This window comes from Kitasatospora sp. NPDC096204 (genome assembly GCF_044763205.1).
In the GTDB taxonomy this organism is placed as follows: Bacteria; Actinomycetota; Actinomycetes; order Streptomycetales; family Streptomycetaceae; genus Kitasatospora.
In genome coordinates this window covers 111112-157626 of record NZ_JBIWFT010000021.1, presented here as the reverse complement: position 1 = coordinate 157626, position 46515 = coordinate 111112, and the positions used below count along the sequence as shown (strand labels likewise).

General features: G+C 72.9%; 39 protein-coding genes (1 of these 39 only partly in view). 27 read left to right on the top strand and 12 right to left on the bottom strand.

The window, feature by feature from the left end:
- The first annotated feature begins 476 nt into the window (after positions 1-476).
- From leuS to ACIQ87_RS23615, 5 genes are all read left to right on the top strand, one after another.
- Entirely contained in the window at positions 477-3368 is a 2892-nt protein-coding gene (leuS, locus tag ACIQ87_RS23635; protein ID WP_402409810.1) for a leucine--tRNA ligase, read from the top strand.
- Between the two features lie 313 nt (positions 3369-3681).
- The gene (locus tag ACIQ87_RS23630) at positions 3682-4515 is read left to right on the top strand and encodes a hypothetical protein (RefSeq protein WP_402409808.1); all 834 of its coding nucleotides are present in this window, start codon (positions 3682-3684) and stop codon (positions 4513-4515) included.
- Positions 4516-4668: 153 nt separating this feature from the next.
- On the top strand, positions 4669-5514 hold the full coding sequence (locus ACIQ87_RS23625) for a DegV family protein (RefSeq protein ID WP_402409807.1): 846 nt from the start codon (positions 4669-4671) through the stop codon (positions 5512-5514).
- Between the two features lie 197 nt (positions 5515-5711).
- Positions 5712-6734 carry a helix-hairpin-helix domain-containing protein gene (locus tag ACIQ87_RS23620; protein ID WP_402409805.1) on the top strand — a complete coding sequence of 341 codons (1023 nt, stop codon included), beginning with the start codon at positions 5712-5714 and terminating at the stop codon, positions 6732-6734.
- A gap of 69 nt (positions 6735-6803) precedes the next feature.
- Positions 6804-9530, top strand: a complete 2727-nt coding sequence (locus ACIQ87_RS23615; RefSeq protein WP_402409804.1) for a ComEC/Rec2 family competence protein — start codon at positions 6804-6806, stop codon at positions 9528-9530.
- Between the two features lie 465 nt (positions 9531-9995).
- Here ACIQ87_RS23615 and ACIQ87_RS23610 read toward each other — a convergent pair whose 3' ends face one another.
- Positions 9996-10289 (bottom strand): hypothetical protein, encoded by a 294-nt coding sequence (locus ACIQ87_RS23610; RefSeq protein ID WP_402409803.1) that lies wholly within the window; start codon positions 10287-10289, stop codon positions 9996-9998.
- 94 nt (positions 10290-10383) lie between these two features.
- On the opposite strand from ACIQ87_RS23610, the gene holA reads away from it, so the two are divergent.
- Positions 10384-11382: a DNA polymerase III subunit delta gene (holA, locus tag ACIQ87_RS23605; protein WP_402409802.1), complete on the top strand. Its 999-nt coding sequence runs from the start codon at positions 10384-10386 to the stop codon at positions 11380-11382.
- Between the two features lie 113 nt (positions 11383-11495).
- On the opposite strand, the gene ACIQ87_RS23600 is transcribed toward holA, so the two are convergent.
- Together ACIQ87_RS23600 and rpsT are read right to left on the bottom strand one after the other, a co-directional pair.
- Positions 11496-12173, bottom strand: coding sequence for a hypothetical protein (locus ACIQ87_RS23600; RefSeq protein ID WP_402409800.1), 678 nt, complete (start codon positions 12171-12173; stop codon positions 11496-11498).
- 447 nt (positions 12174-12620) lie between these two features.
- Positions 12621-12890, bottom strand: a complete 270-nt coding sequence (gene rpsT, locus ACIQ87_RS23595; RefSeq protein ID WP_350878230.1) for a 30S ribosomal protein S20 — start codon at positions 12888-12890, stop codon at positions 12621-12623.
- 341 nt (positions 12891-13231) lie between these two features.
- On the opposite strand from rpsT, the gene lepA reads away from it, so the two are divergent.
- On the top strand, positions 13232-15100 hold the full coding sequence (lepA, locus tag ACIQ87_RS23590; RefSeq protein ID WP_402409798.1) for a translation elongation factor 4: 1869 nt from the start codon (positions 13232-13234) through the stop codon (positions 15098-15100).
- Positions 15101-15196: 96 nt separating this feature from the next.
- Here lepA and ACIQ87_RS23585 read toward each other — a convergent pair whose 3' ends face one another.
- The 4 genes from ACIQ87_RS23585 to ACIQ87_RS23570 all read right to left on the bottom strand — a co-directional run bounded on the left by ACIQ87_RS23585 (position 15197) and on the right by ACIQ87_RS23570 (position 21401).
- Positions 15197-16276: an NAD(P)/FAD-dependent oxidoreductase gene (locus tag ACIQ87_RS23585; RefSeq protein ID WP_402409796.1), complete on the bottom strand. Its 1080-nt coding sequence runs from the start codon at positions 16274-16276 to the stop codon at positions 15197-15199.
- 88 nt (positions 16277-16364) lie between these two features.
- Complete coding sequence (sigJ, locus tag ACIQ87_RS23580) at positions 16365-17354, bottom strand: RNA polymerase sigma factor SigJ (RefSeq protein ID WP_402409794.1); 990 nt, start codon at positions 17352-17354, stop codon at positions 16365-16367.
- A 217-nt stretch (positions 17355-17571) separates the two neighbouring features.
- Positions 17572-19470, bottom strand: a complete 1899-nt coding sequence (locus ACIQ87_RS23575) for an ABC transporter ATP-binding protein (protein WP_402409825.1) — start codon at positions 19468-19470, stop codon at positions 17572-17574.
- 197 nt (positions 19471-19667) lie between these two features.
- On the bottom strand, positions 19668-21401 hold the full coding sequence (locus ACIQ87_RS23570; RefSeq protein ID WP_402409823.1) for an ABC transporter ATP-binding protein: 1734 nt from the start codon (positions 21399-21401) through the stop codon (positions 19668-19670).
- 313 nt (positions 21402-21714) lie between these two features.
- Here ACIQ87_RS23570 and ACIQ87_RS23565 point away from each other — a divergent pair, with 313 nt between their 5' ends.
- Genes ACIQ87_RS23565 through ACIQ87_RS23555 form a run of 3 tightly spaced genes read left to right on the top strand, consistent with a single transcriptional unit; the run spans position 21715 to position 25248 of the window.
- Positions 21715-23637: an AMP-dependent synthetase/ligase gene (locus tag ACIQ87_RS23565; protein WP_402409792.1), complete on the top strand. Its 1923-nt coding sequence runs from the start codon at positions 21715-21717 to the stop codon at positions 23635-23637.
- A gap of 59 nt (positions 23638-23696) precedes the next feature.
- Positions 23697-24926, top strand: a complete 1230-nt coding sequence (gene hemW / locus ACIQ87_RS23560; protein WP_402409790.1) for a radical SAM family heme chaperone HemW — start codon at positions 23697-23699, stop codon at positions 24924-24926.
- 40 nt (positions 24927-24966) lie between these two features.
- Positions 24967-25248 carry a hypothetical protein gene (locus ACIQ87_RS23555; RefSeq protein WP_402409788.1) on the top strand — a complete coding sequence of 94 codons (282 nt, stop codon included), beginning with the start codon at positions 24967-24969 and terminating at the stop codon, positions 25246-25248.
- On the opposite strand, the gene ACIQ87_RS23550 is transcribed toward ACIQ87_RS23555, so the two are convergent.
- The 3 genes from ACIQ87_RS23550 to htpX all read right to left on the bottom strand — a co-directional run bounded on the left by ACIQ87_RS23550 (position 25170) and on the right by htpX (position 27634).
- Entirely contained in the window at positions 25170-26003 is an 834-nt protein-coding gene (locus ACIQ87_RS23550) for a DUF3097 domain-containing protein (RefSeq protein WP_402409786.1), read from the bottom strand. The genes ACIQ87_RS23555 and ACIQ87_RS23550 overlap by 79 nt on opposite strands.
- Positions 26004-26027: 24 nt before the next feature.
- Complete coding sequence (locus ACIQ87_RS23545) at positions 26028-26612, bottom strand: hypothetical protein (protein WP_402409784.1); 585 nt, start codon at positions 26610-26612, stop codon at positions 26028-26030.
- A 101-nt stretch (positions 26613-26713) separates the two neighbouring features.
- Positions 26714-27634 carry a zinc metalloprotease HtpX gene (gene htpX, locus ACIQ87_RS23540; protein WP_402409782.1) on the bottom strand — a complete coding sequence of 307 codons (921 nt, stop codon included), beginning with the start codon at positions 27632-27634 and terminating at the stop codon, positions 26714-26716.
- A 284-nt stretch (positions 27635-27918) separates the two neighbouring features.
- On the opposite strand from htpX, the gene hrcA reads away from it, so the two are divergent.
- The 15 genes from hrcA (at position 27919) to era (ending at position 42316) form a co-directional block, all read left to right on the top strand.
- On the top strand, positions 27919-28953 hold the full coding sequence (gene hrcA / locus ACIQ87_RS23535; RefSeq protein WP_402409780.1) for a heat-inducible transcriptional repressor HrcA: 1035 nt from the start codon (positions 27919-27921) through the stop codon (positions 28951-28953).
- Positions 28954-29028: 75 nt separating this feature from the next.
- Positions 29029-30168 (top strand): molecular chaperone DnaJ, encoded by a 1140-nt coding sequence (gene dnaJ, locus ACIQ87_RS23530; RefSeq protein WP_402409778.1) that lies wholly within the window; start codon positions 29029-29031, stop codon positions 30166-30168.
- Positions 30169-30258: 90 nt separating this feature from the next.
- Positions 30259-31008, top strand: coding sequence for a 16S rRNA (uracil(1498)-N(3))-methyltransferase (locus ACIQ87_RS23525; RefSeq protein WP_402409776.1), 750 nt, complete (start codon positions 30259-30261; stop codon positions 31006-31008).
- Between the two features lie 95 nt (positions 31009-31103).
- Complete coding sequence (locus tag ACIQ87_RS23520; protein WP_402409774.1) at positions 31104-34364, top strand: PDZ domain-containing protein; 3261 nt, start codon at positions 31104-31106, stop codon at positions 34362-34364.
- 133 nt (positions 34365-34497) lie between these two features.
- Positions 34498-35202 (top strand): RDD family protein, encoded by a 705-nt coding sequence (locus ACIQ87_RS23515; protein WP_402409772.1) that lies wholly within the window; start codon positions 34498-34500, stop codon positions 35200-35202.
- Between the two features lie 54 nt (positions 35203-35256).
- Positions 35257-35610, top strand: coding sequence for a histidine triad nucleotide-binding protein (locus ACIQ87_RS23510; protein ID WP_224279444.1), 354 nt, complete (start codon positions 35257-35259; stop codon positions 35608-35610).
- A gap of 6 nt (positions 35611-35616) precedes the next feature.
- The gene (locus ACIQ87_RS23505; RefSeq protein WP_402409770.1) at positions 35617-36540 is read left to right on the top strand and encodes a ribonuclease Z; all 924 of its coding nucleotides are present in this window, start codon (positions 35617-35619) and stop codon (positions 36538-36540) included.
- A 184-nt stretch (positions 36541-36724) separates the two neighbouring features.
- Positions 36725-37867 (top strand): PhoH family protein, encoded by a 1143-nt coding sequence (locus ACIQ87_RS23500; protein WP_402409768.1) that lies wholly within the window; start codon positions 36725-36727, stop codon positions 37865-37867.
- Positions 37868-37881: 14 nt separating this feature from the next.
- Positions 37882-38376, top strand: a complete 495-nt coding sequence (gene ybeY, locus ACIQ87_RS23495; RefSeq protein ID WP_207816018.1) for an rRNA maturation RNase YbeY — start codon at positions 37882-37884, stop codon at positions 38374-38376.
- A 19-nt stretch (positions 38377-38395) separates the two neighbouring features.
- The gene (locus tag ACIQ87_RS23490; RefSeq protein ID WP_402409766.1) at positions 38396-39721 is read left to right on the top strand and encodes a hemolysin family protein; all 1326 of its coding nucleotides are present in this window, start codon (positions 38396-38398) and stop codon (positions 39719-39721) included.
- Positions 39722-39754: 33 nt separating this feature from the next.
- Complete coding sequence (locus ACIQ87_RS23485) at positions 39755-39991, top strand: hypothetical protein (protein WP_402409764.1); 237 nt, start codon at positions 39755-39757, stop codon at positions 39989-39991.
- Positions 39992-40017: 26 nt separating this feature from the next.
- On the top strand, positions 40018-40569 hold the full coding sequence (locus ACIQ87_RS23480; protein WP_402409762.1) for a DUF4383 domain-containing protein: 552 nt from the start codon (positions 40018-40020) through the stop codon (positions 40567-40569).
- Positions 40570-40597: 28 nt separating this feature from the next.
- Entirely contained in the window at positions 40598-40951 is a 354-nt protein-coding gene (locus ACIQ87_RS23475) for a cytidine deaminase (protein WP_402409760.1), read from the top strand.
- Positions 40952-41127: 176 nt separating this feature from the next.
- Positions 41128-41316 (top strand): hypothetical protein, encoded by a 189-nt coding sequence (locus ACIQ87_RS23470; protein WP_402409758.1) that lies wholly within the window; start codon positions 41128-41130, stop codon positions 41314-41316.
- Between the two features lie 70 nt (positions 41317-41386).
- Positions 41387-42316 (top strand): GTPase Era, encoded by a 930-nt coding sequence (era, locus tag ACIQ87_RS23465; protein WP_270147040.1) that lies wholly within the window; start codon positions 41387-41389, stop codon positions 42314-42316.
- A gap of 106 nt (positions 42317-42422) precedes the next feature.
- Here the strand turns inward: era and ACIQ87_RS23460 are convergent, their stop codons facing one another.
- Together ACIQ87_RS23460 and ACIQ87_RS23455 are read right to left on the bottom strand one after the other, a co-directional pair.
- On the bottom strand, positions 42423-42689 hold the full coding sequence (locus ACIQ87_RS23460) for a protealysin inhibitor emfourin (protein ID WP_049651101.1): 267 nt from the start codon (positions 42687-42689) through the stop codon (positions 42423-42425).
- Positions 42690-42821: 132 nt separating this feature from the next.
- Entirely contained in the window at positions 42822-43847 is a 1026-nt protein-coding gene (locus ACIQ87_RS23455) for a M4 family metallopeptidase (protein ID WP_402409756.1), read from the bottom strand.
- A gap of 339 nt (positions 43848-44186) precedes the next feature.
- On the opposite strand from ACIQ87_RS23455, the gene leuA reads away from it, so the two are divergent.
- Positions 44187-45983: a 2-isopropylmalate synthase gene (leuA, locus tag ACIQ87_RS23450; RefSeq protein WP_402409754.1), complete on the top strand. Its 1797-nt coding sequence runs from the start codon at positions 44187-44189 to the stop codon at positions 45981-45983.
- Between the two features lie 239 nt (positions 45984-46222).
- A protein-coding gene (locus ACIQ87_RS23445; protein ID WP_392869837.1) for a TerB family tellurite resistance protein crosses the window boundary here: on the top strand, positions 46223-46515 show its 5' portion. 373 nt of this gene lie beyond the right edge of the window; only the first 293 of its 666 coding nucleotides appear in the window; it begins with the start codon at positions 46223-46225; its stop codon lies beyond the right edge, outside the window.

Sequence of the window (46515 nt, the reverse complement as noted above, 5' to 3'; positions counted from 1 at the left end):
TATCGGCACGCCAGGCTCAACGACCGGCACCCCACCGAGGTACCGGTCGCATCACCACATCATCCGAACTCGTTATGTGCGAAGGACGGGGCTAGGGCGGGGCCGTGCTGCCGGGGCCCGCACGGGGCCGGGGGCCGCACGGTCCGGGGCCCGGCACGGCCCCGCACGGCCCTCCGTAGGGACCCTTGCGGCCTCCGTGCGGGCCCGTGGGCCTGCGTGCCGGCCGCCCCGGCGGTGTACCCCGCAGCCCGTCGAGCCGCTTGCGGTACCCTGAGCCCATGCGAACCGTGCGCCTGCTCCTTAGCCGGCCGCGCTGACCAGGACCGGCTGCGCCCTCGGGCGGTGCCGGAGTCGGCGTGGCGTCCCCTCCTGCGAGGGGATTTTTTGTTTTCCGCCCCCGACCCCGTCCCGGGCCGGGTTTCCGGGCCAACCCCCTGTGCGGTTCGCCAACTGACATCGATGGAGCTTGAAGGACCATGAGCGAGACGACCCCTGCGTCCGGCGCGGCCGAGACCGCGACCGAGCCGTTCCGGTACAGCGCCGCGCTGGCGGCGGAGATCGAGTCCCGCTGGCAGGACATCTGGGAGAAGGAGGGCACCTTCCACGCCCCCAACCCCACCGGTGCGCTGGCCGACCCGGCGGCTGGCGACGTCGCCGCGAAGCCGCACAGCTTCATCATGGACATGTTCCCGTACCCCTCGGGCGCGGGCCTGCACGTCGGCCACCCGCTGGGCTACATCGCCACCGACGTCTTCGCCCGCTACCAGCGGATGACCGGCCACAACGTGCTGCACACGCTGGGCTACGACGCCTTCGGCCTGCCCGCCGAGCAGTACGCGGTGCAGACCGGCACCCACCCGCGGGTCTCCACCGAGGCCAACATCGCCAACATGCGCCAGCAGCTGCGCCGGCTGGGCCTGGGCCACGACCCGCGCCGCTCGATCTCCACGATCGACCCGGAGTACTACCGCTGGACCCAGTGGATCTTCCTGCAGATCTTCAACTCCTGGTACGACGAGGACGCCCGCAAGGCCCGCCCGATCACCGAGCTGGTCGCCGCGTTCGAGTCCGGCGCGCGTGAGGTCCCGGGCGGTCGCGCCTGGGCCGAGCTGTCAGGCGCCGAGCGCGACGAGGTGCTGGGCGAGTACCGGCTGGCCTACGCCAAGGAGGTGCCGGTCAACTGGTGCCCCGGCCTGGGCACCGTGCTGGCCAACGAGGAGGTCACCGCGGACGGCCGCTCCGAGCGCGGCAACTTCCCGGTGTTCAAGTCCAACCTGCGCCAGTGGATGATGCGCATCACCGCGTACTCGGACCGGCTGATCGAGGACCTGGACCTGCTGGACTGGCCCGAGGCCATCAAGCTGCAGCAGCGCAACTGGATCGGGCGCTCCGAGGGCGCCCGGGTCGACTTCGCCGTCGACGGCGGGAAGATCACCGTCTTCACCACCCGGCCCGACACCCTGTTCGGCGCCACCTACATGGTGCTGGCCCCCGAGCACGACCTGGTCGACTCCGTCGTCCCCGCCGCCTGGCCCGAGGACGTGCCCGCCGAGTGGACCGGCGGCGCCGCGACCCCCGCCGAGGCCGTCGCCGCCTACCGCGCCACGGCCGCCGCCAAGTCGGACGTCGAGCGACAGGTCGAGGCCAAGGTCAAGACCGGTGTCTTCACCGGCGCCTACGCCGTCAACCCGGTCAGCGGCGAGTCCGTGCCGGTCTTCATCGCCGACTACGTGCTGATGGGCTACGGCACCGGCGCCATCATGGCCGTCCCCGCCCACGACCACCGCGACTTCGCGTTCGCCCGCGCCTTCGCGCTGCCGATGCGCTGCGTCGTCGAGCCGACGGACGGGCGCGGCTCCGACCCGGCCGAGTGGGACGACGCGTTCGACACCTACGACTCCGTCATCGTCAACTCGGCCCGCTCCGAAGGCGATCCGTCGCTGTCCCTGGACGGGCTGAGCGTCGTCGAGGCCAAGGCCCACGTCACCGCCTGGCTGGCCGAGCGCGGCATCGGCGAGGGCACCGTCAACTACCGCCTGCGCGACTGGCTGTTCAGCCGCCAGCGGTACTGGGGCGAGCCCTTCCCGATCGTCTACGACGAGGACGGCGTCATGCACGCGCTGCCCGAGTCGATGCTGCCGGTCGAGGTCCCCGAGGTCGACGACTACTCGCCGCGCACCTACGACGCGTACGACGCCTCCTCCTCGCCGGAGACCCCGCTGTCCCGCAACGAGGCCTGGGTCAACGTCGAACTGGACCTGGGCGACGGCGTCAGGAAGTACCGCCGCGAGACCAACACCATGCCCAACTGGGCCGGTTCCTGCTGGTACGAGCTGCGCTACGTCGACCCGTCGAACTCCGACGCGGTCGTCGACCCGGCCAACGAGCGGTACTGGCTGGGCCCGACGGAGACCAAGCCGGCCGGTGGCGCCGACCTGTACGTCGGCGGCGCCGAGCACGCCGTGCTGCACCTGCTGTACGCGCGCTTCTGGCACAAGGTGCTGCACGACCTGGGTCACGTCTCGTCCGTCGAGCCGTTCCACAAGCTGTTCAACCAGGGCATGATCACCGCCGACGTCTACCGCGACGAGCGCGGCTTCCCGGTGCCCGCCGCCGAGGTCGAGGAGCGCGACGGCCAGTACTTCTGGCAGGGCGAGCCGGTCAAGCGCGAGGCCGGGAAGATGGGCAAGTCCCTGAAGAACGCCGTCGCGCCGGACGACATCGCCGACGAGTACGGTGCCGACACCCTGCGCCTGTACGAGATGTCGATGGGCCCGCTGGACGTCTCCCGTCCTTGGGACACCCGCGCCGTCGTCGGCTCCTACCGCTTCCTGCAGCGCCTGTGGCGCAACGTCGTCTCGGAGACCACCGGCGAGCTGGTCGTCACCGAGGAGGAGGCGGACGAGGCGACGCTGCGCGCCCTGCACAAGGCGATCGACGGCATCCGCGGCGACATGTCCGGGCTGCGCTTCAACACGGCCGTCGCCAAGGCCATCGAGCTGAACAACTACCTGGTCAAGCGCGGTTCCACGCCGCGGACGGTGGCCGAGCAGCTGGTGCTGATGGTCGCGCCGCTGGCCCCGCACATCGCGGAGGAGCTGTGGCGCCGCCTGGGCCACGGCGACTCGCTGGCGCACACCGACTACCCGGTCGCCGACCCGGCGTACGTGGTCGACGAGACGGTGACCTGCGTGGTCCAGATCAAGGGCAAGGTCAAGGCGCGGCTGGAGGTCTCGCCGGGCATCTCGGACGCCGAGCTGGAGGCGCTGGCGCTGGCGGAGCCGGTGGTCGTCGCGGCGATCGGCGGGGCCGAGGTGCGGAAGGTGATCGCGCGGGCGCCGAAGCTGGTGAACATCGTCACCGGCTGAGTGCGGTCGTCGCCGCGGGGCTCTCGCGGGGTTCCTGAGGGAGCCCCGCGGGAGTTCTCGCGGGCTCTGGTCGGGCGGGTGTCCTTCGGGGCGCCCGCCCGTCCGGCGTTCCACGGGGGCGCGAGGGGTGCTCGCGGGGGTGTTCGCCTTGGTCGGGGCCCTCGGGGAGATCCCGGATCTGACCCTGATCTCCGTCCGCGGGGGCAGCTCGGGCTGCCCTCGGGAGGCTTCCGGGGGCTACCGTGGAACCCTCGGCGATGCGGCCCGCGTTGGGCCCGGTGGGGGCCGGAACGACGGCGGAAGGTGGCGCGCGATGGACGTGTTCGGCGTGATGATCGGCTTGGTCCTGCTCATCGGGGTCGCGGTGATGGCGCTGGCCGTGGTCGGCACCGTCAAGGCCGCCAAGGCCGTCGGCGCGAAGATCGAGAAGCACGAGGCCAACGCCCGTCGGGCCGTGCAGACCGCCACCCTCAAGGCGAAGAAGTACACCACGGTCGGCCCGGCCGCGCAGATCGCCTCCGTCCGGCTCGGCCTGCGGACCTCGCTCGACGGCACCCGGCAGGTGCTGGAGAGCGGCCTCGCACAGGACGGCCAGCTCGGCGAGTCGCTGGCCCTGCTGAAGCGGCTCGACGAGCACGCGGCCGAGCTCGACGGCGAGCTGCGGATGCTGGAGCGCGAGCCCGACACCGCGCGGATCGCCGTCAAGCTGCCCCAGCTGCGCGAGCGGGCCGAGCGGATCACGCACTCGGCGGAGACCATGCGCTGGGCCGCGCAGGACCGGATGCACCGGTTCGCGGAGGACGAGCTGAGCCGGCTGAGCCAGGAGTGCGAGAGCGAGGCGGGGGCGCTGCGGCACTGGGTCGCGGGGGGCGGTTCCGCCGGGAGTGCCTCGGGTGGCTCGGGTGCTGGGCGTATGTCGGGTCCCGCCGGTACGTCGGGGGCCGCGCGTTCTTCGGGGGCGGCCGGTTTCGCGGGTTCCGCGGGTTCTGCGGGATCCGCCGGGGGTGCGGCTCGGGCCGGTCTGACCGACGGGAAGGGGCGCCCGAGCGCGGAGGAGCTGCTCGGGCTCGCCGATCCGCTGGCCAAGCTGGCGCAGCGGCTGCGCAAGCCCTCGGCCGGGCCTTCGACGGGGCCCTCGGTGGGCTGAGCCGGCGGCGCGTCGCGAGGCCTTCGGCCGAGGCCTTCTCCGAGGCCTTCTCCGAGGCCTTCTCCCGAGGCTTTCGACCGGTGCCCGGGCCCGGCACCGCCGTCCCGGACCAGGCGCTGTCCTCCCGGACCGACGGAGAGTAACCTCCGGCTCATGCCCTCCGACCTCGCGATTGTCACCGATTCCACGGCCTATCTGCCGCAGGAGACCCTCGACCGGCACGGGATCACGGTGGTCCCGCTGAGCGTCGCGGTCGGTGACTCCGTCCTGAGCGAGGGCGTCGAGATCTCCCCGAAGGACGTCGCCGAGGCGCTGCGCGGCAAGCAGCGGGTGACCACCTCCCGGCCGAACCCGGAGACCTTCGCCGCCACCTACCGGGCCGCCGCGGAGGCCGGGGCGAAGGGGATCGTCTCGGTGCACATCTCCGGCGAACTGTCCGGCACCGTCGAGGCCGCCCGGCTGGCCGCCGCCGAGGCTCCCGTACCCGTGCGGGTGGTGGACAGCCGGCTGGTCGGGATGGCGCTCGGGTACGGGGTGCTGTCGGCGGCCGAGGCCATCGCGGCCGGGCAAGGCCTGACGGAGGCTGCGGAGGCGGCCGTGCGGCGGGCGGCCGGGACCAGCGGGTTCTTCTACGTCGACACCCTGGAACACCTGCGCCGGGGCGGTCGGATCGGGGCGGCTCGGGCGCTGCTCGGCTCGGCCCTGGCGGTCAAGCCGCTGCTGCACCTGGACGGCGGGCGGATCGAACCGCTGGAGAAGGTGCGGACGGCGTCGCGGGCGATCGCGCGGCTGGAGGAGATCGCGGTCGAGCGGTCGGGGGAGCGGGAGGTCGACATCACCGTGCACCATTTGGCGGCGGAGGACCGGGCCGAACCGCTCGCGGAGCGGCTGCGGGCCCGGGTGCCGGGGCTGCGGGAGCTGTACGTGGGCGAGGTGGGGGCGGTGATCGGCGCGCACGTCGGGCCGGGGCTGCTGGCGGTGGTGGTCGCGCCGCGCTGAGGCGGGCGGTGCTGGTGGTGGGTGGCCTGTCGGCCTGATGGCGGGTGGCCCGTTGGTGGGCCCGTCTGGCCGCTCGGTCAACTTAGGACAGTCCTGTCCGCTCTTGTGAGTGACGCTTTTTGTCCACAACCCCCGGGTTATCCACAGGGTTTCGTCAATTTCCGCGCGCTCGTCCGAGGACTCCTACCGTCCTCGGCATGACGACCATGAGCCTGGGCGCGGCGAAGCGCCACGCGATCAACGAGACGGTGCGGCTGCGGATGGCCGCGCTGCTGCCGATGGGTGACGAGCCGGAGGGCAGCTCGGCCGGCGGTTCGCCCGGGGCGGCCTCACTGCCGACGGGGGCGCGGCCTGCGGCTGCCACCGGGCCGCCGTCGATGTCGCCGTCGCCGTCGATGTCGCCATCGGCGGTGCCGTTGGCGTCAGCGGCACCGGCCGGAATGCCGGTTTCGCCGGACGGGGGCGGCCTGCCGGAGCAGGGCGAGGCCGTGGAGCCGGCGGAGGCCGGGGCACATCCGCGGCCCCGTTCGTTCCCCTCGTTCGCCTCGGCGCTGGCGCTCGACCGGCGTGCGGTGGCCGGGCTGGCCATCCTGCTGCTGTTCGCGGTCGGCTACGCCGTGCAGCACTTCTGGCTGGCCCGCCCGCAGACGGTCGCGGTGCCCGCGCTGGCAGCGGTCGCGGCACCGGCGGGGTCCGATTCGTCAGTCCCCGCCGACGCTTCTGCCGCCGATTCCAGGGCCGGGCCCGCGCCCGTAGCCTCGACCGTCCCCGGTACCGGGGCGGCGGCCGTCGTCGTGGACATCGGCGGGCGGGTCCACCTCCCCGGCCTCCACACCCTGCCCGGCGGCTCCCGGGTGGCCGACGCGCTGCGGGCGGCAGGCGGTCCGCTGCCGGACACGGACACCCGAAGCCTCAACCTGGCCCGTGTTCTGACGGACGGCGAGCAGATCCTGGTCGGAGAACAGCAGCCCGCTCCCGCCCCGGCCGCCGTGAGCGGCAGCGGACCTCCTGGGTCCGCCGTGCCCCGACCACCCGTCAGCCTCAACCGCGCCACGCTGGAACAGCTCGATTCCCTGCCCGGCGTCGGCCCCACTCTCGCCCAGCGCATCCTCGCCTACCGCACCTCGCACGGCTCCTTCCGCTCCCTCGACCAACTCCGGCAGGTCAGCGGCATCGGCGCCCGAACGTACGCGGAACTCCGCCCGCTGCTGACGCTCTGACGCTTCCACTGCTGTCGCCCCGCCCGTTCCCCCTGCCCGCTTGCCCAGCCATCGAAGGGAGGTACCGCCGTGTCCGTCGCCACCATGCCGGTCGGCCCGGCCGCCGCACCCCGGTCTCCGGGAGCCGACTTCCGGCTTCTGCTGCCCGCCGTCTCGGCCTGGGCGGTCACGGCGGCGCTCCTGCGGTTGGAACCGGGGTACGAGTCCCTCGTCATCACCGTGGCCGGCACTGCCGCGCTCGCGGCCGTCCTGCTGCTCACCAGGCCGGGAGCCCTGCGCCGGCACGGGGCCGCGGCGACGCTGGCCGCCGTCCTGCTCACGGGCGCGGCGGCCGCGATCGCCACCCCGCTGCACACCGCCGATCTTCACCGGGGGCCGCTACCGGCGCTCGCCCGTGCGTCCATGGCCGCCGGACCACGAACGCCGGGCGCGTCCGCTCCGGTGGTGGACGTGGAGCTGACCGTCGCCGGGGATCCGAAGATCCACACCTCCCGGGGCGGCATCGTCGGCGGGCAGAGGCTCCTCACCGTGGACGCGGTGGCCGACCGCGTCACCCCGCTCCCGGACGGGCGGAGCACCCGCACGCGTACACCGGTGACCGTCATGGCCCGAGGGGCGGAGAGCGAGCCCTGGCGGCGGCTGCTCCCGTCCCAGCGGCTGGCCGCGGAGGCCGAGGTGCGGCCGGCGGGGGAGGGCCACGACGGCGAGTCCGCCGCACTGCTGGTCGTCCACGGGCCGCCCCGGCAACTGGCCCCACCGAGCCTGCCGCAGCGGATCGCCGGCCGGCTGCGCGAAGGCCTGCGCGCGGCCACCGACGGGCTTCCCGCGGACGCGCGCGGACTCCTCCCGGGGCTGGTCGTCGGCGACACCTCGCGGCTGCCCGACGACCTCGACGACGCCTTCCGGGCCACCGACCTGGTCCATCTGGTGGCGGTCAGCGGGGCCAACCTGGCGATCGTCCTCGGTGCGCTGCTGGGCGCGCCCGGGCAGGCCGGTACCCCGGAGCGGCGCGGGCTGGCCGCGCTGCTGGGGCTGTCGCTGCGCACCGGTGCGCTGCTGGGCACCGCGCTGACGCTGGCCTTCGTCACCGTCTGCCGTCCTGAGCCCAGCGTGCTGCGGGCAGCCGGGACGGGGCTGATCGGCATGCTGGCCCTGGCCACCGGCCGTCCCCGCAAGGCGGTGCCCGCGCTCGCCGGAGCGGTCCTGGTGCTGGTCCTGCTGGACCCGTTCCTGGCGCGCTCGTTCGGTTTCCTGCTCTCGGTGCTCGCCACCGCCGGGCTGCTCGTCCTCGGACCGCACTGGGCCGAGGCCCTGCGGGCCCGGCGCTGGCCGCACCACCTGGCGGGCGCGCTCGCGGCAGCGGCGGCCGCCCAGGCGCTGTGCGCTCCGGTGACGGTGGTGCTGTCCGGGCACATCAGCCTGGTCGGCATTCCCTGCAACCTGCTGGCCGAGCTGGCGGTGGCCCCGGCGACACTGCTCGGCTTCGGGGTGCTCGCCCTGGAACCGCTCCTTCCGGCCCTGGCCCGTCTGCTGGCGGAACCGGCCGGGGTGCCGGCCGGCTGGCTCGCCCTGGTGGCGCGACGCGGCGCTGAAGTGCCGGGCGGCCAACTGGCGTGGCCGGGTGGGTGGTTCGGAACGGCGACGGTCGCGCTGGCCGTCCTGGCGACCTGCTGGGCGGCGCCGCTCCTGCTGCCCCGGCGGTCGGAACCGGGAAACCCCGCGCCCAAGCGGCGGCGCTGGGCCCGGGCCCTGGTGACGGGGGCGCTGACGGCGGTCCTGCTGGCCGTGCTGCTGCGCCCGCCACAACTCACCCGGATCGCCACCGGCTGGCCACCGCCGGGGTGGCGACTGGTGGTGTGCGACGTCGGGCAGGGGGACATGTTGGCCCTGTCGACCGGCGTGCCGGACAGCGCGGTGGTGATCGATGCCGGTCCGGACCCGAACGCCGCGGACAGATGCCTGCGCGACCTCGGCATCACGACGGTGCCCTTACTGCTGCTGACGCACTTCCACGCCGACCACGTCGAGGGCGTGCCAGGGGTGTTGCGGGGGCGCAGGGTCGGCGCGGTCGAGGGCACCACGCTGGACGACCCGCCGGCCGAGGCCGCCCGAGTGGCGGGTTGGGTCGCAGGTGCCGGTCTCCGATTGCTCAGAGCCGGTCGGGGCGAACGGCGCTCGGCCGGCCAAGAGTTGGCCTGGGAGGTGGTGTGGCCCGTCCCCGACGCGGCTGTCGAAGCGCCGGGCCCGAACAACGCAAGCGTCGCATTGATGGTGTCACTGACAGGAGGACTACGGATGGCACTGCTCGGAGATCTCGAACCGCAGGCCCAGTCGGCGCTGTTGGGCCGGGTGGGGAGGGTGGACGTCATGAAGGTGGCGCATCACGGATCGGCCTACCAGGACTGGGACTTGGCGGGTGCGCTGCGGCCCCGGCTGGCCCTGGTCTCCTGCGGTGAGGGCAACCCGTACGGCCACCCGTCCCCGAGGACGGTCGACCACCTGCGCGCACTCGGCGCCACTGTGCTGCGGACCGACCGAGAGGGGGACATCGCGGTGACGGGCGACTCCCCGGCCACCCTCGGCGCCGCGGTCCACCCCCAGCCCACCCACGCGGCCCGCCACCCGCGCCACCACGGCGGGCCCGGCGGGGGTGGCGGGCACTCCCGTGAAGCCCACAGTCCCGAAGCCCACAGCCCCGAAGCTCATGCCCGTGAAGCCCGCACCCCCGAAGCCCAAGCCCTCGCCCACGCCCACCCTGGGCAGACCCCTGCCGCCCCCCGAGCCCCGCCTCAGTGACCCCCGCGCTCTCCTCCTCCCACCAACCACGTGGGGCAGGGGAATGGGGTAGGGGGTTGGTGGGAGGAGTGGAGAGGAGCGGGAGCGGGGCCAGCAGAAACGTTCCGGCGCGCTCCGGGCAGGCCCGGAGCGCGCCGGAGAAAACGCCACAAGCCCAAGGTGAAGGGCAGCCCGCAGCCGGGTGCCGCAGGACCGCGCGACGCCATGCGCGAAGCCATGCGCGAAGCCATGCGCGAAGCCATGCGGGAATCGGTCGCGGCGTGCTCCGGGCCCGGCCCGGAGCACGCCGCGAAGAGCCTCATCCCTTGGAGCCCGGCCCGGGGGCAGAGCGCCGCGGCACTCCAGGGCAGCAGAGGTGAGGGCCCTGGATCCGCGGTTCAGACCGTGCGGGGGAGTGGTCGCCTGGGTGCCCCTGGTCTCCCGCGCCTCTGATCCGGAAGGCGCCGGGCACCGGCCCTGCTGCTCTCAGGCGTCCTCGCGCCAGCCCTCGTAGCCGGCCGCGAGGGTGTCGAGGGCGTGGAGCAGTGCGGGCGTCCAGCCGTTCTCCGGGGCTTCGGCCACGATCAGCCACTGGGCGTCCTCGGCGTCGTCCTCGCCCGCGAGCGCGTCGCGGACGACTTCGAGCTCGCCGAGGTCGGGCTGGGTGGCGCCGAGCTCCTCGGCGGCTTCCTCGGCGGTGTCGCGGTCGGGCAGGACGAGCAGTTGCCGGGCGTACGGGTCGTCGACGTCCGGGAGATCGGTGGTGCTGTTCTCGGTCACCCCGTCATTGTCCAGGTCGGGCCGCCCGCTGCGTCGGGCGGGAGCGCCAGCGGTCCGTCGGGAGTGTCCGCGGACCGTGGGATGCTGGTACGCGATGGCCAGGAAGAGTGCACCCGACGACCTGCTCGCCCCGCTGACCCTCGCGGTCGGCCAGGAGGAGCTGCTGCTGGACCGTGCGGTCGCCCAGGTGGTGGCGGCGGCGAAGGCGGCGGACCCGGACACCGACGTGCGGGACCTGCCCCCCGGCGGCCTGCAGCCGGGCAGCCTGGCGGAGCTGACCACACCGTCGCTGTTCGCCGAGCGCAAGGTGATCGTGGTCCGGGCCGCGCAGGACCTCTCCGCCGACTCCGTGAAGGAGGTCAAGGCGTACATCGAGGCCCCGGCCGAGGAAGTGATCATGGTGCTGGTGCACGCCGGCGGCGCCAAGGGCAAGGGGCTGCTGGACGCCGGGCGCAAGGCCGGCGGGCGCGAGGTGGCCTGCGCCAAGCTGGCCAAGGCGAGCGAGCGGCTGGCCTTCGTCAAGGGCGAGTTCCGCACCCTGGGCCGCTCGGCGACCCCGGAGGCCTGCCAGGCGCTGCTCGACGCGCTCGGCAGCGACCTGCGCGAGCTGGCGGCCGCCTGCCACCAGCTGACCTCGGACGTCGAGGGCACGATCGACGAGACGGTGGTGGCCCGCTACTACAGCGGCCGCGCCGAGGCGACCGGCTTCGAGGTGGCGGACCTGGCCGTCACCGGCCGGGCCGCGGAGGCGCTGGAGCGGCTGCGCTGGGCGCTGGCCGTCGGCCAGCCGCCGACCGGCATCACCTACGCGCTGGCCTCCGGGGTGCGCAGCATCGGCCGGCTGGCGAGCGCCGGGCGGAACATGCGTCCGGGTGACCTGGCGCGCGAGCTGGGCATGCCGCCGTGGAAGGTCGACCGGGTCCGCCAGCAGATGCGCGGCTGGACGGGTGACGGCGTGGCCACCGCGTTGACCGCGATCGCCCAGGCCGACGCCGCCGTCAAGGGCGGCTCGGACGACCCGGCCTACGCCCTGGAGCGCGCGGTGGTCGCCGTCGCCCGGGCCGCCCGGGCGGGCTCCCGGCCCGCCTACTGACCGGCCCGCCTGTCGGCACCGGGGGCGCCCGCCTGTCGGCCTGCCCGTCCGCCGGAGTCCGAGAGCGGCTCACGCCCGGAAGCGGCCGACGTACGGCGCGGCGAGGCCCGGGCCTACTTCTTCATGGCCCGCACGGCGTCCTGCCCGTCGGACTGGAGGGCGCCGCGCAGCTCCTCCCTGGACGGTGGCTTGCCCTTGCCCTCGGTGTAGCTGGCCGTGTAGTTGATGTAGTACGTCATCCCGCCGTCGAGGATGTCCAGCTCGGCGTAGACGCTGTGGTACTGGCCCGAGCCGTCGTCCTTGTACAGGAAGTACGCCTCCTCGCCGATCCCCGCGATGTCGGTGACCTGGTAGCCGCGCGCCCGGTAGAGCTCCTTGTTGGCCGCCAGCTCGGGCGCCGGGTTGACCGCCTTGTGCAGGTCGGCGCGCATGTAGAGGTTGGCGTACTCGCTGTCGCTGCCACCGGTGCGCTTGAGCGACATCGAGCAGTTCATGCTGTCCAGCGCCGGGTGCCGGTCGGTGTGGTGGGTCGGCGCGGAGCTGTCCGAGACGGAGTACGTCTGGAGGAGCTTGGTGGGCTTCCCGGTGGTGCAGAAGTCGTCGGAGAGGTGGTAGCCGCGCAGGCCGCGCGGCGAGGAGTCGCTGCTGACCAGGCCGGGGATCGCCATCACGGCGGCGGCCCAGCCGGCCGAGACGATCACCGCGCCGACGAACGCCCAGACGGCGTTGCGCCGCAGGTTCCCACTCCTCGCGGGGGCGGCTCCCGGGGGCATTCCGGAGACGGGGGCCATGCCGGGTGCGGTGGGCAGCCCAGGCGGCGGTCCGAAGCCGCCGGCTCCCGCCGGTCCCGGAGCCCCCGGAGCCCCCGGAGCCCCGAGAGCCCCCGGTGCGGGCTGCGCGCCCCCGCCCGGCTGCTGCGGCGGGAAGCCGTATCCGGGTCCGTTCTGTGCCGGTGGCGGCGGCGGTGGCGTCGTCATGGAAGTCCCCCTGAACCTGGCGCCGGAGTGCTCCCCGCACCCCGGTCGAACCTGACCGACCATAGCGGCCGGACCGCGAAACGCGACAGGCGCCGCAGTGGCCTCCGGAGAGGAGGCCGACTGCGGCGCCTGCCGCATTGCTTCGTTGCACCGCACCCGCGTGGCGAACGCAGGCCGCGTGCGGTGCGAGTCTTACGCGCCTCGGGGTCCGGGTAGAGGGCCGGTCGACCCGAAGCGGTGGGGGCACAGCCCCCAGGGGCGTCAGGCCTGGACGGCCGCGTTGACGCGCTTGGTGATGGCCGACTTCTTGTTGGCGGCCTGGTTGGCGTGGATGACGCCCTTGCTCACGGCCTTGTCCAGCGCCTTGGAGGCGGCGCGGGCCAGCACGGTGGCCTTCTCGGTCTCGCCGGCGGCAGCGGCCTCACGGGCCTTGCGCAGAGCGGTCTTCAGCGAGGACTTGACGGCCTTGTTGCGCAGGCGCGCCTTCTCGTTGGTCTTGTTGCGCTTGATCTGGGACTTGATGTTCGCCACGAAGGAGCCTCAGTCTGTCTGAAAGATTTGAACGGGGTCACACCCGGCGGCCTTCGGTCCAGCTGAGAGGGCATGCCGAGGCCAGGTGCAGCAGCCCACGCTACCAGGGGCCCGCTGCGCACCCCAAACCGGCCGCCCGCGGAAGGCCCCTCCCGGCGCCCGACCGGGGCCCGCACAGCGCCCGACCGGGCCCCTCCCGTGCCCGACCGGCAGCCCACCCCGTGCTCGTGGGAAGATGGGAGGAACTATTTCGATCGGACGAGACTGTCCGGTCCCCGGGAAAACCGGTCAGCGATGACCCGGACACCCCCGGCCCCGGACCAACGGAGAATCGGACCAAGGTGCCCGCGACCCCCAGCAATGTGCCAGAGCCCAGCCGTACCGACCCGGCGCTGATCCGCAACTTCTGCATCATCGCCCACATCGACCACGGCAAGTCGACGCTCGCAGACCGGATGCTGCAGATCACCGGCGTCGTCGACCCCCGGCAGATGCGCGCCCAGTACCTCGACCGCATGGACATCGAGCGTGAGCGCGGCATCACCATCAAGTCGCAGGCGGTCCGCCTCCCGTGGGCGCCGAAGACCGGGCCGAACGCCGGGACGACGCACATCCTCAACATGATCGACACCCCCGGCCACGTGGACTTCACGTACGAGGTGTCCCGTTCCCTCGCCGCGTGCGAGGGCACCATCCTGGTGGTCGACGCGGCCCAGGGCATCGAGGCGCAGACCCTCGCCAACCTGTACCTGGCGCTGGAGAACGACCTCACGATCATCCCGGTCCTCAACAAGATCGACCTGCCGGCCGCCCAGCCGGAGAAGTACGCCGCCGAGATCGCCCACATCATCGGCTGCGACCCCTCCGACGTGCTCCAGGTCAGCGCCAAGACCGGCCTGGGCGTCGAGGACCTGCTCGACCACATCGTCAACACCATCCCGGCCCCGGTCGGCGTCAAGGACGCCCCGGCCCGCGCGATGATCTTCGACTCGGTGTACGACTCGTACCGCGGCGTGGTCACCTACGTCCGTGTCGTCGACGGCCAGCTCACCAAGCGCGAGCGCATCTCGATGATGTCCACCGGCGCCACCCACGAGTTGCTGGAGATCGGCGTCATCTCGCCCGAGCCGAAGGTCGCTGACGGCCTCGGTGTCGGCGAGGTGGGCTACATCATCACCGGTGTGAAGGACGTCCGGCAGTCCAAGGTCGGTGACACGATCACCTCGATGCACAAGGGTGCCACCGAGCCGCTCGGCGGCTACAAGGACCCGCGCCCGATGGTGTTCTCCGGCCTCTACCCGCTGGACGGCTCGGACTACCCGCTGCTGCGCGACGCCCTGGACAAGCTGCGGCTCAACGACGCCGCCCTGGTGTACGAGCCGGAGACCTCGGTCGCGCTCGGCTTCGGCTACCGCTGTGGCTTCCTCGGCCTGCTGCACCTGGAGATCATCCGGGAGCGCCTGGAGCGCGAGTTCAACCTCGACCTGATCTCCACCGCCCCGAACGTGGTCTACCGGGTGATCATGGAGGACGGCAGCGAGCACACCGTCACCAACCCGAGCGAGTTCCCGGTCGGCAAGATCGCCGAGGTGTACGAGCCGGTCGTGCGCGGCACCATCCTCGCGCCCAACGAGTTCGTCGGCGCGATCATGGAGCTCTGCCAGTCCCGCCGCGGCAACCTCCAGGGCATGGACTACCTGTCCGAGGACCGGGTCGAGCTGCGCTACACCCTGCCGCTCGCGGAGATCGTCTTCGACTTCTTCGACCAGCTGAAGTCCAAGACCCGCGGCTACGCCTCGCTGGACTACGAGCCCATCGGCGAGCAGACTGCCCAGCTGGTCAAGGTCGACATCCTGCTGCACGGCGACGCGGTGGACGCCTTCTCCGCGATCGTCCACAAGGACAAGGCCTACAACTACGGCGTCATGATGGCGGGCAAGCTCCAGAAGCTCATCCCCCGCCAGCAGTTCGAGGTGCCGATCCAGGCGGCCATCGGCTCCCGGGTGATCGCCCGCGAGACGGTCCGCGCGATCCGCAAGGACGTCCTCGCCAAGTGCTACGGCGGTGACATCTCCCGTAAGCGGAAGCTGCTGGAGAAGCAGAAGGAAGGCAAGAAGCGGATGAAGATGGTCGGCCGCGTGGAGGTCCCGCAGGAGGCCTTCATCGCCGCGCTGTCCACCGACGCCGAGCCGCCGAAGGAGAAGAAGTAACGGCGGCGGGCGGCGACGCGCGCCGGAAGGGCCCGGGCACCCGCCCGGGCCCTTCCGGCGTTTCCGGGGCCCCTCCGCCCGCGCCCGTCCGGCGGGCTACTTCAGGCTGTTGAGCACCACGGTGACGATCGCCGCCTTCGCCAGCCGCCCGGCGGTGCCGGTGAACACGGTGGGCCGCATCGAGTCGTCCGGGCGGACCACCTGGAGCAGCCCGTCCCGCCGGCCGAGGCTCACGCACTGCACCACGTACCGGAACGAGAACGGGTCCGAGGTGCGCCCCGCCAGCAGCTTGCCGAGGTACTGGCCCTGCGGCAGGGCGGTGGCGCAGCCCATCCGCAGGGTGCCGACGCCGGGGACGGTGACGGCGGCGGCGTCGCCGATCACATGGACGTCCGGGTGGGAGACCGACCGCAGGTGGTCGTCCACCAGGGCCCGGCCGCGCTCGTCCACGGCCAGTCCGGCCTCGGCGGCCAGCGGGTGCGGCTCCAGCGAGGCCGCCCAGACGGTGAGGTCGGCGTCGACCGGGCCGGCGGTGGTGCGCAGCCCGTCCGGGGTGACCTCGGTGACGGTGGCGTTCTCGTGGACGGTCACGCCGAGCCGGGCGAGGACGCGCCGGACGTGGGCCCGGCCCTTGGCCGAGTAGATGCCGCCGACCAGGCCGGAGGCGACGATCCGCACCTGCAGGTCCGGATGGGCCTCGGCGAGTTCGGTGGCCAGTTCGATGCCGGTGGCGCCGCCGCCGACCACGGCGAGGGTGCCGGGCCGGTCGGTCGCGCCGATCCGGCGGCGCAGTTCGTCGGCGCGCTCCGCCGAGTAGGCGAGCTGTTCGGCGCCGGGGACGCCGTGCCAGGCGGTGCGGCTGCCGAGGGCGTGGACCAGGGTGTCGTACGCGAGGGTGCTGCCGTCGTCCAGCTGGACCCTGTGCGCGGCCAGGTCGAGTCCGACGGCCCGGGCCCGGCGGTGGGTGACCCGGCCGCCGCGGGTGAGTTCGCCGATGGTGGGCCAGTCGCGGCCGCGGCCGGCCGCGGTCTCGTGCCGGCGGATGCGGTGCAGGATCCGCTCCTCGGGGGCGACCAGGGTGACGGCGTGCTGCCGTGCGGCGCCCTTGGCCGCGGTGAGCCCGGCGTAGCCGGCGCCCAGTACGACGATCCGCTGCCCGGTGGTGGTGCTGCTCATCTCGTCCGCCTCCTCGCGAGGGCGCTCCGGTGGAGCGCTGTTCGGGAAGGGGACGACGCGGCCGGCCGGGGTGTGACCGTGACCCGTGTCACAGCTCCACGGCGGGGATGCGGGCGAGCTTCTCGGGGTTGACCACGACGTACGCCTCGGTGATCCGGCCGTCGGCCACGGTGAAGGCCAGGACGCCGCCGACCGCGCCGGTGGCCCGGTCGTACCAGACCAGTCCGGGCTCGCCGTTGACCACCGCGCCGGTGGTGTCCAGGTCGGGGGTGAGCCACTTGGCGACCAGGCCGGCGACCATCCGGGCGACCCGGTCGGCGCCGTGGATCGGGCGGACCCCGGCGCGGACGATGCCACCGCCGTCGGAGTGCCAGACCACGTCGGGGTCGAGGATCTCCATCAGGGCGAGGATGTCGCCGCGGGTGCTGGCGGCGGCGAAGGCCTCGACGGCCTGGCGGTGCTCGGCCCGGTCGGCCCCGCCGGTGCGCCGGGGGCGCTCCTGTGTCCGGCCGCCGTCGCGGACCCGGCGGCGGGCCCGGGAGGCGAGCTGCCGGGCGGCGTCGGGGGTGCGTTCCAGGGAGGTGCCGATCTCCTCGAAGCCGACCGCGAAGACGTCGTGCAGCACGAAGGCGGCCCGTTCGGCGGGGGTGAGCTGCTCCAGCACGGCGAGCAGGGCGAGCGAGACGGACTCGCCGCGTTCGGCCAGCTCGGCGGGGGAGTCGGGGCCGTCGGTGTAGGTGACGGCCGGTTCGGGCAGCCACTCGCCGTAGTAGGCCTCGCGGCGGGCGCGGGCGGAGCCCAGCTGGTCGTAGCAGAGCCGGGTGACGACGGTGGTGAGGAAGGCGCGCGGGTCGGCGACGGCGGTGCGGTCGGCGGCCTGCCAGCGCAGCCAGGCGTCCTGGAGGACGTCCTCGGCGTCGGTGAACGAGCCGAGCAGCCGGTAGGCGACCGAGCCGAGGTAGCGGCGGTTCGCCTCGAAGGCGTCCGTGCCACCCGGAGCGTCCGGAGTGCCGGGGCCGCCCGGAGCGCCGGAGGAGTCCGGGCCGTCCGGGCCGTCCGGGGCCTGGTCGTCGATCACCGGCCCAAGGTAGCGCGCGGTGCCCGGGGCGTAAACGACCGGGGCGCGCAGGGCCGAAGCGCGACGGGCCGAAGCATGACGGGCCGAAGCGCGACGGACCGAAGCAGCACGGGCCGAAGCACCACGGGCCGAAGCACCACGGGCCGAAACGCGACGGACCGAAACGCGGCGGGCCGGGGCGGGAAGTCCCCGCCCCGGCCCGCCGGCTGGTGGGACGTCAGTCCATCTCGACCACGGCCTCGGCGAACTGCGCCTGGTAGAGCCGGGCGTAGGCGCCGTCGGCGGCGATCAGTTCGTCGTGCGAGCCCTGCTCGACGATCGAGCCGTTCTCCATCACCAGGATCACGTCGGCGTCCCGGATGGTGGAGAGCCGGTGGGCGATCACGAAGCTGGTGCGGCCGGTGCGCAGCCGGGCCATGGCCCGCTGGATGAGCACCTCGGTGCGGGTGTCGACGGAGCTGGTCGCCTCGTCCAGGACCAGGATGGACGGCTGGGCGAGGAACGCCCGGGCGATGGTGATCAGCTGCTTCTCGCCGGCGCTGACGCCGGCGCCCTCGTCGTCGATGACGGTGTCGTAGCCGTCCGGCAGGGTGCGCACGAAGCGGTCGACGTGGGCGGCCTTGGCGGCCTCGATGACCTGTTCGCGGGTGGCCGACTCGGCGCCGTAGGCGATGTTGTCGGCGATGCTGCCGCCGAACAGCCAGGTGTCCTGGAGCACCATGCCGATGCCGGAGCGCAGTTCCTCGCGGGACATCGCGGCGATGTCCACGCCGTCGAGGGTGATCCGTCCGGAGCTGACCTCGTAGAAACGCATCAGCAGGTTGACCATGGTGGTCTTGCCGGCGCCGGTGGGGCCGACGATGGCGACGGTCTGGCCGGGTTCGACCTTGAGCGAGAGGTCCTCGATGAGCGGCTTCTCGGGGTCGTAGCGGAAGGACACGTCCTGGAAGGCGACCCGGCCGTGCACCACGCCGGGCCGTTCGGGCATGGCCGGCTCGGGGCTCTGCTCGGGGGCGTCCAGCAGCTCGAAGACGCGCTCGGCGGAGGCGACGCCGGACTGCACCAGGTTGGCCATGCTGGCGACCTGGGTGAGCGGCTGGCTGAACTGCCGCGAGTACTGGATGAACGCCTGGACGTCACCGATGGACAGCGCGCCGTTGGCCACCCGCAGACCGCCGACGACGGCGACCAGCACGTACTGGAGGTTGCCGATCAGCATCATCGCGGGCTGGATGATGCCGGAGATGAACTGGGCCTTGTAGCTGGCCTGGTAGAGCGCCTCGTTGTGCGCGCGGAAGGTTTCTGCGGACTCCTGCTGGCGCCCGAACGCCTTGACCAGGGTGTGGCCGGTGTACATCTCCTCGATGTGGGCGTTGAGCTGGCCGGTGGACATCCACTGCTGGACGAACTGCGGCTGGGCCCGCTTGCCGACCTTGGTGGCGACGACCACCGAGACGGGCACCGAGACCAGCGCGATCACGGCGAGCAGCGGGGAGATCCAGAACATCATCGCGAGCACGCCGACCACGGTGAGCAGCGAGTTGACGACCTGTCCCAGGGTCTGCTGCATGGACTGGCCGATGTTGTCGATGTCGTTGGTGACCCGGCTGAGCACCTCGCCGCGCGGCTGCTTGTCGAAGTAGCTGAGCGGCAGCCGGGCGAGCTTGGCCTCGACGTCCTGGCGCAGCCGGTAGCCGGCGGCCTGGATGGCCCGGGTGGCGAGCCGGCCCTGGACGATGCCGAAGAGGGCGGAGACGACGTAGATGCCGAGCACCCAGAGCAGGACGGTGCCGATGGCGCCGAAGTCCATGCCCTGGCCGGGGGTGAAGTCGACGGCGGAGAGCAGGTCGGCGACGCCGCCGTCGCCGTGGGCGCGGAGCCCTTCGATGACCTGGTCCTTGGATGCGCCGGCGGGGAAGCGGGCGCCGATGACGCCGGCGAAGATGAGGTCGGTGGCGTCGCCGAGGATCTTGGGGCCGATGACGGCGCAGCCGATGCCGAGCACGCCGAGGATCAGGACGCCGATCAGGGTGTTGCGTTCGGGGCGCAGCAGGCCGAGGACGCGCTTGCCGGAGCCCTTGAAGTCCATGGACTTCTCGGCGCCCTGGCCGCCCATGAAGCGGCCGGGGCCGGCCGGGCCGCGGCGGGCGGCGGCGGCCTGCGAGTCGCTGGGCAGTTCGGCGGGCTTGGGGGCGTCCTTCGCGAGGTCGGCCGTCGGGGCGTCCTTGGTGAGGCCGGCCTGCTCGGGGGCGTCCGCGGGGGCGGCGGCTCTCGGGGCCGGGCCCTTGTTCAGTTCGGGCTTTCCGGGGCTGGTCACGCCGCCTCCTGCTCGGTGAGCTGGGAGAGCACGATCTCCCGGTACGTCGGGTTGTCGGCCATCAGTTCGTGGTGGGTTCCGGTGCCGACGACGGCGCCCTCGTCGAGGACGATGATCCGGTCGGCGTCGCGGATGGTGGACACGCGCTGGGCGACGATCAGGACGGTGGCGTCGGAGGTCTCGCGGGCGAGGGCCTTGCGGAGCTTGGCGTCGGTGGCGTAGTCCAGCGCGGAGAAGGAGTCGTCGAAGAGGTAGACGGAGGGCCGGCGGACGAGGGTCCGGGCGATGGCCAGGCGTTGGCGCTGGCCGCCGGAGACGTTGCCGCCGCCCTGGGCGATGGGGGCGTCCAGGCCTTCGGGGAGCTTCTCGACGAACTCCTTGGCCTGGGCGATCTCCAGGGCGTGCCAGAGTTCCTCGTCGGTGGCGTCGGGCCGGCCGTAGCGGAGGTTGCTGGCGACGGTGCCGGAGAAGAGGTAGGGCTTCTGCGGGACGATGCCGACGCTCTCGGCGATCGCGGCGGGGGCGAGCTCGCGGACGTCCACGCCGTCGATCAGGACCCGGCCGGAGGTGGCGTCGAAGAGCCGGGGGACGAGGCCGAGCAGGGTGGACTTGCCGCTGCCGGTGGAGCCGATGATGGCGGTGGTCTCGCCGGGGCGGGCGGTGAGGTCGATGCCGCGCAGCACCGAGGCCTCGGCGCCGGGGTAGCGGAAGTCGACGTCGCGCAGTTCCAGGTTGCCGCGGCGTGCCGTCTCGGTGACGGGGGTGGTGGGCGGGACGACGCTGCTGTGGGTGCCGAGGACCTCTTCGATGCGCTCGGCGCAGACCTCGGCGCGCGGCACCATCATGAACATGAAGGTGGCCATCATGACGCTCATCAGGATCTGCATCAGGTAGGAGAGGAACGCGGTGAGCGCGCCGATCTCCATGGCGCCGCTGTCGATGCGGTGGGCGCCGAACCAGAGCACGGCGACGCTGGAGACGTTCACCACCAGCATGACGGCGGGGAACATGACGGACATCAGTCGGCCGACCTGGCGGGCGACGTCGGTGAGGTCCTCGTTGGCGCCGGCGAAGCGGGCCTGCTCCTGGTCGTCCTTGACGAAGGCGCGGATGACGCGGATGCCGGTGATCTGCTCGCGCAGCACCCGGTTCACGGTGTCGATCCGCTCCTGCATGCTGCGGAACTTGGGGCGCAGCGCGCGGACCAGGAGGAGGACGACGACGCCGAGCGCGGGGATGACGGCGAGCAGCAGGCCGGACAGCGGGACGTCCTGGTTGAGCGCCATGATGATGCCGCCGACGCACATGATCGGTGCGGCGACCATGAGCGTGAAGCTCATCAGGGCGAGCATCTGGACCTGCTGGACGTCGTTGGTGGTGCGGGTGATCAGCGAGGGCGCGCCGAACTGGCCGACCTCGCGGGCGGAGAAGCTCTGCACGCGGTCGAAGACGGCGGCGCGGACGTCGCGGCCGAACGCCATGGCGGTGCGGGCGCCGATGAAGACGGCGCCGATGGAGCACAGGGCCTGGACGACGGTGACGGCGATCATCACCCCGCCGACGCGCAGGATGTAGCCGGTGTCGCCCTTGACCACACCGTCGTCGATGATGTCGGCGTTGAGTGTCGGCAGGTAGAGCGCCGCGAGGGTGGACACCAGCTGGAGCAGCACCAGCAGGGTGATCGGTCGGGAGTACGGGCGCAGGTACGCCCTCAGCAGTCTGATCAGCACTAGCACACTCTTGTCGTCGCCGGTCGGGTTGGCCACCCCTAATTCTGGGTGGTCCATGGTGCCGCGCGGGCCATTCGGCGTGTGGGAACCGGGGGTTTGCCCGGCCTTTGCCCTACGGCCGGGTGCGGCACGGGGGGTGCGGGGGCGTGCCGTCGGGTGCTGCCCTCTTACGGAATGACCGCTTTCCCCCTAGGCTGCTGATTGCCCCTTTGTTACTGACCGGTACCGCTCAGGTGAACCGGGGGCCCGGCGGCCGCCCCCCATGGACGCCGCGACAATCCCTCACACGGCCACCCGCCACCGGAGGTCCTCGTTGAGTTCCGCGCAGTCCCTGATCGACTCCGGCAGGCCCGACCTCGTCGCCGGGCGTCCCGCCTCCGTCGCCCACCTGTTCCTGGAGCGGGTCGCCCTGACCCCGAACGCCGAGGCCTACCGCTACCCCTCGCCCGTGGACGAGCAGGCCGCCGACGGCGCGCCCGGCGCCGAGCAGTGGCGCTCGCTCACCTGGGCCCAGACGGCGACCCGGGTGAAGGCGGTGGCCGCCGGCCTGATGGCGCTCGGCATCCGGCCCGAGGACCGGGTGGCCCTGGCCTCCTCGACAAGGCTCGAGTGGATCGTCGCCGACCTGGGCGCCATGTGCGCGGGCGCCGCGATCACCACCGTCTACCCGAGCACCAACGCGGACGAGACCGCGTTCATCCTCTCCGACTCCGGCTCCCGGGCGCTGTTCGCCGAGAACGCGGCGCAGCTGGCCAAGGCCGTCGAGCAGATCGACCGGCTGCCCGAGCTGCGCACCGTGATCCTCTTCGACGCGCCCGCCGAGGCCCCCGAGACCGCCGGCCTCGACCTGATCACCCTCGCCGAGCTGGAGGAGCGCGGCAACCGCCACCTGGCCGAGCACCCGGGCGCGGTGGAGAAGGCCGTCGACGGGCTCGACAAGGAGCAGCTGGCCACCCTGATCTACACCTCCGGCACCACCGGCCGCCCCAAGGGCGTGCGCCTGGTGCACGACTGCTGGGCGTACGAGGGCCGGGCGCAGGAGGCCAGCGGGCTGCTGGGCCCCGACGACGTGCAGTTCATGTGGCTGCCGCTGTCGCACGTGTTCGGCAAGACGCTGATCTCCGGGCAGATCGCCACCGGGCACGTGATGGCGGTGGACGGCCGGGTGGACCGGATCATCCACAACCTGCCGGCGATCCGGCCGACCATCATGGCCTCGGCGCCGCGCATCTTCGAGAAGGTCTACAACGGCATCGCGGGCAGGGCCCGGGCCGAGGGCGGCGCCAAGTACAAGATCTTCATGTGGGCGGCCAAGGTCGCCCGCGAGTACGCCCGGGTGGTGCAGGAGAACCGGGTCGCCACCGGGACCGACTCCGCCCCGCTGGGCCTGCGGGCCCAGCACGCGCTCGCCGACAGGCTGGTGTACGCGAAGATCCGGGCGGCCTTCGGCGGCCGGATGCGCGGCGCGGTCTCCGGCAGCGCCGCGCTCGCCCCGGAGATCGGCTACTTCTTCCTCGGCGCCGGGGTGCCGATCCTGGAGGGCTACGGCCTGAGCGAGACCAGCGCCGGCTCCTGCGTCAACCGCGCGGAGGACGTGCGGATCGGCACGGTGGGCCGCCCGCTGCCCGGCACCGAGGTGCGGATCGCCGAGGACGGCGAGATCCTGCTGCGCGGCCCGGGCGTCATGCGCGGCTACCACAACCTGCCGGAGAAGACCGCCGAGGTGCTGGAGCCGGACGGCTGGTTCCACACCGAGGACATCGGCGAGCTCACCCCGGACGGCTTCCTGCGGATCACCGACCGCAAGAAGGACCTGTTCAAGACCTCCGGCGGCAAGTACGTGGCGCCCAGCGAGGTCGAGGGCAAGTTCAAGGCGGTCTGCCCGTTCGTCAGCAACATCCTGGTGATCGGCAACGGCCGCAACTACTGCACCGCGCTGATCGGCCTGGACGAGGCGGTCCTGCTGCCGTGGGCCGCCGAGCACGGCCTGGCCGGCAGGTCCTACGCCGAGCTGGCCGCCGAGCCGGCCGTGCACCGCCTGATCGAGGGCTTCGTCAAGCGGGTCAACGGCGACCTCCAGCGCTGGCAGACGATCAAGAAGTTCCACCTGCTGCCGCGCGACCTCGACATCGAGCACGGCGAGCTCACCCCGAGCCTGAAGATCAAGCGCCCGGTGGTCGAGCGGACCTACGCGGACGCGGTGGCCGCGATGTACGCGGGCGCCAACGAGGCCTGAGCACCCCCGCTCCCGTACGGCCCGCCGGGTTAGGTCGGGCCGTACGGGACAATGGGCTCATGCCCTCCGCACTCCCCGACGGCGAACCGGTGCCGTCCGACGGTTCCCTGCCCGCGCACGCCCTCGACGGGTTGGGCGCGCGGCCGTTCGGCTTCTACCTGCACGTGCCGTACTGCGCCAGCCGCTGCGGCTACTGCGACTTCAACACGTACACCGCCACCGAGCTGCGCTCCTCCGGGGCGGTCGCCTCGCAGGACACGTACGCGGACAACGTGGTCGCCGAGATCCGCCTGGCCCGGAAGGTGCTGGGGGACACGGACCTCCCGGTGCGGACGGTCTTCCTCGGCGGTGGCACCCCGACCCTGCTGCCCGCCCGCGACCTGGTGCGGATGCTCGCCGCGATCCGCGACGAGTTCGGCCTCGCCGAGGACGCCGAGGTCACCACCGAGGCCAACCCGGAGTCGGTCGACCCGGCGTACCTGGCCGAACTGCGCGAGGGCGGCTACAACCGGCTCTCCTTCGGCATGCAGAGCGCCCGCCCGCACGTGCTGAAGCTGCTCGACCGCCACCACACCCCGGGCCGCCCCGAGGCGTGCGTGGCCGAGGCCCGCGCGGCCGGCTTCGAGCACGTCAACCTCGACCTGATCTACGGCACCCCGGGCGAGTCCGACGACGACTGGCGGGCCTCCCTGGACGCCGCCATCGGCGCCGGGCCCGACCACGTCTCCGCGTACTCGCTGATCGTCGAGGAGGGCACCCGGCTCGCCGCCCGGGTCAAGCGCGGCGAACTGCCGATGATCGACGACGACGTGCACGCCGACCGCTACCTGATCGCCGAGGAGGCGCTGAGCGCCGCCGGCTACTCCTGGTACGAGGTCTCCAACTGGGCCACCACCCCCGAGGGCCGCTGCCGCCACAACGAGCTCTACTGGACCGGCGCCGACTGGTGGGGCGCCGGCCCCGGCGCCCACAGCCACGTCGGCGGCGTCCGCTGGTGGAACGCCAAGCACCCCGCCGCCTACGCCCGGGCCCTCGCCGAGCACCGCACCCCGGCCCAGGCCCGCGAGCTGCTGGCCGACGAGGACCGCCGCGTCGAGCGCGTCCTGCTCGAACTGCGCCTCGTCGAGGGCGTCCCCCTGGACCTCCTCACCGCCACCGGCCGCGAGTGGGCCGCCCGCCACCTCGCCGACGGCCTCCTCGCCCCCGGCCCCTACGAGCGGGGCCGCGCCGCCCTCACCCTCCGGGGCCGCCTCCTGGCCGACGCGGTGGTACGCGACCTGGTGGACTGAGTGTCGTCAAGGTGGTGTCAGCCGTCGGAGGGAGCGCGCCATGACCGCCGTCGATGACCGGGTGACGGGGATCTTCGAGAACCTGGAGGTCCCCGAAGGCTTCAGAGCCGAGCTCCTGACCGAGCCGACCCGGGCGAGCGCCTCCGGACTCCCGGACTGCACGGTGGAGCGGACGACCAAGTTCGGCGAACCCGTTCCGCTGGACCTGCCGGGCATCACACTCGACACCTCGGAGTTCAAGACCTACTCCGGACCCGGCAGGGCCGTGAAGTCGATCAACTCCTCGACCCGGCCCAGGAGTTCGGGCTCCAGGTCCTTGTAGCTGTTCACCTTCGACAGGATGTGCTTCCAGGCCGCCGGGGTGTCCACCGGCCAGCCGAGGCGGCGGCAGGTGCCCTCCTTCCAGTCCTCGCCCCTCGGGACGGCCGGCCAGGCGGGGATGCCGACGCTGGCGGGCTTCACGGCCTGCCAGATGTCGATGTAGGGGTGGCCGACGACCAGCACCGAGGCGCCGGTGACCTGGGCGGCGATGCGGTGCTCCTTGGTGCCGGGGAGCAGGTGGTCGACCAGGACGCCGAGGCGCCGTCCCGGGCCGGGGGCGAAGTCGGCGACGATCGCGGGCAGGTCGTCGATGCCGCGCAGGTACTCGACGACCACGCCCTCGATCCGCAGGTCGTCGCCCCAGACCCGCTCGACCAGCTCGGCGTCGTGCCGGCCCTCGACGTAGATCCGGGACTCGCGGGCGACCCGGGCGCGGGCGTTCGGGACGGCGATCGAGCCGGAGGCGGTACGGGCCGGGGTGCGGGGCGCCGCCGGGCCGGCCGGGCGGACCAGGGTGACGACCCGGCCCTCCAGCAGGAAGCCGCGCGGCACCAGCGGGAACACCCGGTGCTTGCCGAACCGGTCCTCCAGGGTGACGGTGAACCCCTCGGCGGTCTTCTCGCAGCGCACCACCGCCCCGCAGAAGCCGCTCGCCGCCTCCTCGACCACCAGGTCCCGCTCGGCGGGCACCTCAGGGGCGGGAGCCTGCTTCTTCCACGGCGGGGTCAGGTCGGGTCCGTACTGGCGGCTGCGCATGGTCGCGAGTCTACGGACGGACCGTCACAGGCCCGGCGCGCCCCAGACCGGGAACCAGCGGCTGAGGTCCTTCTCCAGCCGCAGGTCGTTCCCCAGCATCGCGTTGACCTGCAGCTCCAGCGGACTGTTGCGCCGCTCCCCGCCGCCGGGCATCGGGGCGAAGGGGTAGAACGTCCCCCGCTTGTAGAGGTAGACCAGGGCCAGCGACTGCCCCTCGGGGTTGCGGAAGGCCACCAGCGAGCAGAGCAGCTGGGGCCCGAAGCCGTTCGCCTCCAGTTCGCTGTTGACCGCGTGCAGGTCGTTCACCAGCTCCGGCAGCTCCTCGGGCCGGTGCCGGGCGAGCAGCCAGGAGTAGCCGTAGCCGTCCTTGGAGGCCTCCACCGGGACGCCGCCGCGCTCGGTGTCGGCGTCCAGCAGTGCCCTGACCTGCTGCTCGACCTGGACGAAGGCCGCGCCCTCGACGGCGGCGAAGCAGACCGAGCCGAGCCCGGTGGGGGTGAACCCGGCCCCGGCCTCCAGGGTGAGCGCGGCGGACGGCACGCCGAACAGCTGGTCGAGGTCGGGCTTGACGGGCTTGGAGCGGCCGAACAGGGTGTCCAGGAATCCCACGGCGGTCCTTTCGGGACGGAACGGGACGGAATCGGCTGGGACGGAATCGGCTGGGATGGGTCGGGTCGGGGCGGGTCGGGACGGGGCCGGACAGAACGGGCTCACTGCCCGAGCTGCCCGGAGATCCTCGCCAGCTGCTCCAGCCGCTTCTCCAGCGTCGGGTGGGTGGAGAACAGCTGCGAGGCGGTCTCCCGGGCGCTCAGCGCGGGGGCGAAGTAGAAGGCGTTGTACGGCTGCGCCTGGCGCAGGTCCTTGCTGGGGATGGCCGCGATCTGCCCGGTCACCTTGGTGAGCGCCGAGGCCAGGGCGCTGGGCCGCCCGGTGAGCTGGGCGGCGGCCCGGTCCGCGGCCAGTTCGCGGTAGCGGGACAGCAGCCGGGTGAGCAGGAAGCTGATCGCGTAGACGACGATCGACACCAGCGGGATGATCAGCGCCAGGATGGCCGCGTTCTGGTCGTTGTTGTTGCGTCCGCCGCCCATGAACCCGCCGTACACGGCGATCCGGGTCATCGCCCCGGCGAGGACGCCGAGGAAGCCGGCGATCGTCATCACCGCGACGTCCCGGTGGGCGACGTGCGACAGCTCGTGGGCGAGGACGCCCTCCAGTTCCTCCGGCTCCAGCCGGCGCAGCAGCCCGGTGGTCACGCAGACCACCGCGTTCTGCGGGTTGCGGCCGGTGGCGAAGGCGTTCGGCATGTCGCTGTCGGCGACCGCCACCCGGGGCTTGGGCATGTCGGCGAGGGCGCAGAGCCGGTCGACGGTGCCGTGCAGCTGGGGGAACTGCTCCGGGGACACCTGGCGGGCGCCCATCGCCCGTTCGGTGATCTTGTCGCTGAACCAGAACTGGGCCACGAACAGCCCGCCGGAGATCAGGACGATCAGTGGCCAGGCGCCGCGCAGCAGCGCGATCAGCAGGCCGGTGAAACCGACGTACAGCAGCCCGATCACGAACATCGTCGCGACCATGCGGCTGGTCAGGCCGCGGTCGGGCGCGAAACGGGTGTGCTGGCCCGAGCTCGACATCGCTTGCTCCTCCGTTCGCCGTCGCTTTCGATGCTGCCACCCGGACGGCCTCCCGGCACCACTCCGGCGCCGGGAGGATCGAACCGGCGGGGCCCCGCGGGCCGTGTCCGGAACTGCGGGGAGGATCACCCCGGTCGGGCCGTTCCTGCCACAGGACCCGGGCCGTACACTGGCAGGTACGGTTCTGGCACTCGTACGTTCAGAGTGCCAAGGCCGAGGGCCCCGGAACGGCCCGCAGCGAGGGACACGGTCGGACGACGTGCGAGGACGGAGGTGCGTGCCCCATGGCCGGTGAGGTCCGCCAGCTGGACGAACGCAAGCTCGCGGTGCTCCGCGCGATCGTGCAGGACTACGTGGGCACCGAGGAGCCGGTCGGCTCCAAGGCCCTGGTGGAGCGGCACAACCTCGGGGTCTCCCCGGCGACCGTCCGCAACGACATGGCGGCGCTGGAGGAGGACGGCTACATCCACCAGCCGCACACCAGCGCCGGCCGGATCCCCACCGACAAGGGGTACCGCCTCTTCGTCGACAAGCTCGCCGAGATCAAGCCGATGACCGCCCCCGAGCGCCGGGCCATCCGGCACTTCCTGGACGGCGCGGTGGACCTGGACGACGTGGTCGCCCGCACCGTGCGGCTGCTCGCCCAGCTCACCCGGCAGGTCGCGGTGGTGCAGTACCCGTCGCTGACGCGCTCCACCGTCCGGCACATCGAGCTGGTGGCGCTGGCCCCGGCCAAGGTGATGCTGGTGCTGATCACCAACACCGGCCGGGTCGAGCAGCGGATGGTCGACTGCCCGGGCCCGGTCGGCGAGACGGTGCTGGCGGACCTGCGGGCCCGGATCAACGCGAGAGCCGTCGGCCGGCGCCTCCCGGAGGTCCCCGGGCTGCTGGAGGAGCTGCCGGCGCAGTTCGAGCAGGACGACCGGCCGACCGTCAGCACGGTCCTGGCGACACTGTTCGAGACGCTCGCCGAGCAGAACGAGGAGCGGATCATGCTGGCCGGCACGGCCAACCTGACCCGCTTCGGGCACGACTTCCCGCTCACCATCCAGCCGGTGCTGGAGGCCCTGGAGGAGCAGGTCGTCCTGCTCCGTCTCCTGGGTGAGACCGCGGACGCCGGGATGACGGTCCGGATCGGGCGGGAGATCGCCTACGAGGGGCTGAATTCCACCTCGGTCGTTTCGGTCGGCTACGGTTCGGGCGACGAGAGCGTGGCGAAACTGGGTGTGATCGGTCCGACCCGGATGGACTACCCGGGCACAATGGGGGCGGTGCGAGCGGTGGCGCGGTACGTGGGCCAGATCCTGGCCGAGTCCTAGCAAGGGTCGCCGTCGGGCCTCCGACGGCGACGTCCAGTCGCAGCACTACTACAGGCGGAACAAGCGGAGCATTTGGTGGCCACGGACTACTACGCGGTACTCGGCGTCCGACGGGATGCGGGGCAGGACGAGATCAAGAAGGCGTTCCGGCGCCTGGCACGCGAACTGCACCCGGACGTCAACCCGGACCCGAAGACGCAGGAGCGGTTCAAGGAGATCAACGCCGCCTACGAGGTGCTCTCCGACCCGCAGAAGCGTCAGGTCTACGACCTCGGCGGGGACCCGCTGTCCCCGGGCGGCGGCGGTGCGGGCGGCTTCGGTGCCGGCGCGGCGGGCTTCGGCTTCTCCGACATCATGGACGCCTTCTTCGGCGCCGCGGCCGGCCAGCGCGGCCCGCGCTCGCGCACCCGCCGCGGCCAGGACGCCATGATCCGGCTGGAGATCACCCTGGAGGAGGCCGCCTTCGGCACCACCAAGGAGCTCCAGGTCGACACGGCCGTCACCTGCACCACCTGCAGTGGCGAGGGCGCGGCCCCCGGCACCTCGGCGCAGACCTGTGACATGTGCCGCGGCAAGGGCGAGGTCTCCCAGGTCACCCGGTCCTTCCTGGGCCAGGTCATGACCTCCCGCCCCTGCCCGCAGTGCCAGGGCTTCGGCACCGTCGTGCCGACCCCGTGCCCGGAGTGCGCCGGCGACGGCCGCGTGCGCGCCCGCCGCACCCTGACCGTCAAGATCCCGGCCGGTGTCGACAACGGCACCCGGATCCAGCTGGCCGGCGAGGGCGAGGTCGGCCCCGGCGGCGGCCCGGCCGGCGACCTCTACGTCGAGATCGCCGAGACCACCCACAACATCTTCCAGCGGCGCGGGGACGACCTGCACTGCACCGTCACCATCCCGATGACGGCGGCCTCGCTCGGCACCCAGGTGCCGCTGCAGACCCTGGACGGCCTGGAGGAGGTCGACATCCGGCCCGGCACCCAGTCCGGCCAGTCGATCCCGCTGCACGGCCGGGGCATCACCCACCTGCGCGGCGGTGGCCGGGGCGACCTGATAGTGCACGTCGAGGTGAAGACGCCCAGCAAGCTCGACGCCGAGCAGGAGGAGCTGCTGCGCCGCCTCGCCGTGCTGCGCGGCGAGGAGCGTCCGTCCGGCCAGTTCGCACCGGGCCAGCAGGGCCTCTTCTCCCGGCTGAAGGACGCCTTCAACGGCCGGTAGCCGTCCGCGGAGGGGTGCCGGGGGCTCGGGATCCGTCCCGCCCCCGGCACCCCTTCCGTGTGTCCGTCCCACTTCTGGAGGTTTTCCGTCATGACCGCGCCCGTCTTCTTCGTCGAGACCGAGCGGATCGCCGCCGCCGCGCCCGGGGCCGTGGTGCGCCTGGACGGCCCGGAGGGGCGGCACGCGGCCGCGGTCAAGCGGCTGGAGCCGGGCGAGGCGGTGACCCTGGCCGACGGGCTGGGGCTCGGCGTGGACGGCACGGTCGCCGAGGTGCTCGGCAAGGACGCGATCGACGTGGCGGTCGCCGCCGTGCGCCGGGAGCCGGAGCCCGCGCCGCGGATCGTGGTCGTCCAGGCGCTGCCCAAGGGCGACCGCGGCGAGCTGGCCGTGGAGACGATGACCGAGGTCGGCGTGGACGTGGTGATCCCGTGGTCCGCCTCGCGCTGCATCACCCAGTGGAAGGGCGAGCGCGGCGCCAAGGCGCTCGCCAAGTGGCGGGCCACCGCCCGGGAGGCCGGCAAGCAGTCCCGCCGGCTGCGCTTCCCCGTGGTCCGGGACGTGATGACCACCCGGCAGCTGGCGCCGGTGCTGCTGGGGGCCGCGTTCGCCGCCGTGCTGCACGAGGAGGGCGCCGAGCCGCTGGCGCACGCCGGCCTGCCGGAAGGCGGGGACATCGTGCTGGTGGTCGGCCCGGAGGGCGGGGTCTCCCCGGAGGAGCTGGCCGCCTTCGCCGAGGCGGGCGCCAAGCCGTACCGGCTGGGCCCCTCGGTGCTACGCACCTCCACCGCCGGGGTCGCCGCCGGCGCACTGCTGCTGGGGCGCACCGGCCGCTGGTCGTAGGGCCCGTCGGGGCGGTGCGACGGCCGTCCGCGGGCGGCGCCGGGAGTCTGCGGAAAACGGCGCGGACCGTACGCGCGGCTGCCTAGGCTGGCCGGGTGACGGACTCCCTGAGCACCTCCCCGAACAGCTCGGCGGGCGCCTACCTGCGCCATCCCCACCTGCACGGCGACCTGGTCGCCTTCGTCGCCGAGGACGACCTCTGGCTCGCCCCGCTGGACGGCGGCCGGGCCTGGCGGCTGACGGCGGACCACCTGCCGGTCCACCACCCGCGGTTCTCCCCGGACGGGCGTCACCTCGCCTTCACCTCCACCCGGGACGGCGCCCCCGAGGTGCACGTGGTGCCGGTGGACGGCGGCCCGTCGCGCCGGCTCACCCACTGGGGCAGTCACCAGACCCGGGTGCTGGGCTGGACGGCCGACGGCCGCCCGATCGCCGCCACCGCCGCCGGCGAGTCGAGCTCCCGCCGCACCTGGGCGCACGCCGTGCCGCTGGACGGCGGCGAGCCGCAGCGGCTGCCGTACGGTCCTGTCGGCGCCCTCGCCTTCGAGCCGGGCGGGGACCGGGTGCTGCTGAACAGCGTCAACGGCCGTGACCCGGCCTGGTGGAAGCGGTACCGGGGCGGGCGGGCCGGCAAGCTGTGGCTCGGCCGGGACGAGTTCGCCCGCGTCCACGCGGAGCTGGACGGGCAGCTGGACTCGCCGCTGTGGGTGGCCGGGGAGGACGGGCGGGACGGCAGGATCGCCTTCCTGTCCGACCACGAGGGCGTCGGCGAGCTGTGGTCCAGCCGCCCGGACGGCACCGACCTGCGCCGCCACTCCACCGACCCGGACGGCTTCTACGCCCGGGGCGCCACCACCGACGGCACCCGGGTGGTCTTCCACCGGGCCGGCGACCTCTGGCTGCTGGACGACCTGACGGGTGCCGAGCCGCGCCGGCTGGACGTCCGCCTCGCCGGTCCGCGGGCCGGGCGCCGCCCTCGCCCGGTGCCCGCCGCGCACTGGCTGGACTCCGTCGCCCCCGACCGCACCGGCCGGGGCAGCGCCGTGGTGGTGCGCGGCAGCGTGCACTGGCTGACCCACCGCGAGGGCCCGGCCCGGGTGCTGGACGAGACCCCCGGCGTGCGCGGGCGCCTGGCCCGGGTGGTGCCCTGCGAGGACGGCGCCCAGGGCGTGCTGTGGGTGACCGACGCCGAGGGCGAGGACGCCCTGGAGTTCGCCCCCGACCTGCACGGCGCCGAGCGCCGCCGGCTGGCCGCGGGGCGGCTCGGCCGGGTCAACTCGCTGACGGTCTCCCCGGACGGCAGGCGGGCCGCGCTCGGCGTGCACGACGGCCGGGTGCTGCTGGTCTCGCTGGCCGACGGCGCCGTGCACGAGCTGGACCGCAGCGCCGACGGCGAGCCCGGCGGGCCCGTCTTCAGCCCGGACTCGGCCTGGCTGGCCTGGTCACGCCCGGTGCGGGGGATGGGCCCGCACTCGCTGCGCCAGATCGTGCTGGCCGACCTGGCCACCCGGACCGTCGGCGAGGTCACCCAGCCGCGCTTCGTGGACACCTCGCCCTCCTTCACGGCGGACGGCCGCTACCTGGCCTTCCTGTCGGTGCGCAACTTCGACCCGGTCTACGACGCCCACGTCTTCGACCTGTCGTTCCCAAACGGCTGCCGCCCCTACCTCGTCACGCTGGCCGCCGACACCCCCTCCCCGTTCGGCCCGCGGCGGGCCGGGCGCCCGCTCGGCGGGGAGGAGGACGAGCCGAAGGCCGGGAAGGCGGACGGCGAGGCGGCGGCCGGCGCCGCGCCGGTGACCAGGGTGGACCTGGACGGCATCGCCGACCGGATCGTCCCGTTCCCGGTCGAGGGCGGCCGCTTCGAGGAGCTGGCCGCCGCCAAGGACGGCGTGCTCTGGACCAGGGCCCCGCTGACGGGCGAACTCGGCGACGAGGCGGCCTCGTTGGACGACGACCGGCCGCGCCCGGTGCTGGAGCGCTTCGACCTGAGGAAGCGCCGGGTCGAGCAGCTGGTGCACGGCGTCGACGACTTCGCGGTCAGCGCGGACGGGACCCGGGTGGCCGTGCTGGACGGGGGCGAACTGCGGGTCGTCCCGGCCGACCACAAGGGCGGCGACGACGAGGAGAGTGCCGTCGACCTCGCCCGGCTGCGGGTGACCGTCGACCCGGCCGCCGAGTGGCGGCAGATGTACGCCGAGAACGGTCGGCTGATGCGGGACAACTTCTGGCGCCCCGACCTCTCCGGCGTCGACTGGGCCGGGGTGCTGGAGCGCTACCGGCCGCTGGTCGAGCGGATCGGCTCGCACGACGAACTGGTCGACCTGCTCTGGGAGGTGCACGGCGAACTCGGCACCTCCCACGCCTACGTGATGCCGTACGGCCGGTACACCGAGCCCGCCCGGCGCCAGGGCCTGCTCGGCGCCGACCTGGTCCGGGACGGCGAGCGGTGGCGGATCGCCCGGATCCTGCCCGGGGAGTCCTCCGACCCCAGGGCCCGCTCGCCGCTGGCCGCGCCCGGCGCCGCGATCCGCCCGGGCGACGCGGTGCTCGCCGTCAACGGCCGCCCGGTGGACCCGGTCACCGGGCCGGCGCCGCTGCTGGCCGGCACCGCCGGGCAGCCGGTCGAGCTGACCGTGGCCGGGAAGGACGGCACCGACCGGCGTCACCCGGTGGTCGTCCCGCTCGCCGACGAGGAGGCGCTGCGCTACCACGACTGGGTGGCCGGGCGGCGGGCCGCGGTGCGCGAGCTGTCCGGCGGGCGGCTGGGCTACCTGCACATCCCCGACATGCAGACGGCCGGCTGGGCCCAGCTGCACCGCGACCTGCGCAGCGAGATGGCCAGGGAGGGCCTGGTCGTCGACGTCCGGGGGAACCGGGGCGGCCACACCTCGCAGCTGGTGATCGAGAAGCTGGCCCGCCGGATCATCGGCTGGGACGTCATCCGGGACACCGACCACCCGGTGCCCTACCCGGCGGACGCCCCGCGCGGCCCGGTGGTCGCGCTCGCCGACGAGTTCACCGGCTCGGACGGCGACGTGGTCAACGCCGCCGTCCAGGCGCTCGGGATCGGCCCGGTGGTCGGCACCCGCACCTGGGGCGGGGTGATCGGCATCGACAGCCGCTACCGGCTGGTCGACGGCACCCTGGTCACCCAGCCCAAGTACGCGCTCTGGATGGAGAACTACGGCTGGGGCCTGGAGAACCACGGCGTCGACCCGGACGTCGAGGTGCCGTTCGCCCCGCACCACTGGGCGGCCGGCGAGGACCCCCAGCTGGCCGAGGGCGTCCGGCTCGCGCTGGCGGGGCTCGCCGAGACCCCGGCCCGCACGGCGCCGCCGCTGCCCTGGGCGTAGCGGGGCCTGGTGGCGGGGCTTGGTAGCGGGAAGCCGGAGTGGGAGGTCGGCCCGGCCGACTTCCCACTCCGGTGTGCGGGGGCGTGGGTAGGATGCGGGGCTGCTTCTTGATCCACAGTCCACGGGGGAAGACATGGCGCAGGGCTACCCGCCGCCGCAGTACGGCCGGAATCCATACGCACAGCAGCCGCAGCAGCCGTACCCGCCGGCGCCGTCGTACCAGCAGCCGTACCAACAGCCGCAGCCGCAGCCGCAGCCGTACCCGCAGCCGTACCCGCAGCCTCACCAGCCGCAGCCCTACCAGCAGCCGTACCCGCCCCAGGCCTACGCCCAGCCCCCGGCCTACGCGCAGCCGCAGGGCCGGGCGCTGCCGCCCTGCCCCAAGGAGGCGGGCGGCGGCCGGCGGTTCCTGGCGATCGTGCTGGACTGGCTGTTCGCGATCGGCCTCGGCTTCGTCGCCGCCAACGCCGCGAGCCGCCCGAGGACCGAGCACGTGGCCGGCCACGCCGTGCAGAGCGGCGGCCCGGTGGTGCCGTACTTCGTGGCGCTGCTGGCCGTCGGCCTCGGCGCGTCCTTCCTCAACCAGGTGGTGCTCGCCCGGCTGACCGGCTTCAGCGTGGGCAAGGGGATCATGGCGATGCGGGTGGTGCGCCGCAAGGGCGTGATGCGGCCCGACACCTGGCGGCTCACCAGGCGCTGGCTGCTCGGCTTCGTCATCCTCGCCGTCAACCTCCTCACCGAGGACTACGACAGCGACGAGGGCGACCTGGTCGGCGTGCGCTCGGTGCGCTGGAAGCACCTCCAGGAGTACCAGCAGGCCGTCGCCCGGCTCGGCTAGGCTGCGCCCGTACGGCCCCACCACACCCGACGTACCGATCCCGAGGAGAGCGCCATGGCCGGCGAGCCGCAGCCCGACTGCCTGTTCTGCAAGATCGTGGCGGGCGAGATCCCGGCGACCGTGGTGCGCAAGACCGAGCGCACCCTCGCCTTCCGCGACATCGCCCCCAAGGCGCCCGTGCACGTGCTGGTGATCCCGCACGTGCACTACCCGAACGCGGCCGCGCTGGCCGCCGCCGAGCCGGAGATCGCCGGCGAACTGCTCGCCGAGGCGGGCGCGGTGGCCCGGGACGAGGGCATCGAGGACTACCGGCTGATCTTCAACACCGGTGCGGGCGCCGGACAGACCGTCTTCCACGCGCACGTCCACGTCCTCGGCGGGATGTCGATGACCGAGCGCATGGTCTGACCCACCGTGTCCCAGCGCGAACTCGTCGTCCTCGGCACCGCCAGCCAGGTGCCCACCCGGCACCGCAACCACAACGGCTACCTGCTGCGCTGGGACGGCGAGGGTCTGCTGTTCGACCCCGGCGAGGGCACCCAGCGCCAGATGCTGCACGCCGGGGTCACGGCCACCCAGATCACCAGGATCGCGGTCACCCACTTCCACGGGGACCACTGCCTGGGCCTCGCCGGGGTGATCCAGCGGATCAACCTCGACCGGGTCCCGCACCCGGTCGACGTCTACTTCCCGGCCTCCGGCGAGGTCTACTTCGAGCGGCTGCGGCACTCCACCGCCTACCACGAGACGGCCGTGCTGCGGCCCCGGCCGATCGACGAGCCCGGACCGCTGCCCGCGCCCGGCGCCCGCTTCGCGCTGGACGCCGTCCGGCTGGACCACGCGGTGGAGTCCTTCGGCTACCGGCTGTCCGAGCCGGACGGCCGCCGGCTGGTGCCGGAGCGGCTCGCCGCGTTCGGCGTGCGCGGCCCGGCGGTGGGCCGGCTCCAGCACGAGGGCGCGATCGAGGTGGACGGCCGCACCGTCACCCTGGCCGAGGTCAGCGAGCCGCGGCCGGGCCAGCGGTTCGCCTTCGTGATGGACACCCGGCTGTGCGAGGGCGTGCACACCCTCGCCGAGGGCGCCGACCTGCTGGTCGTCGAGGCGACCTTCACCGACGCCGACGCCCGCCTCGCCGAGGAGCACGGCCACCTCACCGCCGGGCAGGCCGCCAAGGTCGCCGCCGAGGCCGGGGTGCGCACCCTGGTGCTGACCCACTTCTCCCAGCGCTACCCGGACCTCGGCCAGCACCTGGCCGACGCCCGCAAGCACTTCGACGGCGAACTGGTGCTGGCCGCCGACCTCGACCGGGTGCCCGTCCCGCCCCGCCGTCCGTCGTGAACGGGACCGAACCGCGCGAACCCGGGAAAAGGGCTCGCATCGGCCTGCGATCTGCCGCAGCATCGTCGGGTGCGGCCCCGCCGCCCGCCACGGCGATCACGCTCGCGGCGTACCCTGGTGCCCCGGAGACACCGAGCGGCACCCGACACCACGGATGGGATGAGGCAGGCCCCAGCGCCGACCTATGAGTGACACATCGCAGACCCGTACGAACGGACAGTCGCGCCCCGAACCGGCCGACGACGGCCGCGTCAGCGCCCGGATCGTCATCCCCGAGAAGCACCCGATGGTCACCCTGCTCGGCACCGCGGACTCGCTGCTGCGCGTGATCGAGCGGGGCTTCCCCGCCGCCGACATCCACGTCCGCGGCAACGAGGTGACGGCCACCGGGGTGCGGGCCGAGGTCGCCCTCGTACAGCGGCTCTTCAACGAGATGATGCTGGTGCTGCGCACCGGCCAGCCCCTGACGGAGGACTCCGTGGAGCGCTCCATCGCCATGCTCCGCAGCCAGGAGCAGGACCCGGACAGCCCGGCGCCCTCCCAGGTGTTCACCGCGAACATCCTGTCCAACCGGGGCCGCACGATCCGCCCGAAGACCCTCAACCAGCAGCGCTACGTCGAGGCGATCGACAAGCACACGATCGTCTTCGGCCTCGGCCCGGCCGGTACCGGCAAGACCTACCTGGCGATGGCCAAGGCCGTCCAGGCCCTCCAGGCCAAGGAGGTCAACCGGATCATCCTGACCCGCCCGGCGGTCGAGGCGGGGGAGCGGCTGGGCTTCCTGCCCGGCACCCTCTACGAGAAGATCGACCCGTACCTGCGCCCGCTGTACGACGCGCTGCACGACATGATGGACCCGGACTCCATCCCGCGCCTGATGGCGGCCGGCACCATCGAGGTCGCGCCGCTGGCGTACATGCGCGGCCGCACCCTCAACGACGCCTTCATCATCCTCGACGAGGCCCAGAACACCTCGCCCGAGCAGATGAAGATGTTCCTCACCCGCCTCGGGTTCAACTCCCGGGTGGTGGTCACCGGCGACACCAGCCAGATCGACCTCCCGGGCGGCACCCGCAGCGGGCTCAAGGTCGTCCAGGAGATCCTGGCCGACGTGCCCGACATCCACTTCTCCGTCCTCACCAGCACCGACGTGGTCCGCCACAAGCTGGTCGGCCGGATCGTGGACGCCTACGAGCGCTGGGACGCCCGCCAGGAGGCCGAGGACGCCGCACCGGCGGCCCGCAAGCCCGCCCAGCGGCGCCCCGGCAAGGCCACCGCACCCCGCGCGCCCCGCGCACCCCGACAGTCCCATCGCACCGAAAGCTGAGCACAGAGCCCGTCATGTCGATCGACATCGCCAACGAGTCCGGTTGGGAGGCCGACGAGGAAGCCATCCTCGACGTCGCCCGCTTCGCACTGGACAAGATGCGGATCCACCCGCAGTCCGAACTGTCCGTGATCCTGGTGGACGGAGCGGCGATGGAGGAGCTGCACATCCAGTGGATGGACCTGCCAGGGCCCACCGACGTGATGTCCTTCCCGATGGACGAGCTGCGTCCCGGCAAGGAGGGCGAGGAGCTGCCGCAGGGCCTGCTCGGCGACATCGTGCTCTGCCCCGAGGTCGCCGAGCAGCAGGGCAAGGCGGCCCCCTCCAAGCACTCGATGGACGAGGAGCTGCAGCTGCTCACCGTGCACGGCGTGCTGCACGTCCTCGGCTACGACCACGAGGAGCCGGAGGAAGAGGAGGAGATGTTCGCCCTCCAGAAGCGCATCCTGGACGACTGGCGGGCGGGCCGCGGCCTCGGCGGCATCTCCCCGGCTCCCACCACCCACTGAGCGCGGAGCCCGAACCCCTGTGAGTGGTGAGAGTACGAGCTTCATCCTCGGTGCCGTGCTGCTCGTCGTGCTCGGCTGGCTGGCCGCGTGCGCCGAGGCGGGCATCTCCCGGGTCTCCCGGTTCCGGGCGGAGGAGGCGGTGCGCAGCGGCCGGCGCGGTTCAGCGCGGCTGCTGACCGTCGCCTCCGACCCGATCCGCTACCTCAACCTGGCCACCCTGATCCGGGTGGCCAGCGAGATGGCGGCGGCGGTGCTGGTCACCGTGGTGTGCGTGCGCAACGTGACGCCCACCTGGCAGGCCGTGCTGCTGGCGTTCGGCGTGATGGTGCTGGTGTCGTTCGTCGCGATGGGGGTCTCGCCGCGCACGATCGGGCGCCAGCACCCGATCACCACCGCGACCGCGGCCTCCTTCGTGCTGCTGCCGCTGGCCGCGGTGCTGGGGCCGATCCCGCGGCTGCTGATCCTGCTCGGCAACGCGCTGACCCCGGGCAAGGGCTACCGGGAGGGTCCGTTCGCCTCCGAGGCGGAGCTGCGGTCCCTGGTGGATCTCGCCGAGAAGGACGACCTGATCGAGGACGAGGAGCGCCGGATGGTGCACTCGGTCTTCGAGCTGGGCGACACCATCGTGCGCGAGGTGATGGTGCCGCGCACCGACCTGGTGATGATCGAGCGGCACAAGACCGTCCGGCAGGCGCTCACCCTGGCACTGCGCTCGGGCTTCTCGCGGATCCCGGTGGTCGGCGACAACGAGGACGACGTGGTCGGCATCGTCTACCTCAAGGACCTGGTGCGGCGCACCCACATCAACCGGGAGGCGGAGTCCGAGGAGGTCGGCGCGGTGATGCGCCCGGCCGTCTTCGTCCCGGACTCCAAGGCGGCCGGCGACCTGCTGCGCGAGATGCAGCAGCGCCGCTCGCACGTGGCGATCGTGATCGACGAGTACGGCGGCACGGCCGGGCTGGTCACCATCGAGGACATCCTGGAGGAGATCGTCGGCGAGATCACCGACGAGTACGACCGGGAGATCGCCCCGGTGGAGGATCTCGGCGACGGCTCGTACCGGATCACCGCCCGGCTGCTGGTGGAGGACCTGGGCGAGCTGTTCGGCATCGAGCTGGAGGACGAGGACGTCGAGACCGTCGGCGGCCTGTTGGCCAAGCACCTGGGCCGGGTGCCGATCCCCGGCTCCTCCTGCGAGATCCCGCTGCCCGAGCCGGTCGACGGCGGCCTGACCGGCATCCTGCTGACCGCCGAGTCCTCGGCGGGCCGCCGCAACCGGATCGGCTCCATGGTCGCCGCCCCCGTCCGCCACACCGAGGACCCCGAGGAGCCCTCGGGCGAGTAGCGGCCGGGCGGGTGCCGAGCGACCATGGAGGGCATGACGCACAAACTTCGCGCGGAGTACGGCCCGCAGGGGGCGGCCGGCGGAGTCAAGTCCTGGCACGTGGTGCGGGACGAGGACCTGTCGGCGGCGCTCTGCGGCCGGACCATGCCGGACGATGCCGAGACGCGGCCCGAGGAGGAGTGGGGCACCGGGCTGCGCTGCTGCCAGCAGTGCGGCTCGCTCTACATGCACGAGACGCCGCACATGGAGAAGCTCCATCCCTACAGCTAGACCATGGCCGAGCTCTGGAGGTCGCCATGAAGCTGCAAGACTCGCTGAAGCCCGTCGACCGCCGGCTCGCCATGGTGTGGCGGATCGGGGCGGGGGCCGGGGGGATCTTCCTGATCGTGTTCGGTGTGCTGGGGCTGGCCGACCACCCGGGGTTCCTGGCCACCCACGGCGACCGGGTCGCCGGGCTGTCGACCAACGGGGCGCTGGCCATCCTGTCCATCGTGGCGGGCGCGGTCCTGCTGGTGGGGGCGGCGATCGGCGGGAACTTCGCGTCCAACCTCAACATGGTGGTGGGCGTGCTGTTCGTCCTGTCCGGCTTCTACGGCCTGACGGTGCTGGGCCGGCCGGACGCGAACATCCTCAACTTCCGGATGTCGAACGTGCTGTTCGCGTTCATCTTCGGGACCGTCCTGACGACCTTCGGGATGTACGGCCGGGTGAGCAGCCACCTGCCGCACGACAACCCGTACTGGCGCAAGCGCACCGAGCACGAGGAGGGGCTGCCGTCCGGTGCGGCGAAGACCTTCGTCAAGGTCCTCCATCCGAACCCGGGGCCGACCCACCCGGTCGGCCACTGACCGGCGCCGGGTGCCTATGCTCGGCGGCATGAGTGACATCGTCGAGCTCGACCCCGAAGACAAGAAGATCATCACCCTGGCCCGCTCGGCCCGCGCCCGCAACGGCGTCGCCGAGGGGGCCGCGGTGCGTGACGAGACCGGGCGCACCTACGTGGCCGGGACGGTCGCGCTGGAGTCGCTGCGGCTGAGCGCCCTCCAGACGGCGGTGGCGATGGCGGTGGCCAGCGGCGCCAGGTCGCTGGAGGCGGCGGCCGTGGTGAGCGAGGCGGAGCAGCCGGCCGAGGCGGACCTGGCGGCCGTGCGGGACCTGGGCGGGGCCGGGACGCCCGTGCTGCTGGCCGGGCCGGACGGGACGCTGCGGGTGGCCGCCGAGGCCCGCTGAGGCGCCGTACGGGCCTGCCGTGCGGGGCCCGTTCGCGCGCCCCGCGCGGGGGCTTCGCCGGGCCGTCGGGGGTCCGTGCCGCGGGGCTTCGGCGGCCCCGCCGGAGGGCATGGTCTCGGCCCAGGCCCGGCAGATAATCTCACCGGGGGAGTGGACTCGGTGAGGGGGACTGGGGCATGGGGGCGGTGGCGTTCTTCGCCGGGTTGCTGCTGTTCGTGATGGGGCTCGGCAAGTGGCAGGAGACCGGCTCGGACCTCTGGCTGTTCGGCTCGCTCGGCTTCCTGCTGGTGCTGGTGGTGATCTCGCTGGTCCCCACCGACGGCAAGGGCGGCAAGAGCGGCAACAAGACCGCGAAGAAGGGCTGAACGCGCCCTCCGGACGCCCCGGGGGCGGGCCGGGACGGCGGGGCTCCGGTGATCAGGGAGAATGGAGCCCATGAATGCCCCTTCCTCCTCGTACCGCTCCGGGTTCGCGTGCTTCGTCGGCCGGCCCAACGCGGGCAAGTCGACCCTGACCAACGCCCTGGTGGGGACGAAGGTCGCGATCACCTCCGACCGCCCGCAGACCACCCGGCACACCGTGCGCGGCATCGTGCACCGCCCCGACGCCCAGCTCGTGCTGGTCGACACCCCCGGTCTGCACAAGCCGCGCACCCTGCTCGGCGAACGCCTCAACGATCTGGTCCGCACCACCTGGGCCGAGGTCGACGTGATCGGTTTCTGCCTGCCCGCCGACCAGAAGATCGGCCCCGGCGACAAGTTCATCGCCAAGGAGATCGCCGGGATCAAGAAGACCCCGAAGGTCGCCATCGTCACCAAGACCGACCTGGTCGACTCCAAGCGCCTGGCCGAGCAGCTGATCGCCATCCAGCAGCTCGGCGTCGAGCTGGGCTTCGAGTGGGCCGAGATCATCCCGGTCTCCGCCGTGGGTGACAAGCAGGTGGAGCTGGTCGCCGACCTGCTCACCAAGCTGCTGCCGGAGGGCGACCAGCTCTACCCGGACGGCGACCTCACCGACGAGCCCGAGCAGATCATGGTCGCCGAGCTGATCCGCGAGGCCGCGCTGGAGGGCGTGCGCGACGAGCTGCCGCACTCGCTGGCCGTGGTGGTCGAGGAGATGCTGCCGCGCGAGGGCCGCCCGGCGGACCGCCCGCTGCTGGACATCCACGCCAACGTCTACATCGAGCGGCAGAGCCAGAAGGCCATCGTGATCGGCGCCAAGGGCTCGCGGCTCAAGCACGTCGGCACCACCGCCCGCAAGCACATCGAGGCGCTGCTCGGCACGCCGGTCTACCTGGACCTGCACGTCAAGGTCGCCAAGGACTGGCAGCGCGACCCCAAGCAGCTGCGCAAGCTGGGATTCTGAACCGGCGCTCCCGACAGGAGAGTTCGAGTCGCCGGGAGGCCCGGGGCCCGTTCGGACGCGGTGCGTCCGGGCGGGCTTCGCCGACTCCGGGGGCTCGGCCCCGGCGCTACGCGCCCTCGCGCAGCACCAGGGAGACCAGCTCGCGCTGGGAGTCGGTGAGCTTCGGGTCGGCGCAGTACACCGACCGGCCGTCGACGGTGATCTCGTAGTGGAAGCCGTCCGGCACCCCGTACGAGGGCGCGCGCAGCCCGCCCGCGACGGCCTCGCGGGCGAGTGCGTGCACGTGCGGGGCGTCCGTGCGGTCGGCGGTGTCGATCTCCGCCTGGCGGACGATCCCGGCGAAGCCGCCGGTCCGGGTCACCTGGATGCGCATGGTGTCCATGGTGCTACCCGGGGAGGGGGTTTGCCGGGCTTTTCCCGGACCGTGACCTCAAGCCCGCCTCGACCCGGTCTCAACCATCCTCCGGACGCGCTCCGGTGACCCCGGCCGGCGCTCGCCCCGGGCTCACCCCGGGCTGATCCCGACCTGCGCCCAGGAGGCCGTGACGGTGTCCACCACCGACCGGTCGTCGGGGTAGCGGGCCTTGGCGGCGGCCACGGTGGCCCGGGCGAAGGCGGTGAAGTCGGCGTCGGCGGGCAGCGTGCGCCCGGTCAGCGCGTCGTACCAGATCCGCCCCGCGCGCTCCCAGGCCGAGCCGCCGAGCGCGGTGGCCAGCAGGTAGAACGCGTGGTTGGGGATGCCGGAGTTGACGTGCACCCCGCCGTTGTCCTGGGAGGTCTGCACGTAGTCCCGCATGTGCGCGGGCTGCGGGTCCTTGCCGAGCTGCGGGTCGTCGTAGGCGGTGCCGGGCGCCTTCATCGAACGCAGTGCCATGCCCTGGACGCCCGGGGCGAGCAGCCCGGCGCCGATCAGCCAGTCCGCGTCGGCGGCGTCCTGGTGCAGCGCGTACTGCTTGACCAGCGAGCCGAAGACGTCGGAGACCGACTCGTTGAGCGCGCCGGGCTGGTCCTGGTAGTCCAGCCCGGCGGTGAACTGGGTGACGCCGTGGGTGAGTTCGTGGCCGATGACGTCGATGCAGGCGGTGAAGTCGCCGAACACCACGTTGTCGCCGTCGCCGAACACCATCTGCCGGCCGTTCCAGAAGGCGTTGTCGTAGTTGCGGCCGTAGTGGACGGTGGCGTCCAGCCGCAGGTTCCGGTCGTCGATCGAGTGCCGGCCGAAGACGTCGGCGTAGAGCGCGAAAGTGGCGCCGAGGCCGTCGTAGGCGTGGTTGACGGAGCTGTCGGAGGACGCGGCCCGGCCCTCGGTGCGCACGCTGCGCCCGGGCAGCCGCTGGCCGTGGCCGGCGTCGTACACCACCCGGCTCAGGCCGGGGACGGAGGCGGCGACGGACGGGGGCGGGTCGAGGCGGGCCGCGCGGTGCGCCGCGTCGAGGGCCAGGGAGTGGACGGCGGGCTCGTGACCGGCCTCGGCGAGGCGGTCCAGGACGTACGGCGGGACGATCGTGCAGATCGGTACTGCTGCAGTCATGTGACCCAGGGTGGAGCCTTCATGACCGGTTGTCACCACCTCCGGCGTGATCAGCCGCGTCTCAAGGAGTGGAACGGAAGCCCGGATCACTTCGGGGGCGCGCGGCGCTGGGTTACGCTGGGGCCATCATGCGCAACGGGCTGCTTCTTCTTAGCTGCCGCGTCGAGGGCCTGTAGTCCACCGGGCCGGCACCCTCGCCGCGGGGAACGAGCTGTGCGCGCAATCGGCGATCCAATGGTGCATCGCGAGCGGCAGCCGAGGCCGGCCAGTCGGTTTCGACCACGTGTCGACCACCCCGACCCGCCCGCATCACGCATCACAGGAAGCCGAGTCACCTCCATGACCGAGCAGAACTCCGCCGCGTCCGTTCCCGCCGGCCGGCCCTTCGTCGACCGCCCCACCCCGATCACCGCCGCCTCGGTGCGCCAGCGGCCCTCGGGCATGCGGCACGGGCGCTACCTGCCGTTCGGCACCGTCGACCTGCCGGACCGCACCTGGCCGAACACGGTGATCACCAAGGCGCCGCGCTGGCTGTCCACCGACCTGCGGGACGGCAACCAGGCGCTGATCGACCCGATGTCGCCTGCCCGCAAGCGGATGATGTTCGACCTGCTGGTGAAGATGGGCTACAAGGAGATCGAGGTCGGCTTCCCCTCCTCCGGCGCCACCGACCACGCCTTCGTGCGGTCGCTGATCGAGGAGGGGGCGATCCCCGAGGACGTCACCATCTCGGTGCTGACGCAGGCCCGCGAGGAGCTGATCGAGAAGACCGTGGAGTCGCTGGTCGGAGCCCCGCGCGCGACCGTCCACCTGTACAACGCGACCGCGCCGCTGTTCCGCCGGGTGGTGTTCCGCAACGACAGGGCGGCCACCAAGGCGATCGCCACCGACGGCACCCGGCTGGTGATGGAGTACGCGGAGAAGCTGCTGGGCGACGACACCGTCTTCGGCTACCAGTACTCGCCGGAGATCTTCGTCGACACCGAGCTGGACTTCGCGCTGGAGGTCTGCGAGGCGGTCATGGACGTCTGGCAGCCGGGCGAGGGCCGCGAGATCATCCTGAACCTGCCCGCCACCGTCGAGCGGGCCACCCCGAACGTCCAGGCCGACCAGTTCGAGTGGATGTCGCGCCACCTGTCGCGCCGCGAGCACGTCTGCCTGTCGGTGCACCCGCACAACGACCGCGGCACCGCCGTCGCCTCCGCCGAGCTGTCCTACATGGCGGGCGCCGACCGCATCGAGGGCTGCCTGTTCGGGCAGGGCGAGCGGACCGGCAACGTCGACCTGGTGACGCTGGGGATGAACCTGTTCTCGCAGGGCATCGACCCGCAGATCGACTTCTCCGACATCGACGAGGTGCGCCGCACCGCCGAGTACTGCAACCAGATGGAGGTGCACCCGCGCCACCCGTACGCCGGCGACCTGGTGTACACCTCCTTCTCCGGCTCGCACCAGGACGCCATCAAGAAGGGCTTCGACGTCCTGGAGGCGGACGCCGCAGCCGCGGGCGTGCCGGTGGAGGAGCACACCTGGGGCGTGCCGTACCTGCCGATCGACCCGAAGGACGTCGGCCGCACCTACGAGGCGGTCATCCGGGTCAACAGCCAGTCCGGCAAGGGCGGCGTGGCGTACGTGCTGAAGAACGACCACAAGCTGGACCTGCCGCGCCGGATGCAGATCGAGTTCTCCCGGATCATCCAGGCCAAGACCGACGCCGAGGGCGGCGAGGTCAGCCCGGCCGAGATCTGGCGGGTCTTCGAGGACGAGTACCTGCCGACCACCGACAACCCGTGGGGCCGGATCTCGCTGAGCGGCTCGCGCACCCTGACCACCGAGGACGGCCGGGACGCGCTGACCGCCGAGGCCCTGGTGGACGGCGCCCCGGTGACCCTGACCGGGACCGGAAACGGCCCGGTCTCGGCCTTCGCCGACGCGCTGGCCCGGATCGGCGTGGACGTACGCGTCCTGGACTACGCCGAGCACGCGCTGAGCGAGGGCGGCGACGCCCAGGCCGCCGCGTACGTGGAGTGCGCGGTGGACGGCAAGGTGATGTGGGGCGTGGGCATCGACGGCAACACCGTGCTGGCCTCGCTGAAGGCCATGATCAGCGCCGTCAACCGCTCGCAGCGCGGCTAATTCGAACGGGTGGTATGCGAAGGGCCGTCCCGCGGGGCGGCCCTTCGCCGTCCCCACCTGGCACTGTGGCCTGCGCCACATTTTTTCGAATCGGAAGCCGTTCGAGGTACTGACACGTGCCGGTAACCGTGGCAACATCGATCCACCGGAAAGCCGGGTCGGTGGGACGGCCTCGGTGTCCGGTCGCGTGACCTGCCCATTGTCGAGCAGGCCGCCTGCCATGTCTGGGGAGTGGCGCCGTGACCAGGTTGTGGGGTGTTCGCCCGCGGTGGCGGACTGACGTTCTCGGTGACTTCTTCTGTCCGGGCTGCGGCGGGGACCGCAACTACCGCCGACAGCACGGCCGGCGGTGGCTGCGGTTGCTGGGGACCCCGGTGGTCCCGCTCGGCCCGGTCATCGGCAGCGTGCAGTGCACCGGCTGCCACGGCCGGTACGGCGTCGAGAGTCTGGAGCAGCCCACCAGCGTGCGCCTCGGCGCGATGCTGCGGGACGCCCAGTACACCATCGCGCTGGCCCTGCTCGCGGCCGGCGG

Bases quoted from the DNA above. Each gene is read 5' to 3' on its own strand.
- leuS (WP_402409810.1), top strand. From the start codon at position 477: ATGAGCGAGACGACCCCTGCGTCCGGCGCGGCCGAGACCGCGACCGAG.
- ACIQ87_RS23630 (WP_402409808.1), top strand. From the start codon at position 3,682: ATGGACGTGTTCGGCGTGATGATCGGCTTGGTCCTGCTCATCGGGGTC.
- ACIQ87_RS23625 (WP_402409807.1), top strand. From the start codon at position 4,669: ATGCCCTCCGACCTCGCGATTGTCACCGATTCCACGGCCTATCTGCCG.
- ACIQ87_RS23620 (WP_402409805.1), top strand. From the start codon at position 5,712: ATGACGACCATGAGCCTGGGCGCGGCGAAGCGCCACGCGATCAACGAG.
- holA (WP_402409802.1), top strand. From the start codon at position 10,384: ATGGCCAGGAAGAGTGCACCCGACGACCTGCTCGCCCCGCTGACCCTC.
- ACIQ87_RS23600 (WP_402409800.1), bottom strand. From the start codon at position 12,173: ATGGCCCCCGTCTCCGGAATGCCCCCGGGAGCCGCCCCCGCGAGGAGT.
- ACIQ87_RS23585 (WP_402409796.1), bottom strand. From the start codon at position 16,276: ATGAGCAGCACCACCACCGGGCAGCGGATCGTCGTACTGGGCGCCGGC.
- ACIQ87_RS23575 (WP_402409825.1), bottom strand. From the start codon at position 19,470: ATGGGCGGCCAGGGCGCCGAGAAGTCCATGGACTTCAAGGGCTCCGGC.
- hemW (WP_402409790.1), top strand. From the start codon at position 23,697: ATGCCCTCCGCACTCCCCGACGGCGAACCGGTGCCGTCCGACGGTTCC.
- ACIQ87_RS23555 (WP_402409788.1), top strand. From the start codon at position 24,967: ATGACCGCCGTCGATGACCGGGTGACGGGGATCTTCGAGAACCTGGAG.
- ACIQ87_RS23550 (WP_402409786.1), bottom strand. From the start codon at position 26,003: ATGCGCAGCCGCCAGTACGGACCCGACCTGACCCCGCCGTGGAAGAAG.
- htpX (WP_402409782.1), bottom strand. From the start codon at position 27,634: ATGTCGAGCTCGGGCCAGCACACCCGTTTCGCGCCCGACCGCGGCCTG.
- hrcA (WP_402409780.1), top strand. From the start codon at position 27,919: ATGGCCGGTGAGGTCCGCCAGCTGGACGAACGCAAGCTCGCGGTGCTC.
- ACIQ87_RS23525 (WP_402409776.1), top strand. From the start codon at position 30,259: ATGACCGCGCCCGTCTTCTTCGTCGAGACCGAGCGGATCGCCGCCGCC.
- ACIQ87_RS23515 (WP_402409772.1), top strand. From the start codon at position 34,498: ATGGCGCAGGGCTACCCGCCGCCGCAGTACGGCCGGAATCCATACGCA.
- ACIQ87_RS23510 (WP_224279444.1), top strand. From the start codon at position 35,257: ATGGCCGGCGAGCCGCAGCCCGACTGCCTGTTCTGCAAGATCGTGGCG.
- ACIQ87_RS23500 (WP_402409768.1), top strand. From the start codon at position 36,725: ATGAGTGACACATCGCAGACCCGTACGAACGGACAGTCGCGCCCCGAA.
- ybeY (WP_207816018.1), top strand. From the start codon at position 37,882: ATGTCGATCGACATCGCCAACGAGTCCGGTTGGGAGGCCGACGAGGAA.
- ACIQ87_RS23485 (WP_402409764.1), top strand. From the start codon at position 39,755: ATGACGCACAAACTTCGCGCGGAGTACGGCCCGCAGGGGGCGGCCGGC.
- ACIQ87_RS23480 (WP_402409762.1), top strand. From the start codon at position 40,018: ATGAAGCTGCAAGACTCGCTGAAGCCCGTCGACCGCCGGCTCGCCATG.
- ACIQ87_RS23475 (WP_402409760.1), top strand. From the start codon at position 40,598: ATGAGTGACATCGTCGAGCTCGACCCCGAAGACAAGAAGATCATCACC.
- ACIQ87_RS23470 (WP_402409758.1), top strand. From the start codon at position 41,128: ATGGGGGCGGTGGCGTTCTTCGCCGGGTTGCTGCTGTTCGTGATGGGG.
- era (WP_270147040.1), top strand. From the start codon at position 41,387: ATGAATGCCCCTTCCTCCTCGTACCGCTCCGGGTTCGCGTGCTTCGTC.
- ACIQ87_RS23460 (WP_049651101.1), bottom strand. From the start codon at position 42,689: ATGCGCATCCAGGTGACCCGGACCGGCGGCTTCGCCGGGATCGTCCGC.
- ACIQ87_RS23455 (WP_402409756.1), bottom strand. From the start codon at position 43,847: ATGACTGCAGCAGTACCGATCTGCACGATCGTCCCGCCGTACGTCCTG.
- leuA (WP_402409754.1), top strand. From the start codon at position 44,187: ATGACCGAGCAGAACTCCGCCGCGTCCGTTCCCGCCGGCCGGCCCTTC.